This is a genomic window from Actinacidiphila yanglinensis, assembly GCF_900107965.1.
Taxonomy (GTDB): domain Bacteria; phylum Actinomycetota; class Actinomycetes; order Streptomycetales; family Streptomycetaceae; genus Actinacidiphila; species Actinacidiphila yanglinensis.
In genome coordinates this window covers 55,573-111,929 of the sequence record NZ_FNVU01000019.1, presented here as the reverse complement: position 1 = coordinate 111,929, position 56,357 = coordinate 55,573, and the positions used below count along the sequence as shown (strand labels likewise).

Sequence of the window (56,357 nt, the reverse complement as noted above, 5' to 3'; positions counted from 1 at the left end):
CTTCACGGCCGTCGCCGAGCACCGGCACTTCGGGCGGGCCGCCGCCGCGCTGCACCTCACCCAGTCGTCGCTGAGCCGGCAGATCGGCCGGCTGGAGGAGCAGGTCGGGGCCCGGCTGCTGGACCGCACCCCGCAGGGCAGCCGGCTGACCGCCGCCGGCGAGGTCTTCCTCCCGCTCGCGACGGCGCTGCTGCGCTCCGGCTCGGAGGCCGCCGCGCGGGCCCGCTCCGCCGCCGAGCCCAGCCGCGTCACCGTCGGCTACATCACGAACATCATCGTCACCCCCGCGGTGCGCGAGCTGCGCCGCAAGCACCCCGACGCCGACGTGCACACCCTCCATCTGCCCTGGAACGACGCCCGCGCGGCCCTGCTCGACCACCGGGTCGACGCGGTGGTGACCCGGCTGCCGTTCGCGACCGCCGGGCTGCACGTGACGGTGCTCCACGACGAGCCCCGCGTCCTGCTGCTGCCGCACGACCACCGCCTGGCCGGGCGCGCGTCCGCGACCCTCGACGACATCGCCGGAGAGCCCATGCCGCGCGCCACCGACCCGGCCTGGAACGCCTTCTGGCGCGTCGACCCCCGGCCCGACGGCAGCCCGGCCCCCGGCGGTCCCCTCGTCGACGGCGTCGAGGACAAGATCGAATTCATCGCGGCGGGGCAGGCGGTGGCGATCGTGCCGGTCGGCTCCGGCACGATCGGCCTGCGCCCCGACCTCACCACGGTGCCGCTCGAAGGCGTCGAGCCGAGCCAGGTGGTGCTGGCCACCCGCGCCGGCGACCGCGGCCGCCTGGTCACCGCCTTCCGCAGGTACGCCGAGGCACTCCTCACCGGACCGGGCCCGGCCCCTGCCCGGGAGACCCGGCCTTCGGGCTGACAGCGGCCCGGATGCCCGGGTTAGCCTGAGAACGTGACGCTTGAGGACCTCGTGCGGCTGCGCCGCGCCCGGGACGCGATGGACCGCGACTACGCGCGGCCTCTCGACGTCCCGGCGCTGGCCCGTATCGCCCTCATGTCACCCGGGCACTTCTCGCGCAGCTTCCGCGCCGCCTTCGGGGAGACCCCGTACAGCTACCTGATGACCCGGCGGATCGAACGGGCCAAGGCGCTGCTGCGGCGCGGCGACCTGAGCGTGACGGACGTCTGCTTCGCGGTCGGCTGCACCTCGCTGGGGTCGTTCAGCTCGCGCTTCACCGAGCTGGTCGGCGAGAGCCCGAGCGCGTACCGGGCCCGCCCGCACGACCCGGAGGCGGCGATTCCGGCCTGTCTGGACAAGATCCGCACGCGGCCGTTGAGGAACGGACCGGCCGCCGGACCCGCCACCGGATCGGCCGCCGGACCCGCCGACGGGGCAACCGGAGCCGGACCGGCCGCCGGCGCGGAAGCGGACGGGCCGAAGAAGGACGCGGAAGCCGCCACCCGCCGTTGAGACCCGGGCCGCCGCCTCGAACGCGGCGGGACTGTCACACCCGCCCGCCCGTCGGTGTCTTCATGCCGCACACGTACACACCTACGAGGAGGACACCATGTCCGTACGCGTCCAGCAGGCGGAAGTCACCGACACCGAGCTCAGGAAGATGATGATCGAGCAGTTCGGCGTCGTGCCCGACAACGTGGCGGTGCTGTGGAACAGCCCCGCGGTCGCGCTGTCCAACCTGGAGTTCGGAGGCAAGGTGGGCGGGTGGGACGCGGTCGACGAGAGCCTCAAGTCCTTCGCGCACATGGCCGTCGCGGCGCAGGTCGGCTGCAGCTGGTGCCTGGACTACGGCTTCTTCCACGCGCAGAACCAGAACCTGGACATGGCCAAGGCCGTCGAGGTGCCGCGCTGGCGGGAGTCGGACGTCTTCGCACCGCTGGAGCGGGACGTGCTGGAGTACGCCGAGGCCATGACGAGCACGCCGCCGACCGTCACCGACGAGCTGTCCGCGAGGCTGCTCGACCGGCTCGGTCCGGCGGCGCTGGTCGAGCTCACCGCGTTCGTCTCCTTCGCCAACATGGCCACTCGGGCCAACACGGCGCTCGGCATCGAGTCGCAGGGCTTCTCCGCCGCGTGCGCGGTCCCGGCCCCCGGCGTCGGGAACTCCGGCGTGGCGTCGGCCGTATGACCGCGGATCCGTTCGTCGCCCACCGCAGCCTGCTGTTCACGGTCGCCTACGAGATGCTCGGCTCCGCGGCCGACGCGGAGGACGTGCTGCAGGAGTCCTGGCTGCGGTGGGACGGCGTCGACCGCGCGCAGGTGCGCGACCCCCGCGCGTACCTCGTGCGGATCGTCACCCGGCAGGCCCTCAACCGGCTGCGCACGCTGTCCCGCAGCCGCGAGGAGTACGTGGGGGAGTGGCTGCCCGAACCGCTGCTGACCAGCCCCGACATCGCCGAGGACGTCGAACTCGCGGAGAGCGTCTCGATCGCGATGCTGACCGTGCTGGAGACGCTCGGGCCCACGGAGCGGGCGGTGTTCGTGCTGCGCGAGGTCTTCGAGATGCCGTACGGGGAGATCGCCGCGACCGTCGGCAAGTCCCCGGCCGCCGCACGGCAGATCGCCCGCCGGGCGCGCGAGCACGTCGCGGCCCGGCGGCCGCGGGTGCGGGTGAGCCGGTCGGAGCAGCAGGAAGTGGTGGGGCGGTTCCTGGCCGCGCTGCGGACCGGGCACCTGCAGGAGCTGATGGAGGTGATGGCGCCGGACGTGGTCATGATCGCCGACGGCGGCGGGGTGGTGGCCGCCGCGCTGGCCCCGGTCCTGGGTGCCGCGCTCGTCGTGCCGTTGCTCGCGCGGGCGAGCCAGGTGGTGGCCGGGTTCGACACGACGGGCGTCTGGCTCAACGGGGAGCCCGCCGGCCGGCTCGAGTTCGACGGCGAGCCGTCGGCGGTGAGCGTTGTGGTGGAGGACGGGCTGATCACGCGGATCTACGTGGTCAGGAACCCGAGCAAGCTGACGCGGCTGGACGACCCCGCCGAGCTCGCCCGGTAGGCGGGCCGCCACGGCGCCTCCGGCCGGGGACCCTTACCGGCCGGACGCCGCGGCCGGCTCTGCGGCGGCGACCGGTCCCGCGGGGGCGGGAACGACGTCGGCGACCACGCAGCTGACGTTGTCCGGGCCGCCGGACCCGTTCGCCAGGGCGATGAGGTCGCGGACGGCCTGCGCGGGTTGTTCGACCTCGCTCAGCACCCGGCGGATCTCCGCCGGGGGCACCACGGTGGACAGGCCGTCGGAGCAGAGCAGGTACCGGTCCCCGGGCAGGGCGTCCTGCAGCCGGAGTTCGGGTGTGCTGTCGGCGCCGCCGCCCAAGGCGCGGACCAGCAGCGAGCGTTGCGGGTGGGAGGCGGCCTCCTCCGGGCTGAGGCGTCCCTCGTCGACCATCGCCTGCACCATGGTGTGGTCGTGGGTGATCTGGAACAACTCCCCGTCGCGCAGCAGGTGGACGCGGGAGTCGCCGATGTGGACGAGGGCCAGGTGGGAGCCGGTCCACAGCATCGCGGTGAGCGTGGTGCCGGCCTCGGGCGACGATCCTGCGTCGGCGGCGCCGTGCACGGCGTGCCCGGCCAGCTCGACGGCGTCCTCCAGCAGATCCAGGAGGTTCCCCGCCGGGACGTCGCCGCTTTCGAGGTGCTTCAGCGCTTCGACGGCGGCGGCGCTCGCGGGAGCGCCCGCGCCGCCGTAGCCGTCGGCCACGGCGAGCAGCCGGGAGCCGGCGTAGGCGGTGTCCTGGTTGCTCGCGCGGACCAGGCCCCGGTCGGAGAGGGCGGAGTAGCGGATGGCCAGCGGGCCGGTGGTCGAGGACATGGCGGGGTCCTTCCTGGAGAGGTGGTCGACGAGGAAGGTGGCCAGGTCCCGCCGTGCGGCGGTGTCGGCCTCGACCTGGGCCCAGTACGCGCGGATCTCCCGGCCGGCCGCGCCCGCGTCGAGCGCGCAGACGAGCTGGATCCGGGCCAGGGGCATCCCCAGCCGCCGGAGCCAGGCGACCAGCCGGGCCTGTTCCAGTTGTTCCGGTGCGTAGTGGCGGTAGCCGGTCACCGGGTCGACCCGGGCCGGCGCCAGCAGGCCCAGCTCGTCGTAGAGACGCAGCGCCTTCGGCGAGAGCCGGGAGGCCCTCGCGAACGCCCCGATGGTCAGCAACCCCATGCCGTTCCCTCCTCGTACCGGGCCCGTCGCCCGGCCCCACCGATGCTGTGGCTTCCCCCAAGGTGAAGGTCAAGCACCCTGTTCCGCCCTCCCGCCGGTCCCCGCCCGACCCGCAGCCCGCGCCCCATGCTGGCATCCCCACGTGGGGGCCGGGAGGGAGAGAATCCCGGTGCCGTCGGCCAGGACGCCTGCCTGGCGTGTGGTGCATGACCCCCTCGGACGGCCACATCGACGACGACTCAGGCGTGTTCCTCCGCTGCCAGGACAACCCGTCGGTCGGTGTGCGGTTCTGCGACCGGTTCAGCTTCGACCAGGACTCCGTGCACGATGCCGTCGAGGCATGGGCTCCCGGGCTGACCGCTCGCGTCGGCGAAGTGGTGACCTGGTCCTGGGACCGTGACCTCGCGACATTTCTGGACGAGCTGGTCGCGGATTTTCGGGGGTGGAAGGGCGAGCGGACCTGGCAGACCGATGACCGGGACCTGGCTGTCTCAGCCAGGTTCGGCTCCGGCGGCCACATCGGCCTGACCTGGACCCTGCGCCCCTGGCCGGATGCGGCCGGCGGCTGGAACGCCTCGGTGACCACCTGGTTGGAGGCGGGGGAGCAACTGGCGTCCCTCGCGGCCGACATCCGGCACTTCCTCGCGGAATGAGCGGCCGCTACCCGGCCTTCCTCCGCAGAGCTGTTCCGGGACCGGCGAGGCCGAGGGTCATGCCGTGCCGGGGTCGGTGCCGATCGCACCGGCCGAGCGAAGCGAACGCCCGAGGTCTCCGGTGAGGATGCGGGGGTGTCGCCGCCACCACCACAGGCCGGGGTCGGACCGGCTGTGGAACCGGTCGAGTGCTTGGCCGTCGTCGTCGACGGTCGCGGCCTCGAACCGGTCGTCCAGAGCTTTGATCCGCGGGGTCCAGAGCTGCACGAGGTGCTCGTCCAGCAGGAGCCATGCCTCGTACAGCCAGTTCCGGCAGTACAGATCGTTGATGTACTCGTAGATGTCGTCGCCGTAGCCACGCTCGATGACGCTCACCAGGGCGGCCCACGCGTTCACCCTGTCGGCGACCGTGAATGCCGTCCGCCAGCCGCGCCGGCGCAACAGCTCTCCCACCTCGGTTTCTGTAGCCACGACGGGAGGCTCTCACGCCGTACCGGTCCCCTCCTGCCGGTCCTGGGCCTCTGCACCTACGCCATACGTATCGCGCCCAGCCGATGCGGCGCGGCAGTCCCGGGGGAAACAGTTGCAAGCAAGGTGCTTGCAAAAGTTAGCGGGGCGGGGCAGAGTGGGGGGATGGGTGCGTTGAAGGTGGGTGAGCTCGGGGAGTTCCTGCGGGAGCAGCGGCGCAGTGCGCAGTTGAGCCTGCGGCAGCTCGCCGATGCCGCGGGGGTCTCGAACCCGTATCTGAGCCAGATCGAGCGCGGGCTGCGGAAGCCCAGCGCGGAGATCCTGCAGCAGCTGGCCAAGGCGCTGCGGATATCCGCCGAGACCCTCTACGTGCAGGCCGGAATGCTCGATGCGCGGGAGCGCGACGAGTTGGAGGTGCCCGCGGCGATTCTGGCCGACCCGTCGATCAACGAGCGGCAGAAGCAGGTGCTGATCCAGATCTACGAGTCCTTCCGCAAGGAGAACGCCTCGGCGCAGGCCGGAGAGGACCGCTCGGACACGGCAGGGGAGGCGGACCGCGACGAGGCGGCCGCTTCGGTCGTGGCGGGCCGGGCCGCGAAGGCGGCCGGCGACGAGACCTAGCGGGACCGTGGAGCGACAGGACGGGCAAGAGTCATGAGCAAGGAAAACGAAGGAAGAAGAGGACCAATGGCGATCACCGACGACATCGTGAAGGGCCTGCGCAACCCGACCCCGCTGTATGCGGTCGCGGGCACCGCGGACCTGGCTGCCGAGAAGCTGCGGGAGGTGCCGGGGCTGCTGGACAAGCTGCGCGAGCAGGCGCCGGAGCGCTTCGAGAAGCTGCGGGCGACGGACCCGAAGGACGTGCAGCAGCGCGTCACCACGGGGGCGAAGGACGCCCAGAGCAAGCTCAACGAGACGTTCTCCGAGCTGGACCTCAAGGAGCTGCGGGACTTCCGCAAGCTCGGCGAGTCCGTGCAGGGCTTCGCGCTCCAGGGCGTGGGCCGCGCCGCCGAGTACGCGGTGCGCACCCGCGAGACGTATGACGAGCTCGCCGAGCGCGGCAAGGGCGCCATGGCGAAGTGGCGTGGCGATTCGGCCGACGAGATCGTCGGGATCGCCGCGGCCGTGGAGCCGACGACGAAGCCGAAGCCGCAGTCCGCGAAGGCCGAGGAGGACGGTCCGGCCGCGCAGAAGAAGCCGGCCGCCCCGCGCCGTACCACCCCGAAGAAGCCGTCCGACGGGCCCGGCGTGTGACCGGAAGACCGATCGACGGACCGGGCACCGTTGGTGCGCCCGGTCCGTTCGGTGGGTAGGACCGGTACGGTGGCAACGACCTGACAGTGACTGAGGCGGTGGACGACTTGCTGATCACAGCGTTCTTTTCGGTGTTCGGCCTGATCTCGTTGGCGCTCTTCCTCTTCGCGCTCTTCGCGTTCGTGGACGCGGCGATCCGTCGTGAGGACGCCTATCGAGCAGCGGACAAGAACACCAAGGCGTTCTGGCTGATCATCCTCGGCATCGCCGCCGTGGTGATGAAGCTGTTCAGCATCATGTCGTTCCTGCCGCTCATCGGCCTGATCGCGGTGATCGTGTACATGGTCGACGTACGCCCGGCGGTCCGCGGTGTCAGTGGCCGCGGCGGGCGCGGCGGCGGTCGTGGCTTCGGTCGCCGCGGCGGCAGCGGGGGTGGCGGGGGCAGCAGCAGCGACGGCCCGTACGGCCCGTACAACGGCCGGCGCTGACCCGGGCCCGCTCAGGAACCGTCCAGCCGTACAGCGGGGTCCCACCTCTGCGACGGAGCAGCCCGCGTCCTACGGCTGCCGCTCCAGCAGCACCACCGCCACGTCGTCGGTCAGCTCACCACCGTTGAGTTCGCGCACCTTCGCCATCGCCGCGTCCAGCAGTTCCTCGCCGCCGAGCCCGGCGGCCATCAGCTCGCCCGCGAGGGCGACCATGCCCTCCTGGCCGAGCCGCCGCGTGCCCTTGCCGATCCGGCCCTCGATCAGGCCGTCGGTGTAGAGCATCAGGCACCACTCACCGTCGAGCCGCACGCCTATCCGGGTCCAGGACGCGTCCGGCAGCAGCCCGAGCGCCGGTCCGCCCTCCTCGTACGGCAGCAGCGCCGGCGGGGCACCGGGCGCGGCGAGCATCGGCGCCGGGTGCCCGGCGAGGTGAAGCTCGGCCGAGTGGCCGTCCGGCGCGATGTCGACCGTGCACAGCGTGGCGAAGATCTCCTCGTCGGCGCGCTCGTGCACCAGCACGTCCTGCATGGTGCGCAGCAGTTCCTCCCCGGCCACTCCGGCGAAGGTCAGCGCGCGCCAGGCGATGCGCAGTTCCACGCCGAGCGCGGCCGCGTCCGGGCCGTGCCCGCACACGTCGCCGATCATCGCGTGCACCGTGCCGTCGGGGGTGCGCACCGTGTCGTAGAAGTCGCCGCCGAGCAGCGCCCGGCTCCGGCCGGGCCGGTAGCGCGCGGCGAACCGCAGCCCGGTGGCGCCCTCCAGCAGCGGGGTGGGCAGCAGCCCGCGCTCCAGCCGCCGGTTCTCCTGGGCGAGTAGCCGGGTCTCGGTGAGCTGGCGCTGTGCGAGATCGGCCCGCTTGCGTTCCACCGCGTACCGCACCGCGCGGGTGACGTTGCCGCCGTCCACGTCGTCCCGCAGGAGGTGGTCCTGCGCGCCGACCCGTACGGCCTCGGCAGCCGCCTCACCGTCGTCGGTCCCGTCGGTGAGGACCAGCACCGCGGTGCCCGGCGCCAGCCGCGTCACCTGCCGGAGGCTGACCAGCACGTCCGGCAGGTCGAGCAGGATGCAGTGCACGTCGTCGCTGAGCAGCCGCCCGGCCGCGGTCAGGTTGCGGGCCCGCAGCACGCGGATGCGCGGGCCGCCCGGCTCGTGGAAGTACGGCGCGGTGAACGCGCCCGCCGGGTCGTCGCCGATCACCAGCAGGGTCAGGACGAGCGGGTCGGGGACGGTGTCCTGGCGCTGCCGGGGGAGCGCGACGGACGGGGCCGGATCGCCGCGGTCCGGAGCCGCGCCGGGCGCCCCGCCGGGCGCTCCGCCGGGTCCTCCGACCGGCGCACCGCCGGGTGCCGCGTTCGGTTGCGTCGAGGCGTCCGCGGGCACGCCTTCGCGACCCTCGGCACCGTGATCGGTGACTGAGGGCCGTTCGGTGCCGCGCCTGGCAGCGGACATCACTCGGCTCCTTCCCTCCCCAGGGGGGCTCGGTCTGGTGACCCTAGTGGCTCAAGAGGGCGTGACGGGAGGGCCAAAAGTGAAGAGCGAGTGTCATATGCCATGATCGGCGGGCGTTTTGGGCAGCAATGCGGGCATCCGCGCATGACCAAGGTCACCCGTGAGAGGTGCAACCATGTGGCGCACGCGACCCTCTTCCGGGTCCACGCCGCGGACGCGGGTGCGGCGTGAGGGTCGCGCCGCCATCCCCTCACCAGCCCCTCACGATCTCCTCACGGCGCGACGGACGACCACGCGAGCGTGATCTCGCCCTGCCGCCAGCGGGTGGGACCGTCGAGGACCGGCCAGCCCTGGGCGCGCAGGTCGCGGACGGCGGCGATCCAGCGCTGGCGGGCGCCGAGGGAGGACAGCGGCGCGGCGGAGGCCCAGGCGCGGTCGAAGGCCGTGAGGAAGGCGTGCACCGGTTCGCCCGGGACGTTGCGGTGGATGAGCGCCTTGGGCAGGCGTTCGGCCAGGTCGGAGGGGCGGTGGAGGGAGCCGAGCCGGGTCGCGAAGGTGACGCTGCGCGGGCCCTCGGGGCCGACCGCGATCCAGACGTGGCGTCGCCCGATCTCGTCGCAGGTTCCTTCGACGAGGAGGCCGCCGGGCGCCAGCCGGGCCCGGAGCGCCGCCCAGACGCCGGCGACCTCGGCCTCGTCGTACTGGCGCAGGACGTTCGCCGCCCGGATCAGCAGGGGACGGCGCCCGCCCGGCAGCGGGAGCTCGAAACCGCCGTGCACGAAGGTCAGCCCGTCGCGGGTACAGGGGAGCGCCGCGGCCACCCGGGCGGGGTCGATCTCGACGCCGACCACCTCCACGTCCGGGCGGACCCGGCGCAGCCGCGCCAGCAGCTCGACGGCGGTCCAGGGCGCGGCGCCGTACCCGAGGTCGACGGCAAGCGGGTCGGCGGCGCCGCGCAGTTCCCCTGCGAGGGTGGCGGCCGTCCAGCGGTCCATCCGGCGCAGGCGGTTCGGGTTGGTGGTGCCCCTGGTCACCGTGCCCACCGTCCGCCCGCCGTTCATGGGACGAGGGTAGACGAGCGTGAGGGGGCCGACCCGGGGCATCCGCATGGCTGGGGCACCCGCGAACACCCGCACCCGCGAACACCCGCACCCGTGAGGACCCGCACCCGCGGTGCCGCGAGTACCCGCACCCCTGAGGACCCGCACCCGCGGTGCCCGTGCCGCGCTCGCGGCTCCCACATCCCCGTACCCCTGCACCCCCGGACCGCCCGCGCACCGTAACGACCCGACATCGGTTCCCCGGATCGGAAATGGAATCGCACATTCCGATGTTGAGCGAGGTTGACGACGGGGGTACGGCTGCCGGAAGGATCGCATGGTGACCACGTACACGTCCCGGCTCGGCGCTCGCCGCGGAGCCCCGCACAAGCGGTGGACGGTCGGGCGCCGGGTACGGAGGGTGGCGATGCTGAGCGTGCACACCTCCCCCCTGCACCAGCCGGGTACCGGTGACGCCGGCGGTATGAACGTGTACATCGTGGAACTGGCCAAGCGGCTGGCCGAGCGGGACATCGAGGTGGAGATCTTCACCCGGGCCACCACCGGCGGGGCGCCCCCCACCGTGGAGCTGACCCCCGGCGTGCTGGTCCGGCACGTGGACGCGGGCCCGTACGAGGGGCTCGCGAAGGAGGAGCTGCCCGCGCAGCTGTGTGCCTTCACCCACGGGGTCATGCAGGCGTGGGCCGGGCACCGCCCGGGCCACTACGACCTGGTGCACTCGCACTACTGGCTGTCCGGCCATGTCGGCTGGCTGGCCGCCGAGCGCTGGGGCGTGCCGCTGGTGCACGCCATGCACACCATGGCCAAGGTGAAGAACGCCGCGCTGGCCGCCGACGACTGCCCCGAGCCGACCGCCCGGGTGATCGGCGAGACGCAGGTGGTCGCGGCCGCGGACCGGCTGATCGCGAACACCGACGAGGAGGCCGCCGAGCTGGTGCGGCACTACGACGCGGCGCCCGGGAAGGTCGCCGTCGTCCACCCCGGGGTCAACCTCGACCGCTTCCGGCCCGACCACGACGGCAGGGCGGCCGCCCGGGCCCGGCTCGGCCTGCCGCGGGACGCGGTCATCCCGCTGTTCGCCGGCCGGATACAGCCGCTGAAGGCGCCCGACGTGCTGGTCCGCGCCGTGGCGGTGCTGCTGGAGCGCGACCCCGCGCTGCGCGAGCGGCTGGTCGTGCCGATCGTCGGCGGGCCGAGCGGCAGCGGCCTGGCCAAGCCCGAGGCGCTGCACAAGCTGGCCGCGCGGCTGGGCGTGTGCGACGTCATCCGGTTCCAGCCGCCGGTGGACCAGGCGCGGCTCGCGGACTGGTACCGCGCGGCGACGGTGCTGGTCATGCCCTCCTACAGCGAGTCCTTCGGCCTGGTCGCGATCGAGGCGCAGGCCTGCGGCACCCCGGTGGTCGCCGCCGCGGTCGGCGGGCTGCCGGTCGCGGTCGCCGACGGGCGCACCGGCTTCCTCGTCCCCGGCCACGACCCGCGCGACTACGCCGAGGTGCTGCGCCGTTTCGTCGACCACCCGGATCTCGCGGACCGGCTCGGCGGGGCCGCGGCCCGGCACGCCCGCGGCTTCGGCTGGGACACCGCGGCGGCGGACACGGCCGAGGTGTACGCGGCAGCGCAGCACGAGCACCGTCGTCACCTACGATCGGCCCATGGCTGACGCTTCCCCCGTGCCCCCGGACGACAGCACCCCCTCCTCGCCCGCCGCCCGTGCCCGGGCGGCGGTCGAGCAGGCACTCCGCGAGGCCGAACTCCCCTGGGAGTCACCCCGCCCGGGCACCTACGTCACCCAACTCCCGGGCACCCGGAAGCTGTCCACGACCACCCAGCTCATCGTCGGCGAGCACACCCTCTCCCTCAACGCCTTCGTGATCCGCCATCCCGACGAGAACCACGAGGCGTTCCACCGCTGGCTGCTCGAACGCAACCTGCGGACGTACGGCGTCGGTTACGCGATCGACCGGCTCGGCGACGTCTACCTCACCGGCCGGCTGCCGCTCGCCGCGGTCACCCCGCCCGAGGTGGACCGCCTGCTCGGCGCGGTGCTGGAGAACGCGGACGGCTCCTTCAACGTCCTGCTCGAACTCGGCTTCGCGGCGGCGATCCGCAAGGAGTACGCCTGGCGGGTGGCCCGCGGGGAGTCCACCCGCAACCTGGACGCGTTCACCCACCTGACCGAACCGACCGTCGGGGGCTGATCCGTCGGTCCTGCCGCGTATGATCCGCGCAGGCTGTGCGGGGGCGCAGCGGCACCGGATGGACCTGGGGTGGGGGCAACATGGGGTTTCGACGGCGTTTTTCCGTGCTCGTGGCGGTGGTGATCGGGGCCGCCGGACTGGTCCCGCTGTCCGCGGCGGCGGACGAGCCGGTGCCGGACCTGTACGTCGACACGGCGAACTGCAGCGATGCGGGGGCGGGTACGCAGGCGACGCCGTTCTGCACGGTCCAGCGGGCCGCGGACGTGGTGGAGCCGGGCCAGACCGTGCACGTCCTGCACGCCGACCACGACGGGACCACGGTCACCCTCGCTCGGTCCGGCACCGCCGACGCGCCGATCTCCTTCGTGGGAGTCCCGGCCGCGCGCGCCGACAAGGACACGTCGCAGCTGTTCGTGAACGCGGCGGGGAAGGCCGCACTCGTGCTCTCCGGCGTGCACCACGTCCGCATCTCCGACCTGTCCGTTCGCAGCGCGCAGGGCGACGGCATCGAGGTGCGCGGTTCCAGCGACCTCACGTTCGACACGGTGTCGATCACCGGCGTGAGCGACGGGGAGTCGGCGGCGTTCTCCGTCGACGGGTCGTCCTCGGACGTATCGCTGACCCGTGACTTGACGGCGCCCTATCGGGCGACCGGCGGGACCTCCACGGGCGGGACCGGTGGAGGTCCCGCCGTCGTCATCGCCGCCGGGGCGCAGAACGTCACCATGGCGAGCAGCGTGTTCGCCACCATCCGGGCCGGTGGGGTGTACGCCGATGGTGTCCACGGGCTCACGCTCACCGGGAACACCTTCGGGGGTGTCCCGTGCGCCGCCGGGCTCACGCTCGGCGGGGGAACCAGCGGCACGATCGAGAACAACGTGCTGCAGTCGGCCGCGCCGATCGGCGATCCACCGTGCGCCGCAGCCCCGCTGGTGAGCGTCGCGGCCGACACCACTGGCACCGTGAGCCTGGACTACAACGCCTTCAATGCCACCGCCCCCCGGTTCGCGTACTCCTGGGGCGGCACGGACTATCAGACGGCCGCCGACTTGGCGGCCGCGGCGCCCGGCCAGGCCCAGCACGACATCGCCTTCACCGGCTCGGCGAACTCCGCGCCCGCGGACGACTCACCGCTGACCGACTCCGGCGACGCGCACGCACCCGGCATCACGGCACGGGACTTCCTGGGCGAGCCGCGGTCGACGGACGACCCGAACACGCCGGACACCGCCAGCGGCACCGTCGACCGGGGCGCGTACGAGGCACAGAGCGTGCTGGACCCGGGGGCGACCTACAGCCGCGCATCCGGTCTGGCGCCCGTCGACTTCACCGTCACCGCCGCACCGATCGACAGTTGGGGCGAGGCGGTCAGCACGACGGTGGACTTCGGGGAAGGGGCCGGACCCGAACCGGCCGTGGACGGCACGGCCTCGCACGTCTTCACCGCCACCGGAGTGCACACGGTGACCACGACGGTCACCAACAGCGACGGGCAGACGGCCAGCACCACCACGACGGTGAAGGTGGCGACGCCCACCGCACCGAAGGTGACCCTGACGGAGTCCGCCGGGCCGAACGACGGCAGCGACGTCTACCCGGACACCGCCGCCATCGCGATCGACACGGGTGGCGACAACTGGGAGATCCCCGACGCGCAACTGGGGTTCGGCAACGGCATCGACCAGGACGTCGCCGACCGGAGCGGGTGGCAGTACTCCTACACCAAGTCGGGGGTGTACACCGCCACGTACCTGGGTCTCGACATCGCCGGCCGTCACCTCAGTGCGTCCGTCACCTTCGCCGTCGGTGACCTCGTGCTTCCGCTGCCCCCTCAGCGCGTCTACGACACCCGCACCAGCGGGCACCACAAGATCGCCGCGCACAGTACCCTCACGCTCCCGTGGACCCAGCTCGGTGCCGGCGGCTACCCGAGCCCGCATGGCGTCTACCTGAACGCGACGGTGACGGGCGCGACCGCGAGCGGCTACCTGACCGTGTACCCGGACAGCACCTCCCGGCCGGCCTCCTCCACGCTCAACTTCGGCGCCGGGAAGACTGTCGCCAACAGCGTGCTGGCCCACACCGGCCAGGAGTGGGAGGTCGAGTTCTACAACGGCAGCAGCGAGAGTATCGACCTGGTCCTCGATCGGGTCGGCCTGGAGGTCGCCCCGAATTCGGAGAACGGCCCGCAGGGCGGCACGTACTCGCCTGTCGGCCCGACGCGTCTGCTCGACACGCGCAACGCGACGGGAGCGCGCCAGGGTGCTGTGGCCGGCAAGAGCGAGTTGACGTTCACCGCGGCGGGGGTGCAGGGGGTGCCGGCCGACGCCACCGCCGTGGTGCTGAACGTCGCGGCCACCGACACCAAGGCGAGCGGATACCTCGGTGTCTACGGGCACGGGACCACCTTCCCGGGCAACTCCGACGCCAACTGGTCCGCCGGGCAGACCGTCTCCGACCTGGCCCTGGTGTCGCTCACCGACGGCAAGGCCGTGGTGCACAACGGCAGTAGCGGCAGCGCGGACTTCGTCGCCGACGTGGTCGGCTACTACCAGGACCGCGGCCACGCCTCCGTCGAGGTGTCCACCCCGCAGACCCGCGTGCTGGACACCCGCGACGGTACCGGCCGGCAGGGCCTCGCCGGCGAGGTCGGTGCGCGCGCGACCGTCAAGCTCAAGGTCACGGGGGTGAACGGAGTGCTGCCCACCGGTGTCACGGCCGCAGAGCTGAACCTCACCGTGCAGCACCAGACGAAGAACGGCTACATCACCGCCTATCCCGACGGCACCACCCGTCCGACCGCGGCCAGTGTCAACTTCAGGGCCGGCACGACCGTCGCCAACGCCGCTGTGCTGCCGGTCGGGAAGGACGGCGAGATCGACTTCTACAACGGCAGCGACGCGCCGGTGGATCTGATCGTGGACCAGTCGGGCTTCTACTGCACCTACTCTGCCTGACCGCCCGCGTCTTCCCGCCGGGCGTCCCCGTGCGTATCGTGACGCGGGATGTGGCTGGACTTGTGGGTGAACCTTGTTCTGATACGTGAACAGGTGGAGGGTGGGCGCCATGGCGGAGGACCCGGGCGGGCTGTGGGCGGAGTTCGCGGCGAATCCGTACGCGCACCCGCAGATCCCGTACGTGGCGCAGGCGGGCTGCGCGGACGGGGCGACGGACTTCCCGCGGCATGAGGCGCGGCTGGTGCGGGTCGAGGAGTACGGCGCCCGGGCGGACGGCTCGGCGGACGCCGCACCCGCGATCAACCGGGCGCTGCGGGAGGTGGGGGAGTCCGGCGGGGGCACGGTCCTGCTCGGCCCGGGCACCTACCGGATCGACGACGTGGTCCAGGTGGGCTGGAGCGACACCACGCTGCGGGGCGCGGGCAGCGGGCGGACCAGGCTCTCCGCCACCCGCCCGCTGGAGGAGATCGTCGGCCAATACGGCAGCAGGTACGGCGGCGACAAATCCAGCTGGTCGTGGGCCGGCGGCCTGGTCTGGATGTGCCCGGCGGACCGCTACCGCGAGCTGACCGGCGCGATACGCGCGCGCGACTGGCCGTTCGAGGGCTGGACCGGCAACCGGCGTACGCACTGCGCACCGCTCGCCCGGGTCATCGCCGAGTCCCGCCAGGGCGGTTGGAGCGTGCGGGTGGACGACCCGGCGTCGCTGCGGCCCGGCGACCGCGTCCTGCTCCGCTACGCCGACGACCCCTCCCACGGCCTGCTGCGGCACATGGCCGGGGACACGGAGGGCGCGGCGTCGTACGACTGGTCGGACCGGACGAAGCTGCTGTCGTACGTGCCGTACGAGTGGCCCGCGCGGATCGCATCCGTCAGCGGGCACGAGGTGCGGTTCGACCGGCCGCTGCCGCTGGACACCCGGCCGCAGTGGCAGCCGACCCTGACCGTGTGCGTGCCGCCGCTGACCGGCTCCGGGGTGGAGGGCCTGACGATCGCCACGGCGGCCGGCGCGCAGGGGCCGCACCTGCTGGACCGGGGCTGGAACGGCCTTGCGGCGCAGTGCACTTGGGACTGCTGGGTGGACGACGTGCACGCGGTCGACGTGGACAACGGCTTCCTCATGGTTGCCGCGAAGGCCACCACCTTCCGGCGGACCCGCGTGTCCGGCCGCGGCTGCCACCATGCCTACGCCTGCCGCGAGGGATCGCACGACAACCTCGTGACCGACTTCGCCGTCGACCGGCGCACCGCCCCGGCCCCGCCCGGCACCCAGACGCACGGCATCAACGTGGAGGGCCTGTCCTCCTACAACGTCTGGGCCGGCGGCCGGATGGAGATGGGGACGTTCGACACGCACCGCGGGCTGCCGTTCGCCTGCGTCCGCACCGACATCACCTGCGAGAACGACGGGCAGCACGGCGGCGACCTCAGCGCCGGCCCGCTGTACGGCGCCCGTTTCACCCACTGGAACATCACCGTCACCAACGGCCGCGCGGGCTGCGTCCGCATCGACGGGATCGCCCCCTTCAGCGCCACGGTCGCTGTCTCGGCGGTCGAGGAGTTCGGCCAGACCGACACCCCCGACTTCGAGGGCCCCCTGCACACCCGCCTCCAGTCCTACGGGACCCCCGGGCCGGCCGCGGACGTCCCCTCCGACCTGTACCGGGCCCAGCGCGAACTGCTGCGCTGAGGTGGGCGGTTGGCGCGGTCTCCCCCCCGGGTCGGCGCGGCGCCCCCGGGTCGGCGCGGCCGGTCAGCGCGGCGTGCCGCGGCGGAGCGCGGCCGTCGCGCGATCGAGCAGGTCGCACAGCGCGGTGCGCTCCGCGGGGCTGAACGCGGCGGCCAACTCCTTCTCCAAGGCGTCCACTTCGCCGTACACCCGGTCGAGCAGCGCGCGGCCGTCGGGCGTGAGCGAGGTGAGCTGGACCTTGGCGTGCGCGGGGGAGGGGGCGCGGCTGATCAGCCCCTTGCCGCCGAGGTTGGTCAGCACCCCGGCCATGCTCTGCTGGGTGACCCCGCACGCGCGGGCGAGTTGGGCGCCGGACCGGCCGTCCTCACGGGAGAGCGCGAGCAGGACGGCGTACTGCGTCATCGCCAGGCCGTAGCGGCGCAGCACCGCCTCGTGGTGGGCGGTCAGCGCCTGCTCGGTCTGTCGAATCCGCGTGCACAGGTACTCCTCCTCGGGGACCTCGGTCGTGGCTCCCATCGGCGCTCACCCTTTCACAGCTTCCTGCGTTGGCTCAGCTTCTTGACTCAGCTTCCTGATACTGCTTGGATTCGAGCCGCGTGAGTATCAGGATACTGAGACAACCCAGGAGGTTGTGACGGATGAAGAGCGTCGAACTCACCGCGGCAGGCGCCTACCGGCTCGTCGAGGCCGAGCAGCCCCGTCCCGGCCCGGGCGAGGTCGCGGTCCGCGTCGCGTGGGCCGGGATCCAGTACGGCGATGTGCTCGTGCGCGACGGCCACTTCCCGGTGCCGCGGCCGTTCGTGCCGGGCTTCGAGGTGGCGGGGCACATCACCGCGGTCGGCGCCGGAGTCGACCCGGCACGTGCCGGCGAGGCGGTGCTCGCGCTGCCGCCCGCGGGCGGGTACGCCGAGGTCGCGGTCGCCCCCGCGGCCCTTGCCGTGCCCGTCGGCGCGGTGTCGTTGCGCGACGCCGCCGGCCTGGGCTGGGGCGGTCCCACCGCGTACGACCTGGTGTACGGCGCGGCCCGGATCCGGCCCGGCGACCGCGTTCTCGTGCACGCCGCCGCCGGCGGGGTCGGCATCCTCGCCGGGCAACTCGCGCGTGCCGCCGGTGCCGCGTCCGTGACCGGGGTCGCCGGTACGCCCGCGCGGGCGGCCCACGCGGCCGGGTTCGGGTACGGACGGACCCTGACCCGGGCGGAGTTCGCCGCCGGAGCCCTCGCCGCGGAGCGCTTCGACGCCGTCCTCGACCCGGTCGGCGGCGCGACCCGCGAGGCGAGTCTCGCGCTGCTCGCCGACCACGGGCGGCTGGTCGCCTACGGCAGCATCGCGACGTCCGAGCCGGTCCGCGTGGCGTCCGACGAGTTGCTCGCCCGCGGCCTCTCCCTGCTCACCCACAACGGCAACCTGCTCGGCCGCACCCACCCCGAGCGGCTGGCCGCGTCGATGCGTGCCGCGCTGGACCTCGTGGCGGCGGGCGACCTCCGGGTCGGCATCAGTGCCGCGTACGAGCTCGCCGACCTGGCCACCGCGGTCCACCGGCTGGGCGCGGGGGTGACGCTCGGCAAGAGCGTGGTGCGGGTGGCGCCGCCCGCTCCGGACGGGTCCGCGACGGCCGACCGTAAGAGCTGATCACCGGGTGTCCGGCCGGTGCCGGGGCGGTCGAGGGGCGCGGAGGTCATTCCATTACGCTCGGAGGTATGGCTGCTGCTGCGTACAAGCTGATCCTGCTCCGCCACGGCGAGAGCGAGTGGAACGCGAAGAACCTCTTCACCGGCTGGGTGGACGTCAACCTCAACGACAAGGGTGAGAAGGAGGCGGTCCGGGGCGGCGAGCTGCTCAAGGACGCCGGGCTGCTCCCCGACGTGCTGCACACCTCGGTGCTCCGGCGCGCGATCCGCACCTCCCAGCTCGCGCTGGAGGCGGCCGACCGGCTGTGGATCCCGGTCAAGCGCTCCTGGCGGCTGAACGAGCGGCACTACGGCGCCCTCCAGGGCAAGGACAAGGCGCAGACCCTCGCGGAGTTCGGCGAGGAGCAGTTCATGCTGTGGCGCCGCTCCTACGACACCCCGCCGCCGCCGCTCGCCGACGGTACGGAGTTCTCCCAGTCCGACGACCCGCGCTACGCCGTCCTCCCGCCGGAGCTGCGCCCCCGCACCGAGTGCCTCAAGGACGTGGTGCACCGGATGCTGCCCTACTGGTACGACGGCATCGTCCCCGACCTGCTCGCCGGCCGCACGGTCCTCGTCGCCGCCCACGGCAACTCCCTGCGGGCGCTGGTCAAGCACCTCGACAACGTCTCCGACGCCGACATCGCGGGCCTCAACATCCCGACCGGCATCCCCCTCGCCTACGACCTGGACGCCGACTTCCACCCGATCACCCCGGGCGGCACCTACCTCGACCCGGACGCGGCCGCCGCGTCGATCGAGGCGGTCAAGAACCAGGGCAAGAAGTAGCCCTTCAAGCCGACCATGCCCCCGACCTGCGGGTTCTTCCGCGGGGAGGGGGCATGTGTGTGGGGGGCCGTCCACGGCAGTGGCTCGCGGCTGGGAGAACGGCCACCAGATCCTGGGCCGGCGGTACGCGCTAGGGGAGACTGCGCTCGATGAGCGTCCCGTCGGGCCCCATCGAGTAGAAGCGCGGTGGTCCCATGGCTTCCGTGAGCCTTCGCTGCGCCGCTTCTTTCTCGGCCCGAGTCGGACCGCTCGGGTCCCGCACGGTGAAGCCATGAAGCGGGATGCTCTCCGCGTCGATGTCGCCAGGTTCGGGACAGCCCTCCCGTACGAATCCGCAGAGCGCGCGCAGTGCCTCTTCCCCGAGGTCGAGGGGGTGGAAGGCCAGCGGATAGGGCTCGTCGTCCTCCTCGTCCGGCCACGGGAACGACGTCAGCCGGACGGTCCCCGGCCCAGTAGGGCAGTTCGAAGGGGAGCGGATCGCCGATGTTCTCCATGATCCCGCTGTCCGGCGACAGGCTCAGGGAGCGGATGAGCCGTCCGTCCTCCCAGACGGCGAACGCCAGCCAGTCGACCACGCTGTGCATGGCATGCAGGACCAGCCGCCGCCCACGACTCGCCGCGACGAGAGGCTCTCGAAGCTGTGACGGGACATCGATGATCACACCCTGGTCGCAGACGATCTCCACGCCGGACCATCTCGCGGCGTAGACGGTTCCCTCAGGTGGATACACGCCGTCCCCAAGGGTGGAGCCCTGGCCTTCGGTGATCTCCCAGCCCGGGTAGAGACGCCGCATCAGCGCGAACGCCGGTTCTGCCGGAGCTGCTTCCACCTGCCGCAGCAGCTCCGGGACATCCCGTCCGCGTACACGAGCAGGCCGGTCTTGGCCCCCACGGTTCCTCCCCAACAGGCAACGTTCATGCGGTTCGAGACCGTGTCCACCCAGGAGTTGCACGGAGGATGCGGCAGGAACCCCGACGCTCGGCATGCTGGATCCGGGCGCTGACAGCCGCCGCGTGGTGCCGGATCAGACCCTGACGCGGCCGCGGTCCGGGCCGGCATGGACGGGAGAACGGTGACCGTCGGATCGTCGACGCCGCCCATCGGTTGTCGGAGTGGGCCAGTACCGTCGGCCGCGGTCACGCAGCAACCGGGAAGAGGGGCTGGCCATGGGCGCGAGCGGGTGGGACTACGTCACTCCGTACAGGGGAAGTGTCGAGGCGACGCTTGAAGCGTTGCACGAAGAGGTCTTCCAGGAGCGATACGGCGACGGCGAGGAGTACGCGAGCCGTGAGGAACTCTACGAGGACGAGGAGTTCATGGGTGAGGAGGGAACTCATTCGATTCTGGACGTGCGCTGGACAACCGGGTCGACCGTGCCTGACCAGGAGGCGGACTACTTCACAGTCCGCCCGCTGACCAACGCCCGGCTCGTCCATCACTTCGGCACGGATCGCCCGACGGTGGAGCAGTACCAGGACGCGATGGCTCGGGCACACGAGGCCATGAGGACCAGAAATCCCATGGAAGAGGACACGACGTTGCTGGGAGAAGACCGGATGCGCTGGACCGGTGTCTACGTCGTCCTCCACACCGAAGGTCAACCCAGCCACGTCGGATTCTTCGGCTCCTCCGGCGACTGAGCTCCGCGATCGGTCGTCCGCCGGCCGGATGGGAGACCGCGCCGTGAGCCGCCCCTGACGCAACGCCGGCGGCCGATTGGAGAGCGCTGTCGGGCGGGTAGCGGGTCTGGGACAACAGGGAACGGCGTTGGTGGGATGACCTCTACGCGTTGTGCCCAGACGATCTGCTGGTCGAGCTGAACGGTGTGGCGTGGAGCGAGCCGATCACCGCCCTGCTCAAGCGGTACAGGGCCCAGACGCAGTGCCGGGTGCCCCGTGGCCTCGCAGCAGCGGAGCTACGGCAACCGCTTGACGCCCGCGGCACGCCGGTGAACGGGACGACGCTGCTCGGCGCCCGGCGCAAATGTGCCCGGGTGGAAATGAGGGACCGGGCAGCCCTCGTCAGCCCCGCTCGGAACGCACTTTCGTGTTCCCGGTGGAGACCCGGACCCTACCGTAGGCGAAACGCGAAGGCCAGTGCGGGAATGTGATCGATGTAACCGCTCCCCAATTCCGCTGGGTCAATCTGCTTCCGACGGCCGTGGAGAACAGCACGCAGCACCGCCGAAATCAACTTCCGCACCGAACCGCGAGGGCCTGGAGTTTTCGGTTGATACGGGACTTTTTCCGGTCGCCGCACACGGTGTGACGGGCCCCGGATGGACCAGAACTGACGGGGCGTTACCATGTGGCGCCCCGAAACCGTGCGCGCATCCGGCGGTTGACGCGTGAAGGTTTTGTATTAGGGTGAGCGCGTTCCTGCCGCCCGTCCCCGTGCGGCACGGTGCCCCAGGGAGGCTCCCCGCCGATGCCGGATCCAACATCGCGCATGACTGCACGTCAGCTCGACGTTCTTCCGTTGCGCGCCGATCGCCCCACCCAGTCGGCGCGGCACTCCGAGCAGGTGTCGGACGTGCCCGGATTTCACACCACACGGGTGGAGAAAATGCCGTCATTTTCCTGATTCCGGCGGCCGCGAACCGATTTTTCAGCGCTCACGGCAGCCACCGGACCCCACCGTTCTGACAATGGCTTTCCCTTATGCTGATGACGATTTCACGTGTACCGGGTGATGCCCGGTGAAATTCTCCCCACGTTCTTCGCGGGGCGCTGACAAGCGCCGGGGGGAGGCTGGAACCGATCCGTCCGTACCGGCATCAGGGCCGGAAAACGCGGCGGATCCACCCGCTCCCGCGCCGCCCCCTCCCCCATCGATCCCACTCCCCGAGCTCGTTCCGCTGACGCCCGACGAAATCGCGTTGATGCGCGCCAGCGTGGCCGTGGTCGGCCCGTTCGCGGGCGAGATGACGGTGTACTTCTACGCCATCCTTTTCACCCGGTACCCCCAGGTGCGCGGGCTGTTCCCGGACAACCTGGACGTCCAGCGCGACCGCCTGCTGCGCGGGCTGCTCCACATCGTCGACCTGGTCGACGATGCGGAGAACCTGGTGCGCTTCTGCAGCCGGCTGGGCAAGGACCACCGCAAGTTCGGCGCCCTGCACGGGCACTACCCCGCGGTGGGTGAGTGCCTCCTCGCCGCGCTCGCCCGCTACGCCGGCCCGGCGTGGAGCCCGGAACTGGCCGCCGCGTGGACCCACGGCTACGGCGTCGTCGCCCAGGTGATGATGCACGCCGCCGACGAGGACGCCCTCAACAGGCCCGCGATCTGGCAGGCGGAGGTCGTCCACCACCTGCATCGCGGCCACGGGATCGCCGAGATCACCGTGCGCCCCGACGGCCCCTACCCGTACACCGCGGGCCAGTACGCGAGCATGGAGACGCCCTGGCAGCCCAAGGCCTGGCGCTACTACTCGCCCGCGCACGCCCCGCGCTCCGACAACACCCTCACCTTCCACGTGCGCGCGGTGCGCCAGGGCCAGGTCAGCCGGGCCCTGGTGTACAACGCGCGGCCGGGCGACGTGGTCCGACTGGGGCCCACGCAGGGCGAGATGACGCTCGATCCGGGCAGCGACCGCGATCTGGTGTGTGTCGCCGGGGGGACGGGCGTCGCGCCGATCCGCGCCCTGGTCGAGCAGGCCGCCCGCAACGGGATCAAGCGCTACGTGGACGTCTTCGTCGGCGCCCGCACCGCCGAGGAGCTCTACGGACTCGACGACATGCTCCGCATGTCCCAGCGCCACCACTGGCTCTCGGTACGGGCCGCCGTCTCGCACGAGCGCATCGCCGGGCTGGAGGGCACCCTGCCGCGCGTGCTGGGGGAGTTCGGGCCCTGGTACGAGCACGAGGCCTTCCTGTCCGGCCCGGTCGACATGGTCACCGAGGCCACCGCCATCCTCGCCCGGCAGGGCGTCCCCCAGGAGCGCATCCACTTCGACCCCTTCGACGTCCCCGCGCTGGAGGCCTCGCTGCGGTCCCGGCAGATGACGGATCCGGCGGCGGAGTGAGCAGCCCGGCCGCGTACGGCGGGCGTCGCGCGCACGAACCCCCGATCAGGAAAGACCCACCTGTGTACTCCTCCGGTCCATCCGCTGCTCCCCGGCGCCGCCCGCCCGGGCACGACGACGTCCTGGACGCCGCCGCGACCTTCATCCGCCAGTTCGCCACGGAGAACCCGGGTGCCACCGACCCGCGGCGCAGGATCGCCGAGGTCGCCGCGGAGGTGAACCTGCACGGCACCTACGTGCACACGCCCGAGGAGCTGGCCTTCGGCGCGCGGGCGGCCTGGCGCAACTCGGCGCGCTGCATCGGCCGCCTGTACTGGAACAACCTGACCGTGCGGGACCTGCGGCACGTCGAGGACCCGGACGACATCGCCGAGCACTGCTTCGAGCACCTCCGCCTCGCCACCAACGGCGGCCGCATCCGCCCGGTGATCAGCGTTTTCGCCCCGGACCGCCCGGGCCGGCCGGCGTCCACCCTGCTGGGCGAGCAGCTGGTGCGCTACGCCGACGACCCGCGCAGCACGCATCGGGTGGCGCTGGCCAAGGAGTTGGGCTGGAAGGGCGGCGAATCCCCCTTCGAGGTACTGCCGTTGATGGTGCAGCCCGGCTCCGGCCGCCCCCCGGAGTTCTACGAGATACCCGAGGACGCCGTGCTGGAGGTGCCGTTGACGCATCCGCACCACCCGGGGTTCGCCGCCATGGGCCTGCGCTGGTACGCGGTGCCGGCCGTCAGCGACATGTCCCTGGAGATCGGCGGGGTGATCTACCCGGCGGCGCCCTTCAACGGCTGGTACATGGGCACGGAGATAGGTTCGCGGAACCTGGGCGACACCGACCGCTACGACTGCCTGCCCGCCGTCGCCGCCCTGTTCGGCCTCGACACCGGCAACGACCGCACCCTGTGGCGGGACCGGGCACTGGTCGAACTCAACCTGGCCGTACTGCACTCCTACGAGCAGGCGGGGGTGACCATCGCCGACCACCACAGTGAGTCCACCCGCTTCCTCGCCCACGTGGAGCGCGAGGGCAGGCGCGGACGCCCCGTCCCCACCGACTGGAGCTGGATCGTCCCGCCGCTGTCGGGCTCGGCCACCGCCGTCTTCCACCGCTACTACGATCCGCCGGACCCGGAGCTGCGCCCCGCCTTCGTCCACCGCGCTCCCGCGGCGCAGGCGGCCACCTGCCCCTGGGGCTGATCCGCCGAGCCCCCGGCCCGCGCCGCGACCCTCCTCACGGCCTGCCGCACGAGCCGCGCCACGACATGACGAAGGGCTCCGCCCGGCGGAAGCCGGGGGAGCCCTTCGTCACGCGCTGAGGCGCGAGTGGATCAGGCGCGAGTGGATCAGACGCGGGCGAATCGGAGACGCGGGCGGATCAGTGGGAGCAGCCGCTGCACTGGCAGGGGCCGCCGGACTGGCAGCCGCAGCCGCAGCCCGAGCCGCAACCGCAGGCGGACACCAGAGGGAGCGGGGTGCGCAGCGGCGGCGCCGTCTCGGACGCTGAGCGGTCGCGAACGGGTGGTGGGGTGGGGGACTGCGGCATCGGTGACACCCTCCTCATGCTGGCGTGACCACCAGTGAACCCGGCGCGTTCCGGTGTTTCAAGGGCGCACGAGGGCATCCCGGGCATCCACCCCCGTCGCGCGCGCCCCCTCCGCACGGGCGCGCGCGGCCACCCGGGCTCCCGCGCCTCCTGGCTCCCGCGCCCTCGCGCTACGCGCCCTCGGTGGGCGACGGCGCCGGGCTCATCTCGTCCGCGTGCTCGCCGGTCACCAGGTAGACGACGCGCTTGGCGACGGAGACCGCGTGGTCGGCGAAGCGCTCGTAGTAGCGGCCGACCAGCGTCACGTCGACCGCGGTCTCGATGCCGTGCTTCCAGCGGTCGTCCAGCAGGTGCTGAAAGAGGGTGCGGTGCAGCTCGTCCATGCGGTCGTCGTCCGCCTCCAGCTGGAGCGCGTCGTCGACGTCCTTGGTGATGATCACCTCGGCGGCCTTCGCCATCAGCCGCTGCGCGAGCTGGCCCATCTCCAGGATGGTGCTGTGCAGGTCACGCGGTACGGCCGACTCCGGGAAGCGCAGCCGGGCGAGCTTGGCCACGTGCCGCGCGAGGTCGCCGGAACGCTCCAGGTCCGCGCTCATCCGCAGGCTCGTCACCACGATCCGCAGATCGGTGGCGACCGGCTGCTGGCGGGCGAGCAGGGTGATCGCGCGGGTCTCCAGCTCGCGCTGGAGGTCGTCGACCTTCTCGTCCGCCGCGATCACGCTCTCGGCGACCTTCAGGTCGGCGTCCAGCATCGCGGTGGTGGCCCTGCCTATCGCGGACCCGACCAGGCGGGCCATCTCGACCAGCCCGTCGCCGATCGAGTCGAGCTCCTCGTGGTATGCGTCCCGCATCGCTTTCCTTCCGTACAGGCCGAGGGCACCGCGTTCCGCGGCCGTGGCCGAAACGTGTGCACAGAGGCTTCTCCTCCAGCTCACACGCTGATGGGTGTACGCGTCCCGGCCGCGCCTCGCAGGTGAATCCAGACCTTCCTCAAGGTGAACTCTTGGCAACGTACATCCGAGAGCTCGCTCGCGGGGTTGTAAAGCAATTGAGCAGGCCACCTAACCTGTAGCTGTGGACGTGAACGCGGCAGTGGCCGCAGCCAGCGCGATAGCCGGTCTTCTGACCGGCGCCAGCGCCGTACTCGCGTTCCGGTGGAGCGAGCGGGAACAGGCCCGCCCTACCCGCAAAGCGCTACGGACCGACAACATGACCGCTGTACTTCCGCCCGGGGTGGACACCGTCCTCTCCGTGCTCCGTTCCTCGGCCGTCGTCCTCGACGAGGGCGACACCGTGGTGAAGGCCAGCTCGGCGGCGTACGCCCTCGGGCTGGTGCGCGGCGGCCGGCTGGCCGTCGACCAGATGCTCCAGATGGCCCGCGAGACCCGCAGGGACGGTGAGATACGGCAGGTCGAGCTGGACCTGCCGCGCCGGGGCGCGGGCCGGGGGGAGGGGCAGGCGGTTTCGGCCAGAGTCGCGCCCCTGGGATCGCGGCTGGTGCTGCTACTGGTGGAGGACCTCACCGAGGCCCGCCGGATCGAGGCGGTGCGCCGCGATTTCGTGGCGAACGTCAGCCACGAGCTGAAGACCCCGGTCGGCGCCCTCTCGCTGCTCTCCGAAGCCGTGATGGACGCGGCCGAGGACCCCGAGGCGGTGAACCGCTTCGCGGGCCGGATGCAGATCGAGGCCACCCGGCTGACCAGCCTGGTCCAGGAGATCATCGACCTGTCCCGGGTCCAGGACGACGACGCCCTCGTCGACGCCGAGCCGGTCGCCGTGGACGACCTCGTCGCGGAGGCGGTCGACCGCTGCCGCCAGCCGGCCAACTCCAAGCAGATCATCATGGCCACCGGCACCACCCCCGACCTCTTCATCTGGGGCAACCGCGGCCAGCTCGCCGCCGCCCTGGGCAACCTCGTCGAGAACGCCGTCAACTACAGCCCCGCCCGTACCCGGGTCGGCATCGCCGGCCGCCGGATCAGCGCGGCAGGCGGCGACCTGATAGAGATCTCCGTCACGGACCAGGGCATCGGCATCTCCGAGCGGGACCGCGAGCGGGTCTTCGAGCGCTTCTACCGGGTCGACCCGGCGCGCTCGCGGGCCACCGGCGGTACCGGACTCGGCCTGTCCATCGTCAAGCACGTGGCCGCCTCGCACGGCGGGGAGGTCACGGTGTGGAGCGCCGAGGGACAGGGCTCCACCTTCACCCTGCGACTGCCCGAGGCAGGCCGCGGCCGACCCGCCGAACCGGAGACCGGGTCCGACCGACCCGATCGATCCGTCCCGTCCGGCCGATCCGATCAGGACGAGCCGTACGACGACCTTGTCGACGAAGAGCCCACGGACGACAAGCTCTTCCAGACCCTCCCCGAACACATCCCCGCCCCGGAGGTCCTCCCGTGACCCGCGTACTCGTCGTAGAGGACGAAGAGTCCTTCAGCGACGCGCTGTCCTACATGCTCCGCAAGGAGGGCTTCGAGGTCGCGATCTCCGCGACCGGGCCCGACGCGCTGGACGAGTTCGAGCGCAACGGCGCCGACCTGGTACTGCTCGACCTGATGCTGCCGGGCCTGCCCGGCACCGAGGTCTGCCGCCAGCTGAGGCTCAAGTCCAATGTCCCGGTGATCATGGTGACCGCCAAGGACAGCGAGATCGACAAGGTGGTCGGCCTGGAGATAGGTGCCGACGACTACGTGACCAAGCCCTTCTCCTCCCGGGAACTGGTTGCCCGCATCCGCGCGGTGCTGCGGCGCCGGGGCGAGCCGGAGGAGATCTCCCCGGCAGCCCTGGAGGCCGGGCCGGTGCGGATGGACGTGGACCGCCATGTCGTCACCGTCGGTGGCGGCAAGGTCGACCTGCCCCTGAAGGAGTTCGACCTGCTGGAGATGCTGCTGCGCAACGCCGGGCGCGTACTGACCCGGATGCAGCTCATCGACCGGGTGTGGGGCGCGGACTACGTCGGCGACACCAAGACCCTCGACGTCCACGTCAAGCGGCTGCGGGCGAAGATCGAGCCGGACCCGGGGGCGCCGCGCTACCTGGTGACGGTCCGCGGCCTCGGCTACAAGTTCGAGCCGTAAACCGCTCGACCGCCTGCCGTACGGGACGGAGCGGTAAGGGGCTCGACACCCGGTGTCGAGCCCCTTACCGACGCATGCCTAACGGCGCGCTGCCCCGTCAGCCCTCACAACTGCCCTCACGCCCCCGCGGTCGCGGTGGAGGTCGGCGTCGCGGTGCCCGACGGCTTGCCGGTGGGGGTGGAGGTGCTGCCCGGATTCGTGCTCGTGGACGGGCTCGCCGGCGTGCTCGGCGTGGTCGGCGCGGCCGTCGTCGGCAGCGCCCCCGGCCCGTACGGCGCGAAGTAGCGGGTCGCCGGCGTCACGTTGACCTGCATCTTCACCGCACCGGCCGCGCTGAAGGAGAAGACCGCCTCCTGGACGTCGCCGTCGCGCAGCGACTCGTTCCTGCCCGGCAGGACCGCGGCGGGGTTGCCCTTGCCGCCGAGCAGCACGCTGCTGTGTGCCGGCACCGTGATCGTCGGTCCGCCGTCGGTGCCCTTGAGCTGGGCCGTGGTGGTGCCGGCGATCTGCACGGACTGGAGGCTCTGCGCGGAGGAGCCGTTGTTGAACAGGCGGGCGGTGATGGTCGCCGGCCCGCTCGGATCGGTGAGCACGAAGGCGTTCTGCACCTTGACGTTGCCCGTCGACCCCGAGTCGCTGTCCGGGTGAACGCCCAGTGTCGCGGCGTCGTTGCCGGCCGAGCAGGCAGCGGCGAGAGGCGCGAGCGAGAGCGCGAGTACGGCGGCGACAGCGCCGCGACGGATGCTGCGGACCACGGCGGCGGCATCTCCTTGGGCAGGTAACGGAAGATCTTCCAGCGCGCTTACATTACCGACGCCACCGCCCCGGGCTTGCACCGGCCCCGCCTTTAGGGCGCGTTGATTACCCGGGCGCCCCAAGATCGGCGGCGGCCTTTTCCATGATCGGGCAAAAACTGATCTTCGGACGGCCGGTAAGGGCCCCACCGGCCCGAACGGCGTAGCGAGGATGCACTCCTGCGAGAGTGACAAATACGGACGTATCGCCCCCTGTTCGGGGGTGTTCGGGGCCGTAACGGGTACGTTTCGGTCGTGGTTCATACCCGCTCCGACCTGCGAAGACCCCCTCGAAGTCGCCCCCTCCAGCACGTTCCGGGGGCGCTTGTCAAGCCCCGAGATATGCCCTGACCTGCGGAAACGCCATTCAGAAGACGCCGTTCCCGTGTTACCCTGGATAGCCACGGAAGGGGTACCTGTCACATGACGTTCAAGGTTGGCGACACCGTGGTCTATCCCCATCACGGGGCCGCGCTGATCGAAGCGATCGAAATTCGCCAGATCAAAGGCGTGGACAAGACCTACTTGGTGCTCAAGGTCGCCCAGGGCGACTTGACGGTGCGCGTGCCCGCGGACAATGCGGAGTTCGTCGGCGTGCGCGACGTGGTCGGTCAGGACGGTTTGGACCGGGTCTTCGAGGTGCTGCGGGCGCCGTACACCGAGGAGCCCACCAACTGGTCCCGCCGCTACAAGGCAAATCTGGAGAAGCTCGCCTCTGGCGACGTCATCAAGGTCGCGGAGGTTGTGCGCGACCTGTGGCGGCGCGAGCGTGAGCGCGGCCTGTCGGCGGGCGAGAAGCGCATGCTCGCCAAGGCGCGTCAGATCCTGGTCAGCGAACTCGCACTGGCCGAGAACACCAACGAGGACAAGGCCGAGACTCTGCTCGACGAGGTCCTCGCGTCGTAAGACCGTCCTCGGACGTTCTCGTGTCGCGTACCTGACGGTGTGAGACCCCACGCCGCCCCATGTGACGTACCGACTTACGCAGACGCACCCCCGGCCACCACTGGGGGACACTGCCGCGGCACCCGGTCGAGCAACAAGGCCGGGTGCTGCGGCATGCTTATGCCACGGCATGCCTCGCGTGCCGTACGAGCGGGGCTCCTCCGGAGGTCACGGAAGGGATCCGGAGGAACACCGCGCCAGGCACTCTGAGTGCGATACCCATCTGACACAAGGACACAAACCTGCGTACCGCCGCTGTCATTCCCGCCGCCGGACGTGGTGTCCGGCTCGGCCCCGGCGCGCCCAAGGCGCTGCGCACCCTGGGCGGGGTGCCGATCCTCGTCCACGCGGTGCGCGCGATGGCCGCGGCCCGGGCCGTGCAGGTCATCGTCGTGGTCGCCCCGCCCGAGGGAGCCGCCGAGGTCAGGGCGCTGCTCGACGCCCACGAACTGCCCGAGTCCACCGCCGTCACCGTGGTGCCGGGCGGCGATTCCCGGCAGGACTCGGTACGGCTGGGCCTGGCGGCCCTGCCCGACGACGTCGACGTGGTCCTCGTCCACGACGCGGCCCGCCCGCTGGTCCCCGTCGAGACCGTCGAGGGCGTCGTCGAGGCGGTGCGCTCCGGCGTGCCCGCCGTCGTCCCCGGCCTTCCCCTGGCCGACACCGTCAAGAGCGTCGACCCCGACACCGGAGCGGTGACCGGCACCCCGCAGCGCTCCCTGCTGCGCGCCGTGCAGACCCCGCAGGGCTTCGATCGGGCGCTGCTGGCCAAGGCGCATGCCACCGTCTCCGAGGACGTCACCGACGACGCGAGCATGGTCGAGCGGCTCGGCGTGACGGTCCGGGTGGTGCCCGGCCATGAGGAGGCGTTCAAGGTGACCCGCCCGCTGGACCTCGTGCTGGCCGAGGCCGTACTCGCCCGCAGGAGGGCCCATGGCCACTGACGCGCACCCCGCCGAGTCGTACCCGGCGGGCCTGCCGGCGCTGCCGCAGGTCGGCATCGGTACCGACATCCACGCCTTCGAGGAGGGCCGCGAGCTGTGGTGCGCGGGCCTGAAGTGGGAGGGCGAGGGAACCGGCCTGGCCGGGCACTCCGACGCGGACGTCGTCGCGCACGCCGCCTGCAACGCGCTGTTCTCCGCGGCCGGCCTCGGCGACCTCGGCGCGCACTTCGGCACCGGGCGGCCCGAGTGGGCCGGCGCGTCCGGGCTGACGCTGCTGGCGGAGGCCGCCCGGATCGTCCGCGCCGCGGGCTTCGTGATCGGGAACGTGGCCATCCAGGTGGTCGGGCAGCGACCCAAGATCGGGAAGCGGCGCGAAGAGGCGCAGCGAGTGCTGGGCGCCGCCGTCGGGGCGCCGGTCGCGGTCAGCGCCGCCACCACGGATGGGCTCGGCTTCACCGGGCGCGGCGAGGGGCTCGCGGCGATCGCCACGGCGCTGGTCGTGCGGTCCGGCGGCCCCGACGCGTCCTGACGGTCACCGGCCCCCGCGGTCCGCGGGGGCCGGTAACCGCGCGGTACGGGAAAGTCCGGACGGACCGTTGCACGGCCCCGCGCCCACTACCCTGGTGGCGTGACTATTCGCCTGTACGACACCAACGCGCGCCAGGTTCGTGATTTCGTCCCGCTCACGCCGGGCTGTGTCTCGATCTACCTGTGTGGCGCCACCGTGCAGGCGGCTCCGCACATCGGCCACATCAGGTCCGGCCTGAACTTCGACATCATGCGGCGCTGGTTCCGCTACCGCGGCTACGACGTGACCTTCGTGCGCAATGTGACGGACATCGACGACAAGATCATCAAGAAGGCGGCCGAGCAGGACCGCCCGTGGTGGTCGATCGGGTACGAGAACGAGCGCGCCTTCACCCACGGCTACGACGTGCTGGGCTGCCTCCCGCCGTCGTACGAACCGCGGGCCACCGGCCACGTGCCCGAGATGATCGAGATGATGCGCGGCCTGATCGAGCGCGGCCACGCCTACGAGGCCGACGGGAACGTCTACTTCGACGTGCGCTCGTTCCCCGACTATCTGGAGCTGTCCAACCAGGAGTTGGACAACCTGCGGCAGCCGGAGGGCGAGGGCGAGACCGGCAAGCGCGACCCGCGCGACTTCGCGATGTGGAAGGCAGCCAAGCCCGGCGAGCCGTCCTGGGAGACCCCGTGGGGCCGCGGCCGGCCCGGCTGGCACCTGGAGTGCTCGGCGATGGCCCACAAGTACCTGGGCACCGTCTTCGACATCCACGGCGGCGGCATCGACCTGATCTTCCCGCACCATGAGAACGAGATCGCCCAGGCCAAGGCGTACGGCGACGAGTTCGCCCGCTACTGGGTGCACAACGCGTGGGTCACTATCGCCGGCGAGAAGATGGCCAAGTCGCTCGGCAACTCGGTGCTGGTCTCGGAGATGGTCCGGCGCTGGCGGCCGATCGTGCTGCGCTACTACCTCGGCACCCCGCACTACCGGTCGATGATCGAGTACAGCGAGGAGGCCCTGCGCGAGGCCGAGTCGGGTTTCGCGCGGATCGAGGGCTTCGCGCAGCGGGTCGTGGAGATGGCCGGTCCGGTCGAGCCGGCCGCCGAGGTGCCGCCGGCCTTCGCCGAGGCGATGGACGACGACATGGGCGTCCCGCAGGCGCTGGCCGTCGTGCACACCACGGTCCGGCAGGGCAACAGCGCGCTGACCGCCGACGACAAGGAGATGGCGGTCGCGCGGCTGGCCGAGGTCCGTGCGATGCTCGGAGTACTGGGCCTCGACCCCCTCGATCCGCACTGGAGCGCCTCCGAGGGCGGCGACGACCTGCACGGCGTCGTCGACTCGCTGGTCCGGCTGGTGCTGGAGCAGCGGCAGTCCGCGCGGTCCCGCAAGGACTACGCGACCGCCGACGCGATCCGCGACCAGCTCGTCCAGTCCGGTCTGGAGATCGAGGACACCCCGACCGGCTCCCGCTGGACCCTCAGGGGCTGACCCTCCGGACCGGCTGCCGAAGCCGGGCTCCCGAGGCGGCCGCACACGCGGCGGCTCCGGGGGACCGGCCCACGGGGGCCCAAAGATCTTTGCAGCGTTTGACCGAAGAAGTGAGAGTGCCCCATGGCCGGCAACAGCCAGCGCAAGAACCGCCGTACGTCCAACAAGAAGGGCGCCACGGTCGGCAGCGGCGGCCAGCGCCGCAAGGGCCTTGAGGGCAAGGGCCCGACGCCGCCGGCCGAGGCGCGCAAGGGCCACAAGAAGAACCGGGTCGCCGGCGCCCAGGCCCGCCGGGCCGTGTCGGGGCAGTCCCGCCGTCCCTCGGGCCGCGGGGCCAAGTCGACCGCGGAGATGGTGGTCGGCCGCAATCCGGTGGTCGAGGCGCTGCGCGCCGACATCCCCGCCACGGCCGTCTACATCCAGCAGTACATCGAGAACGACGACCGGGTGCGCGAGGCGGTGAAGCTCGCCACCGACCGCGGCGTGCCGCTGCTGGAGGCGCCCCGGCCGGAACTCGACCGGATCACCGCGGGCCTGAACCACCAGGGCCTGGTGCTCCAGATCCCGCCCTACGAGTACGCCCACCCCGACGACCTGGCCGCCGCCGCGGCCGAGCGCGGGGAGGACCCGCTGATCGTGGCGCTCGACGGCGTCACCGACCCGCGCAACCTGGGCGCCGTGGTGCGCTCGGTCGCCGCCTTCGGCGGGCACGGCGTTGTGGTGCCCGAGCGGCGCGCGGCGGGCATGACCGCGGGCGCGTGGAAGACCTCCGCGGGCACCGCCGCCCGGGTCCCGGTGGCCCGCGCGACGAACCTCACCCGCACGCTGGAGGCCTACCAGAAGGCCGGGCTGACGGTCGTCGGGCTGGCCGCCGATGGGGAGATGGAGCTCCACGAGCTGGAACTGCTGGGCGGCCCGGTGGTCGTGGTGGCCGGCAGCGAGGGCAAGGGCCTGTCCCGGCTGGTCGGCGAGACCTGCGACGTGCGGGTGCGGATTCCCATGCCGGGCGGCGCGGAGTCGCTCAACGCGGGCGTCGCGGCGGGCGTGGTGCTGTACGAGGCGTCGCGCCGCCGCGCCTGAGCGGGTTCGGCGTTCGAGCACGGCTTCGGGTGAGCACGGGCTTCGGGTGAGCACGGGCTGAGCGCGGGTTTCGGGTGAGCGCGGGGCGGGGCCGGCCGCGAGGGCCGGCCCGCCGCCTGCGGGACGTTGCGGACACCCCTAACAGGGGTACTCCCACTTCCGGGTGATCGCGCGCAGCGGCTCCGGGACCTCCTCGGGGCTCGGCATCGCGCGTGCCACCTGGACCTTGCCGGACTTGATCTTGTCGCTCCAGTCGCCCATCCGGACCTGGAACGGGCCGTGGTCCTGGCGCCCGTACCGCAGCATTTTCGGGGTGAACTCGACGCCCAGGAAGGCGCAGAGCCGGCGACACTCCGCCTCGGGGTCGGCGGTCAGGTCCTCGTAGCGCACGGTGAGGCCGTCGAGCGTGCTGCGGGCGGCGTCGACCTGCTCGACGTAGCGCCGGATGTGGCGCACCGTCCAGTCCATGCCCTTGTCGGGGCGGGAGTCCATCTGGGAGGCGACCACCGAGGCGGGGTGGCGCAGCAGGAAGATGAACCGGCCCCGGGGCCACGCCTCGTGCAGCCGCTGCCACTGGTCGGCGTTGCCCGGGGTCTTGTCGACGATCACCTTCTTCTCGCTGCGCACCAGCTCGCGGTGGAGCACCCGGTCCCACAGCAGATGCTCCAACTCCCGGTGGTCCAGGTCGAGCAGCTCCATCGCCCGCTCGGTGTAGGACTCGCCGTAGCTGAGCTTGAGCGTGCGCAGGTGCATCTCGTGCGGGGCGCGGATGTCGGGGTGGGTGTTGAGCAGCACCCGCAGCAGCGTGGAGCCCGAGCGGATCGAGGAGATGACGAACACCGGGTCCTGCACCAGGCGGGTGGCCTCGGGGCCGAGGACCGGCGGTGGCGCGGTGATCACCCGCCGGGCCTTGAGGCGGACACGCCGGGCGAGCCGGCGTACTCGGGGGTCGTGCAGGATCATCGCACCGCTCCTGGACCGGGACTTGGCTTGCCACCGCATCCTGGTGGGCCTTTCTTGGTGTCGTCTTGGTGACGCCATGGTAGACGGATGAGATTTCCGTGAGATTCGCCGGAATCCTGTGAAGGAGGGAACGCGGCGGGTCGTTTTCCCGTCCGGGGTCGGCGTTCCCGCCGGCGCCGCCTGCGTGACCGCTCGGACACCCAGCGTCCTGACGGGGGACCGTCAGGCAGTGTCCTAAACGTCCGTCACTCGGTTAGATGAGCGTGGACACCAGAACACCCCGCACTTCGACGGGGGGAGGAGCACCCGGGTTCGACGAGCGCGTGCTGACCATGGCACGGGTGCCGAGCGATCCCGCCCAGGTCATCGTCAACCACGCGAGCTTCCGCGTGCAGCTCGGCCCGGCCTCCTCCCGCGCCCTCGGCGTCGATGAGACGGTACGGATGCCGGCCGTCCGGCGCGGCCGGCCGGTGGTGTGGTCGGGCCACACCTCGCCCGAGTTGACGCAGGCGGTGCGCAGGCAGGTCGACGCCGCGGCCGCCGTTTCGGGGAGTGCGGGTGCCGCGACGCAGGTACTGCCGCGGATCGACGAGACGTCCGTTCTGCCACCCGCCGTCCCCACGGTGGTCGGCCAGCGGGCGCCGTACGACACCCCGTTGATCGGCACCAGCGGTCGCGGTTACAGCGACGACGAGGACGACGGGTACGACGACGGCTACGGGAACGGGCCCGATGCCGGTGACCGGGACGGCGACGGGCGTGACGGCGCGCACCGCCCGCGCGGGCGCCGCGACTCCGTCAAGCACGCCTACTACCCGCACCGCCGGATGAACCTCGGCATCGTGCTGCTGCCGCTGCGGGTCTTCCTCGGCTTCGTGTCGATCTACGCGGGCATGGGCAAGCTGTGCGACCGGGTCTACTTCGACGGCGGCAGCCGCGGCTCGATGGTCAAGTGGCTCTCGTCGCTGCACCCGTGGGCCGCGGCGGAGCCGTTGCGCGACGCGGCGCTCAACCACCCGGTGGGCGCGGGCCTGTCCATCGCCTTCCTCCAGGTCGTGGTGGGCGTGCTCACCGTGTTCGGACTGTGGCAGCGGGTCGCCGCGTTCTTCGGCGCCATCCTGTCGATCGCCCTGCTGGTCACCGTGAGCTGGCGGACCGTCCCGGTGTACGACGCCCCCGACTTCATCTACCTCGCCGCCTGGAGCCCGCTGGTGATCGCCGGTGCTCCGGTGTACTCGATCGACGGCCACCTCGCGGGCGACGCCTGGCGGCGGCTCGGCCCCCGCGTCACCCTGTGGGACCTGCGCCGCCGCGTGCTGCGCAGAGGCGCGGTCCTCGCCACGGTCACCATCGGCCTGACGCTGCTGGTCGGTTCGGTGCTCGGCGCCGCGGTCCGCGCCAGCACCACCGAGCACGGCCACGCGGGGCCCGGCGGCACGCCCGTGAACAACCTGCCCGGGTCCCCGCTGCCCGAGGTCTCCGGCGGCGACAGCTCCGGCGCGACCACGGGTGCCACCGCCGACCCGACGCGTTCGGCGGCTTCCGCCGGCAGCGGGAAGAACGGCACCAAGGGCGCGAAGTCCGGCTCCACGCCCAGTGCTTCGCAGACTCCGAGCGGCGGCGGCAGCACGCCGCACAGCACCCACACCACCATCGGCACCGGCGGCGGCTCCACCGGGTCCGAGTCCGAGGGTTCCTCCGGCGGCAGCAGTGGGGGCTCCCCGGTGACGCAGGCGCCGCCGCCCGCCGAGACCCAGGCCCCGCCGCCGTCCGCGCCGCCGGCCACGAAGCCCTCGCAGGGGGCGATCGGCGGACTGCTGGGCAGCGGGCCGCTGTTGGGCCTGGCGAACCACGAGGGGCCTTCGGCGGGCCCACAGAACACGGCCTGACCGCCTGACGGCCTGCCCGGCCCGACTGTTCGACGGGGCGCCCCCTTTGGAGGGGGCGCCCCGTCGCGTTGATGCGCATGGGTGGGCCGGGCAACGGAGTTGGGCAGCGGGGCGAGGCGGCGGCGCGGAGTCGGGCTGAGCGGGATGGGCCGGCGCGGGACTTGGGTGCCGTGGGTTCGGCCGTCGCGCGGTCGGGTGCCCGCTACTTCTCCTGCGCGCCCAGTTCCTTGGCCGCCTCGTTGAGGTCCTTCGCCGTGTCGATGGCCCGCCAGTACGCGCCGTGCGGGATCGGGAACCCGGCGAGCCGGCGTTCGCGGGCCAGCCGCGGGAAGGTGGTCCGCTCGTGGTCGCCGAGGTCGGGCAGCATCGCGGTGAACTCGGGGGCGAAGACGTACACGCCGGCGTTGATGAGGTACGGCGAGGGCGGCGACTCGATGAAGTCCAGTACCTGCCCGAACTCGTTGGTCTCCACGGCGCCCCAGGGGATGCGCGGGCGGGCCAGCGCGAGCGTCGCGACGGCGTCGCGCTCGTGGTGGAACTCGGCCATCTCGCGCAGCGGGAAGCGGGTCCAGATGTCGCCGTTGGTGGCGTACCAGGGCTCGTCGGGGCGGGGCAGCGAGCCGGCCGCGAACTTCAGGCCGCCGCCGCGGCCCAGCGGTTCGTGCTCGATGACGGCGGTGACGCTGAGAGGGAGCGGCGTCACGTCCAGCCACTCCTGGAGCACTTCGGCGAGATGGCCGCAGGAGATCACCGCGTCGGTGACGCCTTCGGCGGCCAGCCAGGCCAGTTGGTGGCCGATGATCGGCGTGCCGGTGCCGGGGATCTCCACCATCGGCTTGGGCCGGTCGTCGGTGTACGGCCGCAGCCGCGAACCCTGGCCGCCGGCGAGGAGGACCGCCTGGGTGACCGGGGTGGGCGCCCCGCCGCTCGCGTCCTGGGCGACGGGGCGCGGGGCCGCCGCACGCGAGGAGGCGGGCGAGGCGGGCGGGGCGGAGGCGGGCGAGGCGGTGTCGTGCTGGGGTCGTCGGTCGGCGCGCGTCATGCAGCGCACCCTATGCGACGAGGGGCGTACGGCCCGTGCGGTGCGGGCCGTACGCCGGTGCGCGTCCGGGCGCTGAGTGCGCCCGCTCGTCCCTTCAGCCGACGGATGCCACACCCGTCGCGAACGCGGTGTCGCACACCGGCCGGGACCATGCCTGCGCGCGGTGGGCGGCGCCGTCGTACTTGGCGACGGCCGCGCGGCCCAGCGAGCGGGCGATGGAGGCGCAGTAACGGGCGAGGGAGGGCTGCTTGGCCATGGCCACCTGGAGGTCGGTCAGGGCGACGCCCGGGTCCTTCTCCTGGAGTTCGGCCAGCAGCTTCTGGCGCAGCGCTTCCTGGGGCGCGAGGGACGCCTGCTTCTTCGTCGACGCCGCCGTGAGCACCGATCCGTCCGAGGACGAGGCTGCCCACGGAACGCGGGTGACGGCGAGCGTCCCCGAGAGCACGAGGACGACCGGAAGAACGAGCGCGAATGTCTTGCCGAGACGGCGAGCTACCTGGTTCACGCATCGGATCGTAGCGACTGGTGATGATTTGGCGACATTTAGTCACTCTGACGAGCGAGGTGAAACGGGGCAGCCGCAGTCACCGTGTTGACGAACCCACCCGAAAGGCCGGATTTGCGGATTTTTGTGGGGGTGTTGGCGGGGGCCTCGCGGGGGTGGTGGCACGTGGGCGTCGTCGCCGTGGTCCCGGGTGCGGCGGCGGGCGTCGTGTCGTACGTCGGCGGGCGCCTTGCCGCGCGGGCCGCATACGACGGCGGGCCGGTACGTCCGTGGTGGACGTACCGGCCCGCCGGCCTACCGCTCGGTGGTGCCGTGCGCGCGCCGTCAGTCGCTGAGGCGCTCGCCGGTGGAGGTGGCGAACACGTGGGTCTCGCCCGAACGCGGCACGACGTGCAGCACGGCGCCCTTCTCCGGGATCTCGCGGCCGCCGACCCGGAGCACCAGGTCCTTGTGCTCGCCGTTGACCTCGGCGGAGCCGTACACGTAGCCGTCGGCGCCGAGTTCCTCGACGACGTTGACGGTCACGGCCAGGCCCTCGGGGCCCTCCTTCGACAGGCCGCTCGCGCCGCTGCCGGAGGTGATGTCGAAGTGCTCGGGGCGGACGCCGACGGTGACCGTCTTGTCACCCTTGTCAGCCGCGGCCTGCACCGCGTCGCGCGCCACGTTCACCACGCTGTTGCCGAACTTCACGCCGCCGTCGGTGATCGGCACCTCGACCAGGTTCATCGCCGGGGAGCCGATGAAGCCCGCGACGAAGAGGTTGGCCGGACGGTCGTACATGTTGCGGGGGCTGTCGACCTGCTGCAGCAGACCGTCCTTGAGCACCGCCACGCGGTCGCCCATCGTCATGGCCTCGACCTGGTCGTGGGTGACGTAGACGGTGGTGACGCCCAGCCGGCGCTGCAGGCTGGCGATCTGGGTACGGGTCTGCACGCGCAGCTTCGCGTCGAGGTTCGACAGCGGCTCGTCCATGAGGAAGACCTGCGGCTCACGGACGATCGCGCGGCCCATCGCGACACGCTGCCGCTGGCCACCGGAGAGGGCCTTCGGCTTGCGCGCGAGGTAGTCGGTGAGGTCGAGGATCTTCGCGGCCTCTTCGACGCGCTTGCGGATGTCGGCCTTGTTGACGCCGGCGATCTTCAGGGCGAAGCCCATGTTGTCCGCGACGGTCATGTGCGGGTAGAGCGCGTAGTTCTGGAACACCATCGCGATGTCCCGGTCCTTCGGCGGCAGGTGCGTGACGTCGCGCTCACCGATGCGGATGGCGCCGGCGTTGACGTCCTCCAGCCCCGCGAGCATGCGGAGCGAGGTCGACTTGCCGCAGCCGGACGGGCCGACCAGCACCAGGAACTCGCCGTCCCCGACCTCGATGTCGAGCCCGTCGACCGCGGGCTTGTCGCCGCCCGGGTAGATCCGGGTCGCCTTGTCGAACGTGACAGTTGCCATGACTGTATACAGTCCCTTCACCGGCAGGAACGTGCCGGACGATCCGAGTAAAGGAAGCTTCCGGAGCAGCTCCGGAGGTGTTCCGCGAAACCGAGCAGCCCGCCTCGACAGCGGGTTCTCCGTGACGCTACCTGCCGATTCCCCCCTTGTCACCAGGCCCAGGGGCAAGATTTTCCGCACACCCCGCTCACCCCCGCCGGTACACTGACCCTCACGCCTCCTTAGCTCAGTTGGCCAGAGCGACGCTCTTGTAAAGCGTAGGTCGTCGGTTCGAACCCGACAGGGGGCTCCCGACAAGGCCAGGTCACACAGTCCGTGACCTGGCCTTTCCGCATCCTCTGGGGTCGATGGAGCGCAGAGGTCCCGAAACCGGTGCTACGCCCCGGTGCGGACCTGAATGAGACCGTACGTGCCGCTGGTGCGCCATTCCTCCTCCGTCGCGTCCAGCCCGGCGACCACCGGTTCGTCGAGGCCGACGATGACGTCCGACTTCAACGTGCGCAGGGCCGCCACGGGGGACGGGAAGTGGCCGACCCGCTCCGCGAAGGGTGAGGTGGGCGCCCAGAGGCGGTCGCCGACGAGACGGCGGTAGTTGAGGTCGCCCTTGACGATCGTCATGGCCGCGCCGGAGAGCTCGGCCCGGAGGTCGGCGGGCAGGTCGGAGAAGGGCAGCGGCGCGCAGAGGAACGGATGGGTGCGGATCGCGAGGGTGCCGTCGTTCATCGCCTGCCAGAGCCTGCCACCGATCCGTCCCGCCTCCCGGCCCGCTTCGGCGCGGAGGCGGTCGAGCGTCGCCAGGACGTCGGCGGTGGTCGCGTCCGACACGTAGTAGGGGGCGGGTTTGACGTACAGGGCGACCTCGGTGGCCTGTCCGGCTGTGAGGAGGTGGTCGATCAGGACGAGGTCGGGGAGCAGCTCGCGCCCGGCGTTGTCCGCGAGGAGACAGACCCGCGGACTACCGGACGCGGCGAGCGTGGACCACAGGAGCGGGCTGTCGTCCGCGAGCAGGGCGGGGCGGGCGTCCCCGGCCGGGCCGGTGAGCCGGAGGGCGAGGTCCGCGCGGTTGCCCCACAGCGCCGAGGCGAGCAGCACGTCGGACCGCTTCTTGGCCGGCAGGGACGGCAGGTCGTCGAGGGCCGCCAGCTCGTCTACGACCGCGGGGCCGGCCAGTTCGGCGTTCTTGAACGGTGCGAAGGGGTCGATGCCGTGCCAGGCCCCGGGCCGGAAGTAGCCGGTGGCTTCGAGTAGCCGGCGGTAGAAGTAGCTCTCGGCCCACAGGAACGGCGCCTCGTCCCACGGCTTCCCGAACAGGTCCGCGCCCCACTCCCGCCACTGCCGGTGGTCGTGGGCGCTCGTGCCGAGCGGCTGCAGCACACCGCCGGTGCTCTCGACGAGGAGTTCCTCGACCGCCGCCCGCTCGGCCGGCCCGTACGGCAGCGCGTCGAGCACCTGCCGGACGAGCTTCGGGTGCCGCTCGTGGAAGACGCCCCAGGCGAAGGAGCCGGGGACATCGCTCAGGATCGTGGGTGCGGTGGGCATGTTCGGGCTCATCCCTCTCCTCTTCGGTCGCGCGGTGCCTGGCGAGAGGAGCTATACCAGCGCGGCCGGGGTCGGCAACGCGTCCGGCGTGTCGAGGCGGAGGGGCGTCTCAACATGGGGAGCGCGTCGGCTCGCGCGGGAGGCGCCGCACCATCGATCCGCAGGACTTCGCACTCCTCGAAGAGGCCCGCAGGAGCCTGCCGGACGGGTTCAAGGTCGAGCTCTCCGGCGACATCATCGTGATGACGGTCGGCGCCTCCGGCATCCACCAGCGCAACCTGCTGGTGGTCAGGCGCCAGTCGCTCTTCAGCCGCCCCGACGGGGGGGAAGTACCACCGCCGTGAGGACGCCGACTTCGGGGAGAGCCTGAACATCCCCGAGCCGTTCGGATTCGACCTGGGGACGGCGACGTTGCTGCCGTACGCCTGAGCGGGCCCGATCGCGTGACGGACGTCGGGGGTGTCGCGTAAGTTGCTGCCCGGTGGGGGCGGGGCGTGGCCTCGGCTCCATCGGGCATCCGTCGCTGGGCGGGTGGACGGGGTCCGCAGGCGCAGGGACCGGGCCGAAAGTGGCCGCGGGTACGGGGGGAAGAACATGTTCAGCGTGTACGGACGGATGACCGCGCTGCCGGGTCGGGGTGAGGAACTGGTCGCCGTGCTCCTCGAGGGATTCCGGGTGTGCGTCGCGGGCGGGGGACTGCTCGGCTACACCGTCAACACGGCTATGGACGAACCGGACACGGTCTGGCTCACCCAGCTGTGGAGCGGCAAGGACGCGCACGATGCGACGACCCGCTCCGAGCCGGTCGTGGCCGTGACCTCCCGGGTGCCCGCGCTACTCGCCGGGCAACCCGAGGGCTGCTACGGGAACGCCGTCCACGTGCACGGCCTGACCGACGCGGCCTGACCGCCCTCGCCCGCACGGCTGACGACTACCACGCCTCCTTGTCATGCACGGCTTCTGGACGACCCTCTACCAGGTCGTCGAGGACTGACGCCCGACCCCGTCGTCCCCGCCGGGACCGTGACACCCTCGGCGGGGACCCGGCCCGACTCCCGTGCGGGAACGGGCCGTTCGCGGAACCGGCGGAAGACCGGGATCGGCGGGAGACCGGAACCGGCGGAAGACCTCAGCCCCCCTCGCGGGGAATCCAGTCGGTGTTGCCGATCGGGTAGTCGTAGCCGGGGCGGTCGACGTCCGCGCTGGTACGGAACGTGGTGCCCTCGTCGTTGATGAGGACGGTGCCGTGGCGGTCGCCGCTGGTCCAGTCGAGGGAGAGCTGCCAGCGGACGTCGTGCGCCGCGGTGTGGGCGATGACGTAGAAGACCTCCGGGTCGGACTCGCTGACCTTGTACGGGAAGTCGCGCTGGCCGTTCTTGGCGACGGCCGTGGGGCTGCCCTTGTCCAGGTCGACGTCGAAGGACTTGGTCCCCACCCCGCCGCCGCAGCCGACGCCCATCGAGTAGTCGTTCCACGCCAGCGGCGCGTCCTTGGACTCGACGCTGACGTGCAGCGCCTCCAGGACCACGGTGTCCGAGCCGGTGCCCTGGATGGTGAGGGCCACGTCCTGCTCGCCCGAGGAGACCGCGCCGTAGACGGCGGCCCAGTGCGTCGCCTCGTCCTCGCTCGCGGGCGGCCCGACCCGCGCGGGTGGGTTGTTGACGAGGAAGTGCTGGCTGCACGGGTCCTCGTAGGCGTAGGGGCGGGTGTGGACGGTGAGGGGGACGGCGTTGCCGGCGCCGGTGGGCCAGGCTCCCGCGGTCGTCCCGGGGTCGTGCGAGGCGCCGGTTCCGGCGGTGGCGGATTTCGAGGTGGACGGGGAGGTGGACGGAGTGCGGCTCGGCCCGCTCGTGGACGGGGTGGCGGACCGCCCCTCGGAGTCGGCGGCGCCGGTGCTCGCGGCGGGGCCGAGCGCCTGCCGGTCCTTCGTGTCGTCCCCGCCGCCGCCCCACGGCGGATGCACGGTGAGCAGCGCGGCTATGAGGACGGCGGCCATCCCGGCGGAGGCGATCAGCGCGGTACGGCGTCGGCGCGGCCTCGGCGGCTCCTCGTCCACGCGGACGACCAGCGGCTCGTCCGTACCACCGTCTCCCTGCCCCTGCCCGTCCCCGCCCGCCTGCGCGAAGTCGCCCGGTGCGCCGGGCCCGGTGGGGGTCGCCGCGGCAAATCCGTTGGCGGGTACGGCGGGTGAGGCGGTCGGGCCTTCGGCCGCCTCACCCGGACCCTCGCTGCTCGGACCCGTGTCCTCGTCCCGCGCCGCCGCCGCGCCCTCCCCCCTGAATCTGCGCGCCGCATCCGCCAGGACATAGCCCCGGTGCAACTCCACGAGCTCCTGCGGCGTCGCCCGGCACACCCGCGCGAGGCGCTCCACCGGCGCGTACTCGCTCGGGAGCGCCGTGCCGTTGCAGTAGCGGTGCAGCGTCGACGTGCTCATGTGCAGCCGCTTCGCCAGCGCCCCGTAGCTCAGCCCCGAGCGGTTCTTGAGTTCGCTGAGCAACCTCGCGAACTCCTCGGTCTCCCTTGCCCCTGCCACCTGCTCCTCCATCCGCAGCGTCCCGCGCGCCCATTCCAGGGGTACTGGATTCCGCCTGATCAGAGCGGGTCTCGGTGTTCCAGCGTCCCCAACTGCCTGCCATACGTGGCGGTTGGGACATGCCACCCCACAAGCTCCTCACATCCAAGCACCACCCGCCCCACAACTGCGAAAGAGGCGCGGCCGCATGTTCAGGATGTTCAGGATTCGCTGGTCCGCCACCCGTCTCGCGGGCGCCGCGGCGACCACGGTTCTCGCCGCGCTCTGCCTGACCGCATGCGACGACGGGACCGGCGTCCGGGACGAGGGCACCGCGAGCGACACCGCCACCCTCGGGTCGCCCACGGCAGGCGGTCCCAAGCCGGCACCCTCCACCGCGGCCCCCTCCGTTTCCTCCGCTCCTCCGGCCTCCTCTGCCCCCTCCTCCCAATCTTCGAAGGCTCCGAACTCCGACGTCGCGGCCGGCACCTGCGAGAGCACCGGCACCAAGTTGGTCGCGGCTCCGCTGAGTCGACCGGTGGACCACCTCCTGCTGACGGTCACCAACACCGGCAGCAGGACCTGTTACCTGTACGGGTATCCGGCGCTGCGGTTCACTGGTGCGCAGGCGCTGCCGCCGGTGATCGAGGACTCGCACCCGCAGGCGGTGACCACGCTGGGGCCCGGCCAGTCGGGTTACGCCTCGGTGATCCTGTCCGCGGCCGACGGGAGGGGCACGAACGGCCGGACCGCCAGGACCCTGACGGTCTGGCTCGTCGGTCCGACGGGCACCGGGAGCGCCGGCGCGGCGGACCACCCGTCGCTGCCCGCGCAGGGCGTCCACATCGACGACACCCTCACGACGACCTACTGGGAGCAGTCGATGGACGCGGCCCTGACCTGGTGAGGTCAGGGCGGGGCGACGGCGACGCGATGGGGGACTCCGCCATGATCCGTCCGAGGCGTGCGGATTGAGGGGGCATTGTACTGATGGAGTGTCAGAATTTCATGTACCAGGGACACTTGCCATCCGCGTGTCGGATCTTGGTGGTACGATCGCCCCGCTTGCCAGGCTAGCCAAAGCGTGCAGAACAGACGGCGATCGGGTCGAGGATTCACCACTCCGAGGAGCACCATGCCGCAGTCGGGCATGGACCTCGTGAGTGCCGACGCGTCTGAGCTGTCGCCGGCAAGGCGCGTGCGACGCCCTGGGGCGTGCGAGTGCCGTACAGCACTGTCCCGCACCAGCATGTCCCGGACGCAGAGACGCAGCCCCCCTCCAGTCCCTGGTGGTCGTCTAGTCGCTTGAAGAGAGTCTCATGACGCATTACATACAGGATCCCGCGCTCTGGGCTCTGGTCGCCGGCGTGCCGCTGGCTGCCACCGTCATACTCCGCGACAGAAAAGCGCGAGCCAGACTGCGCAAGGAGAAGGCCGAGCTGGAGAGCCGCTACACCGACCTCGAGGGCAGCTACTCCGAGTCGGTGCAGGAGGCCCGGGTCCGCGCGGAGGATGCCACCAAGAGCGCGCTCAAGTCGGCCATGCGGACCCTCCAGGGCCTGGCCAACGAGCAGCAGCTGGCGATCTCCAAGGCGCAGGACAAGTTCGGCGAGCACCACGTCCTCCAGGACCTCCTGGAGATCGACCACATGAACTCGCAGTTCGGGCGGCGTGCCCAGTCCATCGCCGTGCTCTGCGACGGCTGGCTGGGCCGGCAGCGGGTGGCCGCGTCGGTCTACGACGTGGTCCGCAGCGCGAAGGGCCGGATCCGCCACTACACCCGGGTCGAGATCCGCTCCCAGACCAACTTCGCCCTCACCGGCCGTGCCGTCGAGCCGGTGGCCCTGGCGCTCGCCGAACTGCTGGACAACGCGACCAGCTACTCGGCCCCCGACACCCCGATCGACATCACCACCCGCACCGTGCCCAAGGGTGTCTGCATCATCATCGACGATGCCGGTGTCGGTATGAACGAGGAGGAGAAGGCGCGCGCCGACCAGCTGCTCTCGGCCCAGGGGCCGAAGGGCGTGGCGGGACTCGGCAACCCGCCGCAGTTCGGCTTCGCGGTCATCGGTGTGCTCGCCCAGCGCTACGGCTTCAACGTGTCGGTCGACTCCTCGTCTCCCTACGGCGGTGTCCGCGCGGTGGTGCTTCTTCCCGAGGAGCTTCTGACCAACATGCCCGAGCCGAAAGAGCCGCCGATGCCCCGTACGCCCGCGGCGTCGGGGGCTTCCGCGGCACCTGCGGCGTCCGGCACCGCCGGGCCGGCGGACGGCCCGCCCGCGTCCACCGCCGGTGGACTGCCGAGACGGAGCCGGAAGGGCTCGATCTCCATCGTGCCGCGCGCGGACGCCCCCACCGCGGCGCCCACCCGGTCGAATGAGGAAGCCGCCTCGATCATGGGCGCCTTCCAGCTCGGGACGCAGTCCGGGCGCTCCGCAAACAGGGAAGGGCACGATCCGCAGTGAACAACGACCTGTCATGGATGCTTGAGAGCGCCCTGGAGGTTCCCGGGGCACGTCACGCGATCCTGATCTCGGCGGACGGCCTGCTGATGGCCCGTTCCCAGGGGGTCAGAAAGGACGAGGCCGACACCGTCGCGGCGGCCATGAGCGGCATCCAGTCGCTGAGCCGCACGATGGGGGCCTTCTGCGGCAGCCCGGAGATGGTCTGGCGCCAGACGCTGGTGGAGTTCGACGGCGGCTGGGTCTTCCTCATCTCGGCCGGTGCGGGCGCCTACCTCGCGGTCTCCTCCGCTCCCGACGTCGACATGGCGGCCATCACCTTCCGGATGCAGCAGCTGGTCAGCCAGCTCGGCAAGGTGCTGACCGCTCCGCCTCGTGAAAACTCGAGTACCCAGGTATGAACGAACCGGATGAACCCATAGTGGAGTCCCCGGAATTAGTGCGTCCGTACGTCATCACCAACGGACGGGGACTGCCGGAGGACGGCCAGTTCAACCTGATCACCCTGGTCACGGCGTCCGACCAGCCGCGTCCCGCGCACCTCGACCCGGAGAAGCACAGGGTCCTCGACCTGTGCGCGGGGGGCATGCTGTCGGTCGCGGAGATCGCGGGTCACATGAAGCTGCCGATCGGCATCGTCAAGGTCGTGCTCTCCGACCTCTCGTCGGAGGGCTACCTGGTCGTGCGCCCGCCGGTGCCTCGCGCCCAGCTCGCCGACGTATCGCTCCTGCAGGAGGTGCTGGATGGGCTCCACGCCCGGTTCGGCTGATGCCGTCTACCTGGACGGCGGCGTGAAGACCGCGGCCAAGATTCTGGTCGTGGGGCACTTCGCGGTCGGAAAGACGACGTTCATCGGCACCATGTCCGAGATCCCGCCGCTGCGCACCGAGGAGCGGATGACGCAGGCGGGCGCCCAGGTCGACGACCTCATGGGCGTCCGGGGGAAGACCACGACCACCGTGGCGATGGACTTCGGCCGCATCACGCTGAGCGAGAAACTCGTCCTCTACCTCTTCGGAACGCCCGGGCAGGAACGCTTCGTCCAGGTGTGGGAGGACATGACCAAGGGTGCTCTCGGAGCGCTGATCCTGGTCGACCCGGAACGGCTCAAGGAGTCCTTTGCCGTGATCGACCTGGTGGAGCAGTACGGGCTTCCCTACGCGATCTCCGTCAACCACTTCGACGACACGGCGATCCGCTCCGACGACGAGTTGCGCGAAGCCCTCGATCTCCTGCCCGAAACCCCCATCGTCACCTGCGACGCCCGCGACCAGAAATCATCCGCCGACGCTTTGATCGCCCTGGTCCGGTATCTGCAGACGCGTACTGCTAGGAGCATGACGTGAGCACCGAATCAGGCTTCCCCTCCCCTCCGCCGGGCTGCCCCGCCCATGGTCGAGTGCCCCTGCACGGAGCCGAGTTCCAGGCCGACCCGGATTCGTACTACGCCTGGATGCGCAACTTCGGGCCCACCGCGCCCGTCGAGTTGGCGCCCGGGGTCGAGGCCACGCTCGTCACGGACTACACCGCGGCGCTGCAACTCCTCCAGGACCCGGACACCTTCAGGAAGGACTCGCGCCGCTGGCGCGCGTTCAACGAGGGGAAGATCAGCCCGAACAGCCCGGTCGTGCCGCTGCTCGCCTACCGTCCGAACTGCATGTTCACCGACGGCGCGGACCACCTGCGGCTGCGTCAGGCGGTGACCGACACCATGGCCCGGGTGGACAGCCACCAGCTGAAGCGGAATGTCGACCGCATTTCCCGTTACCTCATCGAGCAGTTCAACTCGCGCGGTTCGGTCGATCTGCTCAACGACTACGCCAAGCTGCTGCCGCTTTTCGTCTTCAGCGAACTCTTCGGCTGCCCCGCAGACATCGGCGACCGGGTCATCTTCGGTATCAACGGCATTTTCGACGGAATCAACGCCGAAAAGGCGAACGCGGTTCTCGCGCAGAGCGTTGCCGAACTCGTCGCACTCCGGCGGTCAAAGCCGGGCGACGATGTCACGTCGTGGCTCATGCAGCACCCGGCACAGCTCAACGACGAGGAAATGGCGCACCAGCTCGTCCTGCTGCTGGGCGCGGGCGCGGAGCCGTTGCGGAATCTCATCGGCAACGGGCTGTGCCTCATTCTCTCCGACGACCGCTACTCCGGTGGCGGCCTGCTGGTCGAGGACGCCATCGACGAAGTCCTGTGGAACAACCCGCCGATGTCCAACTACGCGCCCCACTACCCGGTGGCCGACACCGAGTTCGCCGGGCGCCACCTGAACGCCGGTGAACTCGTCCTGGTCAGCTTCGCGGCGGCCAACACCGACCCGGCGCTGTCCGGCTCGCGCCAACTGCTCAGCAAGCGCGCCCACCTGGCCTGGAGCACCGGCCCGCACGGCTGCCCCGCGAAGGACCCGGCGCAGCTGATCACCGTCGCGGCCATCGAGAACCTGCTCAACGAGCTGCCGGACATCGAGCTCGCGGTGCCCGTGGACAGCCTCACCTGGCGCCCCGGACCCTTCAACCGCGCCCTGGCCGCGCTCCCGGCCCGGTTCGAGCCGATACGCCAGGCCCCAAACCCCGCGACTGCGGCCCAGAAGGGGCAAGCGGGGACAAGCGGAACCCAGGGTCGACCGCAGGGGAAGGCGGAAAAGGGCGGCTTGTGGAGTTCGTTCCTGGCCTGGTGGAAGGTGTGACCCAGGTAACAACGTGCATATGCCTGGGCCTTACATGATCATTCGCCGGGACGGGTAGTCACCAAGGCGAAAATCGTTGGCCAGGACCTAAGGAGCAGCCGTGCCTGCCGCCGTCGACCCCCCCGTCCATCGGCGTACCGCAGTCTCGCCGATATCCCGGCTACCAGACAACCACTCCGGTATATCGAACATCCGTTCCTCCTACAAGAGGAAACACCCCACAGCCGAGGTCCCGCCCGTAGAACCCGCCCTCCGGGGCGGGTATCTTTTCGCCCTCGGCGGGAATGTCCCGGCATTTCCGTCCACAACCGGAGGGGACCGGTGACCGCCCGCTGTGCGTCGATGCACGGCTCGGCCGGCACCGGTCTTCCCCCGTCGGACCCGGGTCGGCTGGGTGATCTCGTCACCGCCCAACTCGGCCGGCTGTGCGAGGTCGCGCAGTTCGACCGTGCGGACGCGCAGACGTACGCCCGGGTCCTGACCGACGGTCTCGGTCCGGTGGCAGTACGGTCGTTGGCGCTGCCGCCGCCTTCGAACAGCTTCCTGTCCGACGACCACACGCCGGTGGAGTTCTCCCTCGCCTTCCAGCCGGGCGCGACCCCGGCACTGCGGGTGCTGCTGGAACCGGGTGCCGGCACCGAGGATCTGGCGGCCAACGGCCGCACCGGCCTGCGGGTGATCCGCGAGATGGCCGAGCGCTGGAAGTTCTCCACCGCCCGGCTGGACCAGCTCGAGGACCTGTTCTTCCCCGCCTCGCCCGAAGGCCCGCTCGCCCTGTGGTGCGCGCTGGACCTGCGGCCCGGTGGCGTCCCGGGGGTGAAGGTCTACCTCAACCCGGCCGCCAACGGATACGACCGCACCGAGGAGACGGTGCGGGAGGCCCTCGCCAGACTGGGGTACCGGGACGCCTTCGACACGCTGCCGAGCGGGGACGGCTTACCCTTCGTCGCCCTCGACCTCGGAGCGTGGAAGGCGCCGCGGGTGAAGGTGTACGTCACCCACGAGCAACTCGTTGCGGAACAGGCCGCCGAGATTCCCCGGGGGGCGTCCGACCGGGAGCGGGACGAGGCGCGGAGCTTCTTCCGCACCATCGCCGGCGGATCGGAAGAGGGCGGTGACGATGGCGAAGGACCGCTCATCCGGCGCGCCCTGACCTGCCACTCCTTCACCGAGACCGCGACCGGTCTGCCCAGTGGCTACACCCTGCACATGCCCGTCCGCGGCTACGTCCGCGACGACGGGCAGGCCCGCGGGCGCGCGGTGGCCGTACTGCGCCGCCTCGGCATGGACAGCGCGGCCCTCGACCGGGCACTGTCCGCCGCGACCTCGCGCCCGCTGGACGACGGGGTGGGCCTGCTCGCCTACGTGGCGCTGGTCCACCAGCGCGGCCAGGCCCCGCGGGTGACCGTCTACGTCTCCTCGGAGGCGTACGAGGTCCAACCGCCCCGCCAAGCGCTCCGGACCGGGCGCTGAACGCACCTCCGCACGACCGAAAGACAGGAGTAGTGGTCTGCATGGAGCCGTACCGCATCAAGGTTGTAGAACCCATCCCTTTCACGACACGGCAGCAGCGTGAGGAAGCGCTGCAGCGCGTGCACTACAACCTGTTCGACCTGCGTGCCGAGGAGGTGACCATCGACCTGCTGACCGACTCCGGCACCGGCGCGCTGTCCGCGGCGCAGCTGGCGGCCGGCATGGCCGGCGATGAGTCCTACTCGGGTTCGCGCTCCTTCTACCGGTTCCACGAGACGGTGACGGAGCTGACCGGGTACTCCCACATCCTGCCGGCCCACCAGGGGCGCGCGGCCGAACGCGTCCTGTTCAGCACGTTGTTGGAGCCGGGCCGGCTCGCCCTGTCCAACACGCACTTCGACACGACCCGGGCCAACGTCGAGCTGGCCGGCGCGGAAGCGCGCGACCTGCCGTGTCCCGAGGCACGGAACCTGGACGACCCGGCACCCTTCAAGGGAAACATCGACCTGGAGGAGCTGCGCCGCACGCTCGCCGGGCCGGAGGGCTCCCGGGTGGCGATGGTCGTGATCACCATCACCAACAACGGTGGCGGGGGGCAGCCCGTCTCCATGGAGAACCTCAAGCAGACCTCCGCGCTGTGCCGGCAGCACGGCGTGCCCTTCTTCCTGGACGCGGCCCGGTTCGCCGAGAACGCCTGGTTGGTCACCCGGCACGAGGACGGCTACCGCGACCGCACCCCGCGGCAGGTCGCGGAGGAGGCGTTCCGTCTCGCCGACGGCTGCGTCATGAGCGCCAAGAAGGACGGCATCGTCCACATCGGCGGCTTCATCGGGCTCAACGACGGGGAGCTCGCGCAGCGTTGCGAGCTGCTGCTCATCGCCACCGAGGGGTTCGCGACGTACGGCGGCCTGGCCGGGCGCGACCTCGACATGATGGCGCAGGGGCTCAAGGAGGTGACCGAGCCGTCCTACCTTGCGGAGCGGGCCGACATCGCCTCGCACCTCGCCCACCGGGTGCGCTCGGCGGGCGTGGACCTCCTCGAACCGCCCGGCCTGCACGCGCTCTACCTCAACGCGGGGCGGCTGTTCCCGCACATACCGTCCCACCAGTACCCCGGCCACGCCTTGGCCTGCCAGCTCTATCTCGAAGGGGGCATCCGCTCGGCCGAGTTGGGCTCCCTCTACCTCGGCGAGGAGGACGAGGACGGCAACCCGGTGAAGAGCGCGCCCTACGAGCTGGTCCGGCTCGCGCTGCCGCGCCGCGTCTACACCCGCAGCCACTACGACCACGTCGGCGAGACCCTGGCCCGGATCGCCAAGAACGCGGACAGCGTCCACGGTTACCGGATCGTCGACCAGTCCCCGATCCTGCGCCACTTCCGCGCGACGCTCGTCCCGGTCCCGGCCGGCGGCTGACCGGAGCGGGGCAAGCGGGGCCGCGGGCCGGGTCGGGCACCTTCCGACCCGGCCCGCGGTGCGTGCCGACGCGACGGCGCCGCGAGCGGGAGGAGCGCACTGTGCGCCCTCCGCGGCGGGGGCGCAAACGCACGCGTGACGGGCCCGGAACGGGGCAACTCCCGCCGTGTGGCCGACTTGTCGGTGTTGGCGTGTAATGGGAGCTATGCGACCGCCATCACGTGGGTCGCTCTGACCGTGCCAGGCGAACAGCCCCCCAGGGAGTCCTCGTGAGGCATCACGCCAGAGCCTTCATCGCCGTCGCCGGAGCCGTTTTCGTCGCCACCGCGGCGACGGCCTATACCGACGGTAATAGCCACGCTCCGTCCGCTGCCGCCACCTCGTCCTCCTCGTCGACGGTGTCCGCCAAGTCGGGTTCACTGGGCAAGATCCTCGTCAACGGCAAGGGGCAGACCCTCTACCTCTTCCAGGCCGACAAGACCAGCAAGTCCACCTGCAACGGATCGTGCGCCAAGACCTGGCCGCCCTACACGGTGAGCGGCAAGCCGACGGCGAAGAACGGCGTGCAGAGCGGCAAGCTCTCCACCAGCACCCGCAGTGACGGCTCGAAGCAGGTCACGTACAACGGCCACCCGCTCTACACGTTCTCCGGCGACAAGAAGGCCGGGCAGACCAACGGGCAGGGCCTGAAGGTCTTCGGTGCGAAGTGGTACGTCGTCGGCACCAACGGCAAGCAGATCACCAAGACCACCTCCACCTCCACCCCCTCGGTGGGCGGCTACTGACCCTTCCGCCCCCCGGATGCGCCGATCGAAGCCCCGGCTCCGACCGGCGCATTCCGGTGCCCGGCGCCCTATACGGACAACGGTGCCCCCTCCCCGGCGCGTGGGTGCCCTGACGGGCGACGGTGCCCCCTCCCCGGCGCGGGGGTGCCCTGACGGGTGAGGGTGCCCCTCCCCGGGGCGTGGGTGCCCTGGCGGGCGAGGGCCCCTCCCAAGGGGCGCGAGGAACTGCGCGAGCAACCGGCCACCGGCCGGTGGTCCGGCATCCCCGCCGTGGGGGCTGGGCGTGCGGGCCCCCGGCTGCGCCGTCGTGGCTGGCCGCGCAGTTCCCCGCGCCCCTGCAAAGCGCCCTTCGCCCGCAAGGGGAGCCCCGGCCCGGGGCATGGGCCGCGTGCGGGGCGACGGCAACCTTCAAGGGGCGCGGGGAACTGCGCGAGCAACCGGCCGCCGGCCGGTGGTCCGGCATCCCCGCCGTGGGGGCTGGGCGTGCGGGCCCCCGGCTACGCCCTCCCGGGGGCCAGGGTGCCCCGACGGGAGACGTCCACCACCGGCCGGTGGTCCGCGCACTCGCCGCGGGGTTCGGCCCGCAGACCCCCGGCCGCGCCGTACTCACCCCCGAGCCAAAGAGCCGTACTCACCCCCGAGCCAAAGAAAAGACATCGGAGGACGCCCCACCGCACCCCCACCACATCCGTGAAGCTTCCCCCGCCGAACCCACATTGATCCGACCCCTTACTCACTCCATTGACGTGTTCCTGCCGAGTAGCTAACTTCGCCAGAGAGCGCTCTCCCCTCGTCGGCGTCGCCAGACGCCCTGAGTCCCGGAGTCCCCCCATGTGCGCACTCGAACCAGCAGGCGCCCCATCTCCGTACGGTGCGACAACGTTGTCAGTTCTCGTTGGTCACTCCGGAGCCGCGCTCTTCCCGTGCAGTCGGACAACGTTGTCACACTCACGAGCAGAGGAGAAGTACCCGCGATGACACGACTGTCGAGACCACCCGGAGCTGCCGTGATCGGCGTGCTCGCGGCCGCGGCACTGGCCGTGGCCGGGATGTGCACTCCCGCGTCGGCGGCCGGGAAGGCCGCGCTCGTCACCTCGCCGTCCACGCTGGTCAACCCGTTCATCGGGACGTCCAACCAGGCCGACGACTTCCCGGGCGCCGACGTGCCCTTCGGCATGGTCCAGTGGAGCCCGGACACGCCGTCCCGCCCGTCCGGCGGCGGCTACGAGTACAACGACTCGACCATCACCGGTTTCAGCCTCACCCACATCGCCGGGCCCGGTTGCGGCGCGGCCGGCGACGTGCCGGTGCTGCCCACGGTGGGCGCGGTCAACACGGGTGCGACGGACGCGTTCTCGCACGCCAACGAGTCGGCGTCCGCCGGGTCGTACAAGGTCGCGCTGAACAACGGGGTGACCACGGAGCTGACGACGACGACCCGCAGCGGCATGGCGCGGTTCACCTTCCCGTCGTCCACCCAGTCCAACCTGATCTTCAAGCTGACCGGCAGCCAGAACGGCGCCTCCAACACCCAGTTCACCAAGGTGTCGAGCACCGAGGTCAGCGGGCAGGTCACCAGCGGCCACTTCTGCGGTGCGGGCAACACCTACACCGTCTACTTCGACATGGTCTTCGACCAGCCGTTCACCACCCAGGGCAGCTCGGCGGCGAAGGCCTCGACGCTCAAGCCGTCGACCTCCGGCACCGCGTCCAAGAACGCCGCGGAGAAGCCCAACGCGCCGATGCTGCACGGCACGACGCCGAAGGCCACCACCTCGAAGGCCGCGAAGGGCACCGTCTCCCCGGACGCCGCCGCGTCGAACGGCTACGTCACCTTCAACACCACCTCCAACCCGGTGGTGCAGGCGAAGGTGGGCGTGTCCTACGTGTCGGTCGCCAACGCGGTCGCCAACCGTACGGCGGAGAACTCCGGTTGGGACTTCAACGGGACCCGCACGGCCGCGCAGAACTCCTGGAACAGCGTGCTCGGCAAGGCGCAGATCGCCGGCGGTACGGCCGCGCAGCAGCAGAGCTTCTACACCGCGCTCTACCACTCGCTGCTGCACCCGAACGTGATCAGCGACACCAATGGCCAGTACTACGGCTTCGACGGCAAGACGCACACCGTGGACTCCGGCCACAGCGCGGCGTACGCCAACTACTCGGGCTGGGACATCTACCGCTCCCAGGCCCAACTCGAAGCGCTGATAGCCCCGCAGGCGGCCTCGGACACGGCGCAGTCGATGGTCGACGACTACACGCAGACCGGCCAGTTCCCCAAGTGGTCGGAGAACAACGGTGAGTCGTACGTCATGGTCGGCGACCCCGCGGACGCCATCCTCGCGGACTACCACGCGTTCGGCGCCACCAGCTTCGACACCTCCACCGCGCTGACCGACATGGTGGCCGAGGCGAGCAAGACCAACAACAACCGGCCGGGCCTGAACTACCTGAGCTCGCCCGGGTACATGCCGCACGACGGCAGCTACGGCTGCTGCAACTTCTACGGTCCGGTGGCCACGACGCTGGAGTACAACACCGCCGACTTCGCGCTCTCCGCGATGGCCGGGCGGCTCGGTGACAGCGCCGACCAGAAGACGTACGCCAACCGCGCGCAGGACTGGCGCAACGTGCTCAACCCGGCGTCCGGCTTCGTCGAGCCGCGCAACGCCAACGGCTCGTGGACCGGCGGCTTCGATCCCACCAGCGGCACCGACATGGTCGAGGCCGACTCCTGGATCTACACCGGGATGGTGCCGTTCGACGTCGGCGGCCTGGCCAAGGCCAAGGGCGGCAACGCGGCGATGAACGACTACCTGGACACCACGCTGCGCAGCTTCACCGGCGCCAACGGCTACGCCTGGGTCGGCAACGAGCCGAGCATCGAACTTCCCTGGGAGTACGACTACACCGGCGCGCCCTACAAGACGCAGGGCACGGTGCGCGCGATCCAGGACCAGATCTGGGCGAACACCCCCGGCGGGCTGGCCGACGGCAACGACGACCTGGGGGCGATGAGCGCCTGGTACGTCTGGTCCGCGCTCGGCATGTACCCCGAGACCCCGGGCACCTCCGATCTCGCCCTCGGCTCACCGCTGTTCACCCAGGCCGTGGTCACCCTGCCGTCGGGCAAGACACTGACGATCAACGGCAATGGCGCCGCGGACAACGCTCCTTACGTGCAGTCGGCGACGTGGAACGGCGCGGCCTGGAACAACGCCTACGCTCCCACCACGGCGATCACCGCGGGCGGCACGCTGAACTACACGCTCGGCACCACCGCCAACACCTCCTGGGCGACGGCGGCGTCCGCGGCCCCGCCCTCCTACGCCGGTGACACCACGGCGCCGGCCTCGCCGCGGATCGGCGCGATCGGTGCCGGGGTGGGCTCGAACCTGTGCATCGACGATGCGAACTCCTCCACCACCGACGGGAGCCACGTCCAGATCTGGGGCTGCGACAGCACCTACGCCCAGGACTGGATCATCGCCGGCGACGGAACGGTCCGCACCCTCGGCAAGTGCCTGGACGCCGACCACAGCGGGACCACCAACGGCACGCTGATCCAGCTGTGGACCTGTAACGGCAGCGGGGCCCAGCAGTGGACCGCCGGTGCCAACGGCTCGCTGGTCAACCCCGAGTCGAACCTGTGCCTGGACGACCCGAACTCCGCCACGACGAACGGCGCCCAGCTCCAGCTCTACACCTGCAACGCTTCGGGCGCGCAGCACTGGACGCTGCCCAGCTGATTCCACCGGCCGGACAGCACTCACCACGCCCTCGTGGACCCCGTTCGAAGGGACGGAGCCCACGGGGGCGTTCGGCTGCCGGGCGGCTGCCCGACGGCTTTGCCTGCTCCTCGGGCGGTCAGGCGCCGCCGGGGATCGGGGCGCCCTTGGGCAGTCCCGCCGCGACGTACGCGTCGTAGCGGCGCCGCCAGGTGGAGGGCCGCCCGGCGGGGGGATCGGCGGGGGCGTCGTCGTGTGCCCCAGCGGCGGGCGGGGCGGCCGATCCGCCGGCCGCGCGGGCGTCGAGGGCGGCCAGGCACAGGTCCCAGCCGGCCGCGTTGCGCGCCGCGGCGTCGGCGCTGTCCAGGAAGTCGGTGAGGGTGAGCCGGGTGCGGGCCGCGTCGAGCCGGGTCAGCTCGAACCGCAAGGCGTCGCCGCCCCACGTGAAGGCGAGCAGGTGCGGCGGCTCGAACGCCGTCACCTCACCGGTCACCACCACCTCCGGCATGTTGCTGTCGCCGGAGAAGGTGATCTCCCCGCCCACCACCGGCTCCATGGCGACCTCGGGGAACGGGAACCAGTACGCGAGTTCGGCCGGCTCGCTCACCAGCGCCCACACCCGGTCGATCGGGTGGTCGTAGACCCGCTCGAAGCGGACGGCGGGCCGGCCGCCCTCCAGTTCG

The 56,357-nt window shown here is 71.6% G+C and carries 51 protein-coding genes, 1 tRNA gene and 1 pseudogene (2 of these 53 only partly in view); 37 read left to right on the top strand and 16 right to left on the bottom strand.

Annotated elements, in window-relative coordinates:
• The 4 genes from C4U44_RS31895 to C4U44_RS31880 all read left to right on the top strand — a co-directional run.
• On the top strand, positions 1-877 hold the 3' portion of the coding sequence (locus tag C4U44_RS31895) for a LysR family transcriptional regulator (protein ID WP_103889542.1). Its footprint begins 56 nt before the window's first position; 877 of the gene's 933 nt are visible here — the last part of the coding sequence; its start codon lies off the left edge, out of view; it ends in the stop codon at positions 875-877.
• Between the two features lie 33 nt (positions 878-910).
• On the top strand, positions 911-1,429 hold the full coding sequence (locus C4U44_RS31890; protein WP_235032495.1) for a helix-turn-helix transcriptional regulator: 519 nt from the start codon (positions 911-913) through the stop codon (positions 1,427-1,429).
• A 97-nt stretch (positions 1,430-1,526) separates the two neighbouring features.
• Positions 1,527-2,105, top strand: a complete 579-nt coding sequence (locus tag C4U44_RS31885; RefSeq protein ID WP_103889541.1) for a carboxymuconolactone decarboxylase family protein — start codon at positions 1,527-1,529, stop codon at positions 2,103-2,105.
• Positions 2,102-2,968: an RNA polymerase sigma-70 factor gene (locus tag C4U44_RS31880; RefSeq protein WP_103889540.1), complete on the top strand. Its 867-nt coding sequence runs from the start codon at positions 2,102-2,104 to the stop codon at positions 2,966-2,968. Before C4U44_RS31885 ends, C4U44_RS31880 begins: the two co-directional genes overlap by 4 nt.
• A 33-nt stretch (positions 2,969-3,001) precedes the next feature.
• On the opposite strand, the gene C4U44_RS31875 is transcribed toward C4U44_RS31880, so the two are convergent.
• Positions 3,002-4,120 (bottom strand): MerR family transcriptional regulator, encoded by a 1,119-nt coding sequence (locus tag C4U44_RS31875; protein ID WP_103889539.1) that lies wholly within the window; start codon positions 4,118-4,120, stop codon positions 3,002-3,004.
• A gap of 206 nt (positions 4,121-4,326) precedes the next feature.
• Here C4U44_RS31875 and C4U44_RS31870 point away from each other — a divergent pair, with 206 nt between their 5' ends.
• Entirely contained in the window at positions 4,327-4,773 is a 447-nt protein-coding gene (locus C4U44_RS31870; RefSeq protein ID WP_235032494.1) for a DUF6228 family protein, read from the top strand.
• Between the two features lie 57 nt (positions 4,774-4,830).
• Here the strand turns inward: C4U44_RS31870 and C4U44_RS31865 are convergent, their stop codons facing one another.
• The gene (locus tag C4U44_RS31865) at positions 4,831-5,244 is read right to left on the bottom strand and encodes a hypothetical protein (RefSeq protein ID WP_103889538.1); all 414 of its coding nucleotides are present in this window, start codon (positions 5,242-5,244) and stop codon (positions 4,831-4,833) included.
• A gap of 162 nt (positions 5,245-5,406) precedes the next feature.
• On the opposite strand from C4U44_RS31865, the gene C4U44_RS31860 reads away from it, so the two are divergent.
• From C4U44_RS31860 to C4U44_RS31850, 3 genes are all read left to right on the top strand, one after another.
• Entirely contained in the window at positions 5,407-5,862 is a 456-nt protein-coding gene (locus C4U44_RS31860) for a helix-turn-helix domain-containing protein (protein WP_103889537.1), read from the top strand.
• Between the two features lie 66 nt (positions 5,863-5,928).
• Complete coding sequence (locus C4U44_RS31855; RefSeq protein ID WP_103889536.1) at positions 5,929-6,498, top strand: hypothetical protein; 570 nt, start codon at positions 5,929-5,931, stop codon at positions 6,496-6,498.
• Between the two features lie 107 nt (positions 6,499-6,605).
• Entirely contained in the window at positions 6,606-6,986 is a 381-nt protein-coding gene (locus tag C4U44_RS31850) for a DUF2516 family protein (RefSeq protein WP_103889618.1), read from the top strand.
• Positions 6,987-7,055: 69 nt separating this feature from the next.
• On the opposite strand, the gene C4U44_RS31845 is transcribed toward C4U44_RS31850, so the two are convergent.
• Complete coding sequence (locus C4U44_RS31845) at positions 7,056-8,435, bottom strand: PP2C family protein-serine/threonine phosphatase (protein ID WP_103889535.1); 1,380 nt, start codon at positions 8,433-8,435, stop codon at positions 7,056-7,058.
• A gap of 272 nt (positions 8,436-8,707) precedes the next feature.
• Entirely contained in the window at positions 8,708-9,496 is a 789-nt protein-coding gene (locus C4U44_RS31840; protein ID WP_103889617.1) for a class I SAM-dependent methyltransferase, read from the bottom strand.
• A gap of 319 nt (positions 9,497-9,815) precedes the next feature.
• On the opposite strand from C4U44_RS31840, the gene mshA reads away from it, so the two are divergent.
• The 4 genes from mshA (at position 9,816) to C4U44_RS31820 (ending at position 16,341) form a co-directional block, all read left to right on the top strand.
• Positions 9,816-11,156 carry a D-inositol-3-phosphate glycosyltransferase gene (gene mshA, locus C4U44_RS31835; RefSeq protein WP_103889616.1) on the top strand — a complete coding sequence of 447 codons (1,341 nt, stop codon included), beginning with the start codon at positions 9,816-9,818 and terminating at the stop codon, positions 11,154-11,156.
• Positions 11,149-11,694, top strand: a complete 546-nt coding sequence (locus C4U44_RS31830; RefSeq protein ID WP_103889534.1) for a type III secretion system chaperone family protein — start codon at positions 11,149-11,151, stop codon at positions 11,692-11,694. The genes mshA and C4U44_RS31830 overlap by 8 nt, the downstream gene beginning before the upstream one ends.
• An 80-nt stretch (positions 11,695-11,774) precedes the next feature.
• A complete protein-coding gene (locus tag C4U44_RS31825) occupies positions 11,775-14,651 on the top strand; it encodes a PKD domain-containing protein (RefSeq protein ID WP_103889533.1) in 2,877 nt (958 codons plus the stop codon).
• A 109-nt stretch (positions 14,652-14,760) separates the two neighbouring features.
• The gene (locus tag C4U44_RS31820) at positions 14,761-16,341 is read left to right on the top strand and encodes a glycosyl hydrolase family 28-related protein (RefSeq protein ID WP_103889532.1); all 1,581 of its coding nucleotides are present in this window, start codon (positions 14,761-14,763) and stop codon (positions 16,339-16,341) included.
• 63 nt (positions 16,342-16,404) lie between these two features.
• Here C4U44_RS31820 and C4U44_RS31815 read toward each other — a convergent pair whose 3' ends face one another.
• Positions 16,405-16,857, bottom strand: coding sequence for a MarR family winged helix-turn-helix transcriptional regulator (locus C4U44_RS31815; RefSeq protein ID WP_103889531.1), 453 nt, complete (start codon positions 16,855-16,857; stop codon positions 16,405-16,407).
• A gap of 122 nt (positions 16,858-16,979) precedes the next feature.
• Between C4U44_RS31815 and C4U44_RS31810 the strand changes: the two genes are divergently transcribed.
• Positions 16,980-17,972 (top strand): quinone oxidoreductase family protein, encoded by a 993-nt coding sequence (locus tag C4U44_RS31810; protein ID WP_103889530.1) that lies wholly within the window; start codon positions 16,980-16,982, stop codon positions 17,970-17,972.
• Between the two features lie 68 nt (positions 17,973-18,040).
• Positions 18,041-18,799 (top strand): phosphoglyceromutase, encoded by a 759-nt coding sequence (locus C4U44_RS31805; RefSeq protein WP_103889529.1) that lies wholly within the window; start codon positions 18,041-18,043, stop codon positions 18,797-18,799.
• Positions 18,800-18,929: 130 nt separating this feature from the next.
• Here C4U44_RS31805 and C4U44_RS43715 read toward each other — a convergent pair whose 3' ends face one another.
• Complete coding sequence (locus C4U44_RS43715) at positions 18,930-19,232, bottom strand: DUF6928 family protein (RefSeq protein WP_407642923.1); 303 nt, start codon at positions 19,230-19,232, stop codon at positions 18,930-18,932.
• Between the two features lie 52 nt (positions 19,233-19,284).
• A pseudogene (locus tag C4U44_RS43710) lies at positions 19,285-19,785 on the bottom strand (DUF6928 family protein); the annotation flags it as partial.
• A 181-nt stretch (positions 19,786-19,966) separates the two neighbouring features.
• Between C4U44_RS43710 and C4U44_RS31795 the strand changes: the two are divergent.
• The 3 genes from C4U44_RS31795 to C4U44_RS31780 all read left to right on the top strand — a co-directional run bounded on the left by C4U44_RS31795 (position 19,967) and on the right by C4U44_RS31780 (position 24,017).
• Complete coding sequence (locus C4U44_RS31795; protein WP_103889528.1) at positions 19,967-20,440, top strand: hypothetical protein; 474 nt, start codon at positions 19,967-19,969, stop codon at positions 20,438-20,440.
• Between the two features lie 1,241 nt (positions 20,441-21,681).
• Positions 21,682-22,824: a globin domain-containing protein gene (locus tag C4U44_RS31785; RefSeq protein WP_103889526.1), complete on the top strand. Its 1,143-nt coding sequence runs from the start codon at positions 21,682-21,684 to the stop codon at positions 22,822-22,824.
• 62 nt (positions 22,825-22,886) lie between these two features.
• Positions 22,887-24,017 carry a nitric oxide synthase oxygenase gene (locus C4U44_RS31780; RefSeq protein WP_407642919.1) on the top strand — a complete coding sequence of 377 codons (1,131 nt, stop codon included), beginning with the start codon at positions 22,887-22,889 and terminating at the stop codon, positions 24,015-24,017.
• A 516-nt stretch (positions 24,018-24,533) separates the two neighbouring features.
• On the opposite strand, the gene phoU is transcribed toward C4U44_RS31780, so the two are convergent.
• The gene (gene phoU / locus C4U44_RS31775; protein WP_103889525.1) at positions 24,534-25,214 is read right to left on the bottom strand and encodes a phosphate signaling complex protein PhoU; all 681 of its coding nucleotides are present in this window, start codon (positions 25,212-25,214) and stop codon (positions 24,534-24,536) included.
• 223 nt (positions 25,215-25,437) lie between these two features.
• Between phoU and C4U44_RS31770 the strand changes: the two genes are divergently transcribed.
• On the top strand, positions 25,438-26,766 hold the full coding sequence (locus tag C4U44_RS31770; protein ID WP_103889524.1) for a sensor histidine kinase: 1,329 nt from the start codon (positions 25,438-25,440) through the stop codon (positions 26,764-26,766).
• The gene (locus C4U44_RS31765; protein ID WP_031525271.1) at positions 26,763-27,443 is read left to right on the top strand and encodes a response regulator transcription factor; all 681 of its coding nucleotides are present in this window, start codon (positions 26,763-26,765) and stop codon (positions 27,441-27,443) included. The genes C4U44_RS31770 and C4U44_RS31765 overlap by 4 nt, the downstream gene beginning before the upstream one ends.
• 116 nt (positions 27,444-27,559) lie before the next feature.
• Here C4U44_RS31765 and C4U44_RS31760 read toward each other — a convergent pair whose 3' ends face one another.
• Positions 27,560-28,198 (bottom strand): DUF461 domain-containing protein, encoded by a 639-nt coding sequence (locus tag C4U44_RS31760; protein ID WP_103889523.1) that lies wholly within the window; start codon positions 28,196-28,198, stop codon positions 27,560-27,562.
• A gap of 462 nt (positions 28,199-28,660) precedes the next feature.
• On the opposite strand from C4U44_RS31760, the gene C4U44_RS31755 reads away from it, so the two are divergent.
• From C4U44_RS31755 to rlmB, 5 genes are all read left to right on the top strand, one after another.
• Positions 28,661-29,143, top strand: coding sequence for a CarD family transcriptional regulator (locus C4U44_RS31755; RefSeq protein ID WP_103889522.1), 483 nt, complete (start codon positions 28,661-28,663; stop codon positions 29,141-29,143).
• 281 nt (positions 29,144-29,424) lie between these two features.
• Complete coding sequence (gene ispD, locus C4U44_RS31750; protein ID WP_103889521.1) at positions 29,425-30,126, top strand: 2-C-methyl-D-erythritol 4-phosphate cytidylyltransferase; 702 nt, start codon at positions 29,425-29,427, stop codon at positions 30,124-30,126.
• Positions 30,116-30,655 (top strand): 2-C-methyl-D-erythritol 2,4-cyclodiphosphate synthase, encoded by a 540-nt coding sequence (gene ispF / locus C4U44_RS31745; RefSeq protein WP_103889520.1) that lies wholly within the window; start codon positions 30,116-30,118, stop codon positions 30,653-30,655. The genes ispD and ispF overlap by 11 nt, the downstream gene beginning before the upstream one ends.
• 99 nt (positions 30,656-30,754) lie before the next feature.
• On the top strand, positions 30,755-32,146 hold the full coding sequence (gene cysS / locus C4U44_RS31740) for a cysteine--tRNA ligase (protein ID WP_103889519.1): 1,392 nt from the start codon (positions 30,755-30,757) through the stop codon (positions 32,144-32,146).
• 123 nt (positions 32,147-32,269) lie between these two features.
• The gene (rlmB, locus tag C4U44_RS31735; protein WP_103889518.1) at positions 32,270-33,226 is read left to right on the top strand and encodes a 23S rRNA (guanosine(2251)-2'-O)-methyltransferase RlmB; all 957 of its coding nucleotides are present in this window, start codon (positions 32,270-32,272) and stop codon (positions 33,224-33,226) included.
• 138 nt (positions 33,227-33,364) lie between these two features.
• Here the strand turns inward: rlmB and C4U44_RS31730 are convergent, their stop codons facing one another.
• Positions 33,365-34,189 (bottom strand): sulfotransferase family protein, encoded by an 825-nt coding sequence (locus C4U44_RS31730; RefSeq protein WP_103889517.1) that lies wholly within the window; start codon positions 34,187-34,189, stop codon positions 33,365-33,367.
• Between the two features lie 332 nt (positions 34,190-34,521).
• On the opposite strand from C4U44_RS31730, the gene C4U44_RS31725 reads away from it, so the two are divergent.
• Positions 34,522-36,078: a DoxX family protein gene (locus C4U44_RS31725; protein ID WP_407642922.1), complete on the top strand. Its 1,557-nt coding sequence runs from the start codon at positions 34,522-34,524 to the stop codon at positions 36,076-36,078.
• A gap of 202 nt (positions 36,079-36,280) precedes the next feature.
• Here the strand turns inward: C4U44_RS31725 and C4U44_RS31720 are convergent, their stop codons facing one another.
• From C4U44_RS31720 to C4U44_RS31710, 3 genes are all read right to left on the bottom strand, one after another.
• On the bottom strand, positions 36,281-37,120 hold the full coding sequence (locus C4U44_RS31720) for a nucleotidyltransferase family protein (RefSeq protein WP_103889515.1): 840 nt from the start codon (positions 37,118-37,120) through the stop codon (positions 36,281-36,283).
• Between the two features lie 94 nt (positions 37,121-37,214).
• Entirely contained in the window at positions 37,215-37,625 is a 411-nt protein-coding gene (locus C4U44_RS31715; RefSeq protein ID WP_103889514.1) for a hypothetical protein, read from the bottom strand.
• 324 nt (positions 37,626-37,949) lie between these two features.
• On the bottom strand, positions 37,950-39,071 hold the full coding sequence (locus C4U44_RS31710) for an ABC transporter ATP-binding protein (RefSeq protein WP_103889513.1): 1,122 nt from the start codon (positions 39,069-39,071) through the stop codon (positions 37,950-37,952).
• A gap of 215 nt (positions 39,072-39,286) precedes the next feature.
• Between C4U44_RS31710 and C4U44_RS31705 the strand changes: the two genes are divergently transcribed.
• Positions 39,287-39,360: transfer RNA gene (locus C4U44_RS31705), tRNA-Thr, on the top strand.
• Between the two features lie 86 nt (positions 39,361-39,446).
• On the opposite strand, the gene C4U44_RS31700 is transcribed toward C4U44_RS31705, so the two are convergent.
• Positions 39,447-40,610, bottom strand: a complete 1,164-nt coding sequence (locus C4U44_RS31700; protein WP_235032493.1) for a damage-control phosphatase ARMT1 family protein — start codon at positions 40,608-40,610, stop codon at positions 39,447-39,449.
• Between the two features lie 594 nt (positions 40,611-41,204).
• Here C4U44_RS31700 and C4U44_RS31690 point away from each other — a divergent pair.
• Positions 41,205-41,516, top strand: a complete 312-nt coding sequence (locus C4U44_RS31690; RefSeq protein WP_103889511.1) for a putative quinol monooxygenase — start codon at positions 41,205-41,207, stop codon at positions 41,514-41,516.
• Between the two features lie 223 nt (positions 41,517-41,739).
• Here the strand turns inward: C4U44_RS31690 and C4U44_RS31685 are convergent, their stop codons facing one another.
• A complete protein-coding gene (locus tag C4U44_RS31685; protein WP_103889510.1) occupies positions 41,740-43,155 on the bottom strand; it encodes a transcriptional regulator in 1,416 nt (471 codons plus the stop codon).
• 175 nt (positions 43,156-43,330) lie between these two features.
• Here C4U44_RS31685 and C4U44_RS31680 point away from each other — a divergent pair, with 175 nt between their 5' ends.
• The 10 genes from C4U44_RS31680 (at position 43,331) to C4U44_RS31635 (ending at position 55,695) form a co-directional block, all read left to right on the top strand.
• Entirely contained in the window at positions 43,331-44,029 is a 699-nt protein-coding gene (locus C4U44_RS31680; RefSeq protein WP_322973710.1) for a DUF4232 domain-containing protein, read from the top strand.
• Between the two features lie 412 nt (positions 44,030-44,441).
• Positions 44,442-45,590, top strand: coding sequence for an ATP-binding protein (locus C4U44_RS31675; RefSeq protein WP_103889509.1), 1,149 nt, complete (start codon positions 44,442-44,444; stop codon positions 45,588-45,590).
• Positions 45,587-45,988 carry a roadblock/LC7 domain-containing protein gene (locus tag C4U44_RS31670; RefSeq protein WP_103889508.1) on the top strand — a complete coding sequence of 134 codons (402 nt, stop codon included), beginning with the start codon at positions 45,587-45,589 and terminating at the stop codon, positions 45,986-45,988. The genes C4U44_RS31675 and C4U44_RS31670 overlap by 4 nt, the downstream gene beginning before the upstream one ends.
• Positions 45,985-46,356, top strand: a complete 372-nt coding sequence (locus C4U44_RS31665) for a DUF742 domain-containing protein (RefSeq protein WP_103889507.1) — start codon at positions 45,985-45,987, stop codon at positions 46,354-46,356. Before C4U44_RS31670 ends, C4U44_RS31665 begins: the two co-directional genes overlap by 4 nt.
• Entirely contained in the window at positions 46,331-46,933 is a 603-nt protein-coding gene (locus C4U44_RS31660; protein WP_103889506.1) for a GTP-binding protein, read from the top strand. Before C4U44_RS31665 ends, C4U44_RS31660 begins: the two co-directional genes overlap by 26 nt.
• Positions 46,930-48,273, top strand: coding sequence for a cytochrome P450 (locus C4U44_RS31655; protein WP_103889505.1), 1,344 nt, complete (start codon positions 46,930-46,932; stop codon positions 48,271-48,273). The genes C4U44_RS31660 and C4U44_RS31655 overlap by 4 nt, the downstream gene beginning before the upstream one ends.
• Before the next feature lie 321 nt (positions 48,274-48,594).
• Positions 48,595-49,746 carry a tryptophan dimethylallyltransferase family protein gene (locus tag C4U44_RS31650; protein ID WP_235032492.1) on the top strand — a complete coding sequence of 384 codons (1,152 nt, stop codon included), beginning with the start codon at positions 48,595-48,597 and terminating at the stop codon, positions 49,744-49,746.
• Between the two features lie 41 nt (positions 49,747-49,787).
• On the top strand, positions 49,788-51,161 hold the full coding sequence (locus C4U44_RS31645) for a tryptophanase (RefSeq protein ID WP_103889503.1): 1,374 nt from the start codon (positions 49,788-49,790) through the stop codon (positions 51,159-51,161).
• Positions 51,162-51,430: 269 nt separating this feature from the next.
• Positions 51,431-51,946: a COG4315 family predicted lipoprotein gene (locus C4U44_RS31640; RefSeq protein ID WP_235032491.1), complete on the top strand. Its 516-nt coding sequence runs from the start codon at positions 51,431-51,433 to the stop codon at positions 51,944-51,946.
• A 974-nt stretch (positions 51,947-52,920) separates the two neighbouring features.
• Complete coding sequence (locus C4U44_RS31635; RefSeq protein WP_235032490.1) at positions 52,921-55,695, top strand: lectin; 2,775 nt, start codon at positions 52,921-52,923, stop codon at positions 55,693-55,695.
• Positions 55,696-55,813: 118 nt separating this feature from the next.
• Here the strand turns inward: C4U44_RS31635 and C4U44_RS31630 are convergent, their stop codons facing one another.
• Positions 55,814-56,357, bottom strand: the 3' portion of a protein-coding gene (locus tag C4U44_RS31630) for an SRPBCC family protein (protein WP_103889501.1). The gene runs 29 nt beyond the window's last position; the window shows 544 of its 573 coding nt (coding positions 30-573); its start codon lies off the right edge, out of view — the gene reads right to left on this strand; its stop codon occupies positions 55,814-55,816.

What these genes read in the sequence shown, in the direction of transcription:
- C4U44_RS31885 (WP_103889541.1), top strand. Translation starts at nt 1,527, where the DNA reads ATGTCCGTACGCGTCCAGCAGGCGGAAGTCACCGACACCGAGCTCAGG.
- ispF (WP_103889520.1), top strand. Translation starts at nt 30,116, where the DNA reads ATGGCCACTGACGCGCACCCCGCCGAGTCGTACCCGGCGGGCCTGCCG.
- C4U44_RS31710 (WP_103889513.1), bottom strand. Translation starts at nt 39,071, where the DNA reads ATGGCAACTGTCACGTTCGACAAGGCGACCCGGATCTACCCGGGCGGC.
- C4U44_RS31830 (WP_103889534.1), top strand. Translation starts at nt 11,149, where the DNA reads ATGGCTGACGCTTCCCCCGTGCCCCCGGACGACAGCACCCCCTCCTCG.
- C4U44_RS31870 (WP_235032494.1), top strand. Translation starts at nt 4,327, where the DNA reads ATGACCCCCTCGGACGGCCACATCGACGACGACTCAGGCGTGTTCCTC.
- C4U44_RS31785 (WP_103889526.1), top strand. Translation starts at nt 21,682, where the DNA reads ATGCGCGCCAGCGTGGCCGTGGTCGGCCCGTTCGCGGGCGAGATGACG.
- C4U44_RS31755 (WP_103889522.1), top strand. Translation starts at nt 28,661, where the DNA reads ATGACGTTCAAGGTTGGCGACACCGTGGTCTATCCCCATCACGGGGCC.
- C4U44_RS31730 (WP_103889517.1), bottom strand. Translation starts at nt 34,189, where the DNA reads ATGATCCTGCACGACCCCCGAGTACGCCGGCTCGCCCGGCGTGTCCGC.
- C4U44_RS31725 (WP_407642922.1), top strand. Translation starts at nt 34,522, where the DNA reads ATGGCACGGGTGCCGAGCGATCCCGCCCAGGTCATCGTCAACCACGCG.
- C4U44_RS31805 (WP_103889529.1), top strand. Translation starts at nt 18,041, where the DNA reads ATGGCTGCTGCTGCGTACAAGCTGATCCTGCTCCGCCACGGCGAGAGC.
- C4U44_RS31820 (WP_103889532.1), top strand. Translation starts at nt 14,761, where the DNA reads ATGGCGGAGGACCCGGGCGGGCTGTGGGCGGAGTTCGCGGCGAATCCG.
- C4U44_RS31825 (WP_103889533.1), top strand. Translation starts at nt 11,775, where the DNA reads ATGGGGTTTCGACGGCGTTTTTCCGTGCTCGTGGCGGTGGTGATCGGG.
- phoU (WP_103889525.1), bottom strand. Translation starts at nt 25,214, where the DNA reads ATGCGGGACGCATACCACGAGGAGCTCGACTCGATCGGCGACGGGCTG.
- rlmB (WP_103889518.1), top strand. Translation starts at nt 32,270, where the DNA reads ATGGCCGGCAACAGCCAGCGCAAGAACCGCCGTACGTCCAACAAGAAG.
- C4U44_RS31880 (WP_103889540.1), top strand. Translation starts at nt 2,102, where the DNA reads ATGACCGCGGATCCGTTCGTCGCCCACCGCAGCCTGCTGTTCACGGTC.
- C4U44_RS31855 (WP_103889536.1), top strand. Translation starts at nt 5,929, where the DNA reads ATGGCGATCACCGACGACATCGTGAAGGGCCTGCGCAACCCGACCCCG.
- C4U44_RS31795 (WP_103889528.1), top strand. Translation starts at nt 19,967, where the DNA reads ATGGGCGCGAGCGGGTGGGACTACGTCACTCCGTACAGGGGAAGTGTC.
- C4U44_RS31680 (WP_322973710.1), top strand. Translation starts at nt 43,331, where the DNA reads ATGTTCAGGATGTTCAGGATTCGCTGGTCCGCCACCCGTCTCGCGGGC.
- C4U44_RS31810 (WP_103889530.1), top strand. Translation starts at nt 16,980, where the DNA reads ATGAAGAGCGTCGAACTCACCGCGGCAGGCGCCTACCGGCTCGTCGAG.
- C4U44_RS31875 (WP_103889539.1), bottom strand. Translation starts at nt 4,120, where the DNA reads ATGGGGTTGCTGACCATCGGGGCGTTCGCGAGGGCCTCCCGGCTCTCG.
- C4U44_RS31665 (WP_103889507.1), top strand. Translation starts at nt 45,985, where the DNA reads ATGAACGAACCGGATGAACCCATAGTGGAGTCCCCGGAATTAGTGCGT.
- C4U44_RS31700 (WP_235032493.1), bottom strand. Translation starts at nt 40,610, where the DNA reads ATGCCCACCGCACCCACGATCCTGAGCGATGTCCCCGGCTCCTTCGCC.
- C4U44_RS31720 (WP_103889515.1), bottom strand. Translation starts at nt 37,120, where the DNA reads ATGACGCGCGCCGACCGACGACCCCAGCACGACACCGCCTCGCCCGCC.
- C4U44_RS31645 (WP_103889503.1), top strand. Translation starts at nt 49,788, where the DNA reads ATGGAGCCGTACCGCATCAAGGTTGTAGAACCCATCCCTTTCACGACA.
- C4U44_RS31660 (WP_103889506.1), top strand. Translation starts at nt 46,331, where the DNA reads ATGGGCTCCACGCCCGGTTCGGCTGATGCCGTCTACCTGGACGGCGGC.
- C4U44_RS31685 (WP_103889510.1), bottom strand. Translation starts at nt 43,155, where the DNA reads ATGGAGGAGCAGGTGGCAGGGGCAAGGGAGACCGAGGAGTTCGCGAGG.
- C4U44_RS31840 (WP_103889617.1), bottom strand. Translation starts at nt 9,496, where the DNA reads ATGAACGGCGGGCGGACGGTGGGCACGGTGACCAGGGGCACCACCAAC.
- C4U44_RS31815 (WP_103889531.1), bottom strand. Translation starts at nt 16,857, where the DNA reads ATGGGAGCCACGACCGAGGTCCCCGAGGAGGAGTACCTGTGCACGCGG.
- C4U44_RS31690 (WP_103889511.1), top strand. Translation starts at nt 41,205, where the DNA reads ATGTTCAGCGTGTACGGACGGATGACCGCGCTGCCGGGTCGGGGTGAG.
- C4U44_RS31860 (WP_103889537.1), top strand. Translation starts at nt 5,407, where the DNA reads ATGGGTGCGTTGAAGGTGGGTGAGCTCGGGGAGTTCCTGCGGGAGCAG.
- C4U44_RS31675 (WP_103889509.1), top strand. Translation starts at nt 44,442, where the DNA reads ATGACGCATTACATACAGGATCCCGCGCTCTGGGCTCTGGTCGCCGGC.
- C4U44_RS31635 (WP_235032490.1), top strand. Translation starts at nt 52,921, where the DNA reads ATGACACGACTGTCGAGACCACCCGGAGCTGCCGTGATCGGCGTGCTC.
- C4U44_RS31845 (WP_103889535.1), bottom strand. Translation starts at nt 8,435, where the DNA reads ATGTCCGCTGCCAGGCGCGGCACCGAACGGCCCTCAGTCACCGATCAC.